The organism is Pelomonas nitida, from assembly GCF_043555975.1.
Lineage (GTDB): Bacteria > Pseudomonadota > Gammaproteobacteria > Burkholderiales > Burkholderiaceae_C > Pelomonas > Pelomonas nitida.
This window is the reverse complement of sequence record NZ_JBIGIA010000019.1, coordinates 1-53,157: the sequence shown is the minus strand read 5'-3', so window position 1 is coordinate 53,157 and position 53,157 is coordinate 1. Positions and strand designations below refer to the sequence as shown.

58 protein-coding genes (1 of these 58 only partly in view) are annotated in these 53,157 nt (G+C 68.2%); 35 read left to right on the top strand and 23 right to left on the bottom strand.

Features of this window, described 5'->3' with window-relative positions:
• Positions 1–1,266: the 5' portion of a phosphoribosylamine--glycine ligase gene (gene purD, locus ACG00X_RS20500; RefSeq protein WP_394490986.1), read on the bottom strand. It extends 21 nt beyond the left edge of the window; only the first 1,266 of its 1,287 coding nucleotides appear in the window; the start codon lies at positions 1,264–1,266; its stop codon lies off the left edge, out of view.
• 3 nt (positions 1,267–1,269) lie between these two features.
• Positions 1,270–1,992 carry a YebC/PmpR family DNA-binding transcriptional regulator gene (locus tag ACG00X_RS20495; RefSeq protein ID WP_394490984.1) on the bottom strand — a complete coding sequence of 241 codons (723 nt, stop codon included), beginning with the start codon at positions 1,990–1,992 and terminating at the stop codon, positions 1,270–1,272.
• Between the two features lie 290 nt (positions 1,993–2,282).
• Here ACG00X_RS20495 and ACG00X_RS20490 point away from each other — a divergent pair, with 290 nt between their 5' ends.
• The 9 genes from ACG00X_RS20490 to ACG00X_RS20450 all read left to right on the top strand — a co-directional run bounded on the left by ACG00X_RS20490 (position 2,283) and on the right by ACG00X_RS20450 (position 12,943).
• Positions 2,283–4,331 carry a hypothetical protein gene (locus tag ACG00X_RS20490; RefSeq protein ID WP_394490982.1) on the top strand — a complete coding sequence of 683 codons (2,049 nt, stop codon included), beginning with the start codon at positions 2,283–2,285 and terminating at the stop codon, positions 4,329–4,331.
• Between the two features lie 129 nt (positions 4,332–4,460).
• Entirely contained in the window at positions 4,461–6,038 is a 1,578-nt protein-coding gene (locus ACG00X_RS20485) for a helicase HerA-like domain-containing protein (protein ID WP_394490980.1), read from the top strand.
• 74 nt (positions 6,039–6,112) lie between these two features.
• On the top strand, positions 6,113–7,672 hold the full coding sequence (locus ACG00X_RS20480) for a methyl-accepting chemotaxis protein (protein WP_394490978.1): 1,560 nt from the start codon (positions 6,113–6,115) through the stop codon (positions 7,670–7,672).
• A gap of 111 nt (positions 7,673–7,783) precedes the next feature.
• Complete coding sequence (locus ACG00X_RS20475) at positions 7,784–8,854, top strand: sensor histidine kinase (RefSeq protein WP_394490976.1); 1,071 nt, start codon at positions 7,784–7,786, stop codon at positions 8,852–8,854.
• On the top strand, positions 8,851–9,630 hold the full coding sequence (locus ACG00X_RS20470; RefSeq protein WP_394490974.1) for a LytR/AlgR family response regulator transcription factor: 780 nt from the start codon (positions 8,851–8,853) through the stop codon (positions 9,628–9,630). Before ACG00X_RS20475 ends, ACG00X_RS20470 begins: the two co-directional genes overlap by 4 nt.
• Before the next feature lie 68 nt (positions 9,631–9,698).
• Positions 9,699–9,953, top strand: a complete 255-nt coding sequence (locus tag ACG00X_RS20465) for a hypothetical protein (RefSeq protein ID WP_394490972.1) — start codon at positions 9,699–9,701, stop codon at positions 9,951–9,953.
• An 11-nt stretch (positions 9,954–9,964) separates the two neighbouring features.
• The gene (locus tag ACG00X_RS20460; RefSeq protein WP_394490970.1) at positions 9,965–10,780 is read left to right on the top strand and encodes a hypothetical protein; all 816 of its coding nucleotides are present in this window, start codon (positions 9,965–9,967) and stop codon (positions 10,778–10,780) included.
• A gap of 53 nt (positions 10,781–10,833) precedes the next feature.
• Positions 10,834–12,606, top strand: coding sequence for a glutamine--tRNA ligase/YqeY domain fusion protein (locus tag ACG00X_RS20455; RefSeq protein WP_394490968.1), 1,773 nt, complete (start codon positions 10,834–10,836; stop codon positions 12,604–12,606).
• A gap of 31 nt (positions 12,607–12,637) precedes the next feature.
• Positions 12,638–12,943, top strand: coding sequence for a hypothetical protein (locus ACG00X_RS20450; RefSeq protein WP_394490966.1), 306 nt, complete (start codon positions 12,638–12,640; stop codon positions 12,941–12,943).
• Positions 12,944–12,947: 4 nt separating this feature from the next.
• Here ACG00X_RS20450 and ACG00X_RS20445 read toward each other — a convergent pair whose 3' ends face one another.
• From ACG00X_RS20445 to dbpA, 3 genes are all read right to left on the bottom strand, one after another.
• The gene (locus ACG00X_RS20445; protein ID WP_394490964.1) at positions 12,948–13,169 is read right to left on the bottom strand and encodes a hypothetical protein; all 222 of its coding nucleotides are present in this window, start codon (positions 13,167–13,169) and stop codon (positions 12,948–12,950) included.
• A 127-nt stretch (positions 13,170–13,296) separates the two neighbouring features.
• On the bottom strand, positions 13,297–14,220 hold the full coding sequence (locus ACG00X_RS20440) for a hypothetical protein (protein WP_394490962.1): 924 nt from the start codon (positions 14,218–14,220) through the stop codon (positions 13,297–13,299).
• Positions 14,221–14,397: 177 nt separating this feature from the next.
• The gene (dbpA, locus tag ACG00X_RS20435) at positions 14,398–15,798 is read right to left on the bottom strand and encodes an ATP-dependent RNA helicase DbpA (protein ID WP_394490960.1); all 1,401 of its coding nucleotides are present in this window, start codon (positions 15,796–15,798) and stop codon (positions 14,398–14,400) included.
• Positions 15,799–15,932: 134 nt separating this feature from the next.
• On the opposite strand from dbpA, the gene ACG00X_RS20430 reads away from it, so the two are divergent.
• Entirely contained in the window at positions 15,933–16,466 is a 534-nt protein-coding gene (locus ACG00X_RS20430; protein WP_394490958.1) for a hypothetical protein, read from the top strand.
• Positions 16,467–16,496: 30 nt separating this feature from the next.
• Here the strand turns inward: ACG00X_RS20430 and ACG00X_RS20425 are convergent, their stop codons facing one another.
• The 5 genes from ACG00X_RS20425 to ACG00X_RS20405 all read right to left on the bottom strand — a co-directional run bounded on the left by ACG00X_RS20425 (position 16,497) and on the right by ACG00X_RS20405 (position 21,959).
• The gene (locus tag ACG00X_RS20425) at positions 16,497–17,840 is read right to left on the bottom strand and encodes a sensor histidine kinase (RefSeq protein ID WP_394490956.1); all 1,344 of its coding nucleotides are present in this window, start codon (positions 17,838–17,840) and stop codon (positions 16,497–16,499) included.
• On the bottom strand, positions 17,824–18,510 hold the full coding sequence (locus tag ACG00X_RS20420; RefSeq protein ID WP_394490954.1) for a response regulator transcription factor: 687 nt from the start codon (positions 18,508–18,510) through the stop codon (positions 17,824–17,826). Before ACG00X_RS20420 ends, ACG00X_RS20425 begins: the two co-directional genes overlap by 17 nt.
• Positions 18,511–18,521: 11 nt before the next feature.
• A complete protein-coding gene (locus ACG00X_RS20415) occupies positions 18,522–19,328 on the bottom strand; it encodes a MipA/OmpV family protein (protein WP_394490952.1) in 807 nt (268 codons plus the stop codon).
• Between the two features lie 76 nt (positions 19,329–19,404).
• Positions 19,405–19,749 (bottom strand): translation initiation factor Sui1, encoded by a 345-nt coding sequence (locus ACG00X_RS20410; RefSeq protein ID WP_394490950.1) that lies wholly within the window; start codon positions 19,747–19,749, stop codon positions 19,405–19,407.
• Entirely contained in the window at positions 19,746–21,959 is a 2,214-nt protein-coding gene (locus tag ACG00X_RS20405; RefSeq protein ID WP_394490948.1) for a S9 family peptidase, read from the bottom strand. The genes ACG00X_RS20410 and ACG00X_RS20405 overlap by 4 nt, the downstream gene beginning before the upstream one ends.
• A 191-nt stretch (positions 21,960–22,150) precedes the next feature.
• Here ACG00X_RS20405 and ACG00X_RS20400 point away from each other — a divergent pair, with 191 nt between their 5' ends.
• Positions 22,151–22,810 (top strand): peroxiredoxin, encoded by a 660-nt coding sequence (locus ACG00X_RS20400; protein WP_394490946.1) that lies wholly within the window; start codon positions 22,151–22,153, stop codon positions 22,808–22,810.
• On the opposite strand, the gene ACG00X_RS20395 is transcribed toward ACG00X_RS20400, so the two are convergent.
• Positions 22,811–23,758, bottom strand: coding sequence for a LysR family transcriptional regulator (locus tag ACG00X_RS20395; protein WP_394490944.1), 948 nt, complete (start codon positions 23,756–23,758; stop codon positions 22,811–22,813).
• 120 nt (positions 23,759–23,878) lie between these two features.
• On the opposite strand from ACG00X_RS20395, the gene ACG00X_RS20390 reads away from it, so the two are divergent.
• Positions 23,879–25,126 carry an MFS transporter gene (locus tag ACG00X_RS20390; protein WP_394490942.1) on the top strand — a complete coding sequence of 416 codons (1,248 nt, stop codon included), beginning with the start codon at positions 23,879–23,881 and terminating at the stop codon, positions 25,124–25,126.
• Here ACG00X_RS20390 and ACG00X_RS20385 read toward each other — a convergent pair.
• Both ACG00X_RS20385 and ACG00X_RS20380 read right to left on the bottom strand, forming a co-directional pair.
• Positions 25,114–26,034, bottom strand: coding sequence for a tRNA dihydrouridine synthase (locus ACG00X_RS20385; protein ID WP_394491084.1), 921 nt, complete (start codon positions 26,032–26,034; stop codon positions 25,114–25,116). The genes ACG00X_RS20390 and ACG00X_RS20385 overlap by 13 nt on opposite strands.
• A 14-nt stretch (positions 26,035–26,048) precedes the next feature.
• A complete protein-coding gene (locus ACG00X_RS20380; RefSeq protein ID WP_394490940.1) occupies positions 26,049–26,570 on the bottom strand; it encodes a M48 metallopeptidase family protein in 522 nt (173 codons plus the stop codon).
• Positions 26,571–26,660: 90 nt separating this feature from the next.
• On the opposite strand from ACG00X_RS20380, the gene ACG00X_RS20375 reads away from it, so the two are divergent.
• From ACG00X_RS20375 to ACG00X_RS20360, 4 genes are all read left to right on the top strand, one after another.
• Positions 26,661–26,978 (top strand): 2Fe-2S iron-sulfur cluster-binding protein, encoded by a 318-nt coding sequence (locus ACG00X_RS20375; protein WP_394490938.1) that lies wholly within the window; start codon positions 26,661–26,663, stop codon positions 26,976–26,978.
• A 108-nt stretch (positions 26,979–27,086) separates the two neighbouring features.
• Positions 27,087–28,646 (top strand): methyl-accepting chemotaxis protein, encoded by a 1,560-nt coding sequence (locus ACG00X_RS20370; protein ID WP_394490936.1) that lies wholly within the window; start codon positions 27,087–27,089, stop codon positions 28,644–28,646.
• Positions 28,647–28,811: 165 nt separating this feature from the next.
• A complete protein-coding gene (locus tag ACG00X_RS20365) occupies positions 28,812–29,402 on the top strand; it encodes a lysophospholipid acyltransferase family protein (protein ID WP_394490934.1) in 591 nt (196 codons plus the stop codon).
• On the top strand, positions 29,399–29,632 hold the full coding sequence (locus ACG00X_RS20360) for a VF530 family protein (protein ID WP_394490932.1): 234 nt from the start codon (positions 29,399–29,401) through the stop codon (positions 29,630–29,632). Before ACG00X_RS20365 ends, ACG00X_RS20360 begins: the two co-directional genes overlap by 4 nt.
• A 147-nt stretch (positions 29,633–29,779) precedes the next feature.
• Here ACG00X_RS20360 and minE read toward each other — a convergent pair whose 3' ends face one another.
• The 3 genes from minE to minC are packed head-to-tail and all read right to left on the bottom strand — an operon-like array spanning position 29,780 to position 31,736.
• Entirely contained in the window at positions 29,780–30,037 is a 258-nt protein-coding gene (gene minE, locus ACG00X_RS20355; protein WP_394490930.1) for a cell division topological specificity factor MinE, read from the bottom strand.
• A gap of 12 nt (positions 30,038–30,049) precedes the next feature.
• Positions 30,050–30,868, bottom strand: a complete 819-nt coding sequence (gene minD, locus ACG00X_RS20350) for a septum site-determining protein MinD (protein ID WP_394490928.1) — start codon at positions 30,866–30,868, stop codon at positions 30,050–30,052.
• Positions 30,869–30,908: 40 nt separating this feature from the next.
• Positions 30,909–31,736, bottom strand: coding sequence for a septum site-determining protein MinC (minC, locus tag ACG00X_RS20345; RefSeq protein WP_394490926.1), 828 nt, complete (start codon positions 31,734–31,736; stop codon positions 30,909–30,911).
• Between the two features lie 608 nt (positions 31,737–32,344).
• On the opposite strand from minC, the gene ACG00X_RS20340 reads away from it, so the two are divergent.
• From ACG00X_RS20340 to ACG00X_RS20320, 5 genes are all read left to right on the top strand, one after another.
• A complete protein-coding gene (locus ACG00X_RS20340) occupies positions 32,345–32,527 on the top strand; it encodes a hypothetical protein (protein WP_394490924.1) in 183 nt (60 codons plus the stop codon).
• A 39-nt stretch (positions 32,528–32,566) separates the two neighbouring features.
• Complete coding sequence (gene metG / locus ACG00X_RS20335; RefSeq protein WP_394490922.1) at positions 32,567–34,612, top strand: methionine--tRNA ligase; 2,046 nt, start codon at positions 32,567–32,569, stop codon at positions 34,610–34,612.
• Positions 34,613–34,665: 53 nt separating this feature from the next.
• The gene (locus ACG00X_RS20330) at positions 34,666–35,376 is read left to right on the top strand and encodes a YoaK family protein (RefSeq protein WP_394490920.1); all 711 of its coding nucleotides are present in this window, start codon (positions 34,666–34,668) and stop codon (positions 35,374–35,376) included.
• A 29-nt stretch (positions 35,377–35,405) separates the two neighbouring features.
• A complete protein-coding gene (locus ACG00X_RS20325) occupies positions 35,406–35,606 on the top strand; it encodes a DUF3460 family protein (RefSeq protein WP_394490918.1) in 201 nt (66 codons plus the stop codon).
• A gap of 106 nt (positions 35,607–35,712) precedes the next feature.
• Positions 35,713–36,555: a segregation and condensation protein A gene (locus tag ACG00X_RS20320; protein ID WP_394490916.1), complete on the top strand. Its 843-nt coding sequence runs from the start codon at positions 35,713–35,715 to the stop codon at positions 36,553–36,555.
• Positions 36,556–36,796: 241 nt separating this feature from the next.
• Here ACG00X_RS20320 and ACG00X_RS20315 read toward each other — a convergent pair whose 3' ends face one another.
• Together ACG00X_RS20315 and ACG00X_RS20310 are read right to left on the bottom strand one after the other, a co-directional pair.
• Positions 36,797–37,702, bottom strand: coding sequence for a DUF808 domain-containing protein (locus tag ACG00X_RS20315; protein ID WP_394490914.1), 906 nt, complete (start codon positions 37,700–37,702; stop codon positions 36,797–36,799).
• 108 nt (positions 37,703–37,810) lie between these two features.
• Positions 37,811–38,266, bottom strand: a complete 456-nt coding sequence (locus ACG00X_RS20310; protein ID WP_394491082.1) for a MaoC family dehydratase — start codon at positions 38,264–38,266, stop codon at positions 37,811–37,813.
• Between the two features lie 51 nt (positions 38,267–38,317).
• Here ACG00X_RS20310 and kefF point away from each other — a divergent pair, with 51 nt between their 5' ends.
• The 3 genes from kefF to ACG00X_RS20295 all read left to right on the top strand — a co-directional run bounded on the left by kefF (position 38,318) and on the right by ACG00X_RS20295 (position 41,405).
• Positions 38,318–38,968 carry a glutathione-regulated potassium-efflux system oxidoreductase KefF gene (kefF, locus tag ACG00X_RS20305; protein WP_394490912.1) on the top strand — a complete coding sequence of 217 codons (651 nt, stop codon included), beginning with the start codon at positions 38,318–38,320 and terminating at the stop codon, positions 38,966–38,968.
• A 73-nt stretch (positions 38,969–39,041) separates the two neighbouring features.
• On the top strand, positions 39,042–40,889 hold the full coding sequence (kefC, locus tag ACG00X_RS20300; RefSeq protein ID WP_394490910.1) for a glutathione-regulated potassium-efflux system protein KefC: 1,848 nt from the start codon (positions 39,042–39,044) through the stop codon (positions 40,887–40,889).
• An 84-nt stretch (positions 40,890–40,973) separates the two neighbouring features.
• A complete protein-coding gene (locus ACG00X_RS20295) occupies positions 40,974–41,405 on the top strand; it encodes a DUF1841 family protein (RefSeq protein ID WP_394490908.1) in 432 nt (143 codons plus the stop codon).
• A gap of 28 nt (positions 41,406–41,433) precedes the next feature.
• Here ACG00X_RS20295 and ACG00X_RS20290 read toward each other — a convergent pair whose 3' ends face one another.
• The 3 genes from ACG00X_RS20290 to flgA all read right to left on the bottom strand — a co-directional run bounded on the left by ACG00X_RS20290 (position 41,434) and on the right by flgA (position 42,997).
• On the bottom strand, positions 41,434–41,823 hold the full coding sequence (locus tag ACG00X_RS20290; protein WP_394490906.1) for a hypothetical protein: 390 nt from the start codon (positions 41,821–41,823) through the stop codon (positions 41,434–41,436).
• Positions 41,824–41,827: 4 nt separating this feature from the next.
• On the bottom strand, positions 41,828–42,160 hold the full coding sequence (gene flgM / locus ACG00X_RS20285) for a flagellar biosynthesis anti-sigma factor FlgM (protein ID WP_394490904.1): 333 nt from the start codon (positions 42,158–42,160) through the stop codon (positions 41,828–41,830).
• Between the two features lie 138 nt (positions 42,161–42,298).
• Positions 42,299–42,997 carry a flagellar basal body P-ring formation chaperone FlgA gene (gene flgA, locus ACG00X_RS20280; protein WP_394490902.1) on the bottom strand — a complete coding sequence of 233 codons (699 nt, stop codon included), beginning with the start codon at positions 42,995–42,997 and terminating at the stop codon, positions 42,299–42,301.
• A 145-nt stretch (positions 42,998–43,142) separates the two neighbouring features.
• Here flgA and flgB point away from each other — a divergent pair, with 145 nt between their 5' ends.
• The 7 genes from flgB to ACG00X_RS20245 all read left to right on the top strand — a co-directional run bounded on the left by flgB (position 43,143) and on the right by ACG00X_RS20245 (position 48,469).
• A complete protein-coding gene (gene flgB, locus ACG00X_RS20275; protein ID WP_394490900.1) occupies positions 43,143–43,556 on the top strand; it encodes a flagellar basal body rod protein FlgB in 414 nt (137 codons plus the stop codon).
• Positions 43,557–43,570: 14 nt separating this feature from the next.
• Entirely contained in the window at positions 43,571–43,987 is a 417-nt protein-coding gene (gene flgC, locus ACG00X_RS20270) for a flagellar basal body rod protein FlgC (RefSeq protein WP_394490898.1), read from the top strand.
• A gap of 16 nt (positions 43,988–44,003) precedes the next feature.
• A complete protein-coding gene (locus ACG00X_RS20265; RefSeq protein ID WP_394490896.1) occupies positions 44,004–44,651 on the top strand; it encodes a flagellar hook assembly protein FlgD in 648 nt (215 codons plus the stop codon).
• Between the two features lie 62 nt (positions 44,652–44,713).
• A complete protein-coding gene (gene flgE / locus ACG00X_RS20260) occupies positions 44,714–46,030 on the top strand; it encodes a flagellar hook protein FlgE (RefSeq protein ID WP_394490894.1) in 1,317 nt (438 codons plus the stop codon).
• Positions 46,031–46,157: 127 nt separating this feature from the next.
• The gene (gene flgF / locus ACG00X_RS20255; RefSeq protein WP_394490892.1) at positions 46,158–46,889 is read left to right on the top strand and encodes a flagellar basal-body rod protein FlgF; all 732 of its coding nucleotides are present in this window, start codon (positions 46,158–46,160) and stop codon (positions 46,887–46,889) included.
• 2 nt (positions 46,890–46,891) lie between these two features.
• On the top strand, positions 46,892–47,674 hold the full coding sequence (flgG, locus tag ACG00X_RS20250; RefSeq protein WP_394490890.1) for a flagellar basal-body rod protein FlgG: 783 nt from the start codon (positions 46,892–46,894) through the stop codon (positions 47,672–47,674).
• Between the two features lie 126 nt (positions 47,675–47,800).
• Positions 47,801–48,469 (top strand): flagellar basal body L-ring protein FlgH, encoded by a 669-nt coding sequence (locus ACG00X_RS20245; RefSeq protein WP_394490888.1) that lies wholly within the window; start codon positions 47,801–47,803, stop codon positions 48,467–48,469.
• A gap of 139 nt (positions 48,470–48,608) precedes the next feature.
• Here the strand turns inward: ACG00X_RS20245 and ACG00X_RS20240 are convergent, their stop codons facing one another.
• Positions 48,609–49,703 (bottom strand): integron integrase, encoded by a 1,095-nt coding sequence (locus ACG00X_RS20240; protein WP_394490886.1) that lies wholly within the window; start codon positions 49,701–49,703, stop codon positions 48,609–48,611.
• Between the two features lie 773 nt (positions 49,704–50,476).
• Here ACG00X_RS20240 and ACG00X_RS20235 point away from each other — a divergent pair.
• From ACG00X_RS20235 to ACG00X_RS20220, 4 genes are all read left to right on the top strand, one after another.
• Positions 50,477–51,013: a hypothetical protein gene (locus tag ACG00X_RS20235; protein WP_394490884.1), complete on the top strand. Its 537-nt coding sequence runs from the start codon at positions 50,477–50,479 to the stop codon at positions 51,011–51,013.
• A gap of 87 nt (positions 51,014–51,100) precedes the next feature.
• Positions 51,101–51,592 (top strand): YfbM family protein, encoded by a 492-nt coding sequence (locus ACG00X_RS20230; RefSeq protein ID WP_394490882.1) that lies wholly within the window; start codon positions 51,101–51,103, stop codon positions 51,590–51,592.
• Positions 51,593–51,659: 67 nt separating this feature from the next.
• Positions 51,660–52,037: a hypothetical protein gene (locus tag ACG00X_RS20225; RefSeq protein ID WP_394490880.1), complete on the top strand. Its 378-nt coding sequence runs from the start codon at positions 51,660–51,662 to the stop codon at positions 52,035–52,037.
• Positions 52,038–52,091: 54 nt separating this feature from the next.
• Positions 52,092–52,589, top strand: coding sequence for a hypothetical protein (locus ACG00X_RS20220; protein WP_394490878.1), 498 nt, complete (start codon positions 52,092–52,094; stop codon positions 52,587–52,589).
• A gap of 242 nt (positions 52,590–52,831) precedes the next feature.
• On the opposite strand, the gene ACG00X_RS20215 is transcribed toward ACG00X_RS20220, so the two are convergent.
• Positions 52,832–53,098 carry a hypothetical protein gene (locus ACG00X_RS20215; protein WP_394490876.1) on the bottom strand — a complete coding sequence of 89 codons (267 nt, stop codon included), beginning with the start codon at positions 53,096–53,098 and terminating at the stop codon, positions 52,832–52,834.
• Between the last annotated feature and the right edge of the window lie 59 nt (positions 53,099–53,157).

The window sequence follows — 53,157 nt, the reverse complement described above, 5'->3', positions numbered from 1 at the left end:
GCCGATGTCGCTGCGGTACTGCCGACCGGCGAACTGGATGCCCGACGCCAGCTCATAGGCACTCTGTGCCGCGGTGCGGGCCGACTCGCCCAGTGCCGTCACGCACAGCACGCGGCCGCCGCTGGTGACGAGCTTGCCGTCCACCTCGGTCGTGCCGGCATGGAACACCATGGCCTCGGCCGCGTCGTCCGGCAGGCCGGAGACGGCGTCGCCCTTGCGGGGGTTCAGCGGATAGCCTTCGGCAGCCAGCACGACACCCAGCGCGACACGGCGATCCCACTGCAGCTCGACCTGGTCCAGCGTGCCGTCCGTCGCGTGCATCAGCAGCTCGAACAGGTCGCTCTTCAGACGCATCATGATCGGCTGCGTCTCGGGGTCGCCCATGCGCGTGTTGAACTCGACGGTGCGTGGCTGGCCGTGCTCGTCGATCATCAGCCCGGCATACAGGAAACCGGTGAACGGATGGCCGTCCTTGGCCATGCCGGCGATGGTCGGCTGGATGATCTCGTGCATGACCTTGGCATGCACATTGGGCGTGACGACCGGCGCGGGCGAGTAGGCGCCCATGCCGCCGGTGTTGGGGCCTTCGTCGCCATCCAGCAGGCGTTTGTGGTCCTGGCTGGTGGCCAGCGACACGACATGCTTGCCATCGCAGACGACGATGAAGCTCGCCTCCTCGCCGGCCAGGAAGTCCTCGATGACGACACGTGCGCCACCGGCGTTGTGCGTGACGCCCAGCTTGTTGTCTTCCAGGATCCACGAGATGGCTTCGTGCGCCTCTGCCAGCGTCATCGCGACGACGACGCCCTTGCCTGCCGCCAGGCCGTCGGCCTTGATGACGATGGGCGCGCCGCGGCCGTCCACATAGGCATGCGCAGCAGCCGGGTCGGAGAAGGTCTCGTAAGCCGCCGTCGGGATGCCGTGGCGCTTCATGAAGTCCTTGGCGAACGCCTTAGAGCTTTCCAGCTGCGCTGCCGCCTGGGTGGGGCCGAAGATGCGCAGGCCGCGCGCGCGGAACTCATCCACGACGCCGGCCGCCAGCGCCGCCTCGGGGCCGACGACGGTCAACGCGATCTTCTGTTCGGCCGCGAAATCCGCGAGCGCCTTCACGTCGGTGGCGGCGATGGCGACGTTCTGCAGCCGGGAGTCGCGCGCCGTGCCGCCGTTGCCCGGGGCCACGAAGACCTGGCTGATGCGATCACCCTGGGCCAGCTTCCAGGCCAGGGCGTGCTCACGGCCGCCGTTGCCGATGACAAGGACTTTCATGGCTCAGCCCAGTTCGGCGTTGTGATAGACGGCCTGCGTGTCGTCGAGGTCTTCGATGACGTCCAGCAGCTTCTGCATGCGCTCGGCATCCTCGCCGGTCAGCTCGATGGTGTTCTCAGGGCGCATCGTCACTTCGGCCAGCTCCGGCACCAGGCCGGCGGCTTCCAGCGCGGCCTTGACCACCTCGTAGTCAGCCGGCGATGTCAGCACCTCGATGGCGCCGTCGTCACCCGTGACCACGTCCTCGGCGCCGGCATCCAGCGCCACCTCCATGACCTTGTCTTCCGACGTGCCCGGCGCGAACAGCAGCTGGCCCACGTGCTTGAACTGGAACGACACCGAGCCGTCCGTGCCCATGTTGCCGCCGTACTTGCTGAAGGCGTGACGCACCTCGGCCACCGTGCGGACGCGGTTGTCCGTCATCGTGTCGATCATGATGGCCGCACCGCCGATGCCGTAGCCCTCGTAGCGGATTTCCTCGTACGTCAGCCCGTCGATGTTGCCGCTGGCCTTATCGATGTTGTACTTGATGCGGTCGGCCGGCATGTTGGCGGCCTTGGCCTTGTCGACCGCCAGACGCAGGCGCGGGTTGTCCTTGATGTCCGGGCCGCCCTGACGCGCGGCGACGGTGATTTCACGAATGATGCGGGTCCAGATCTTGCCGCGCTTCTCGTCCTGACGGCCTTTGCGATGCTGGATGTTGGCCCATTTGGAATGTCCGGCCATGTGGCTCTAGCTCCTTTGGCAGCATGGCGCAGGTGCCATGCAACCCTCGATTCTACGAGGCGCGCACTCACGCGCCCGCGCAGCGGCAGACGCCGGCGGCGTCAAAAGCCCCCGTCGCCCCAGACCTGCAAGTTCAGCAACGACCGCTGCCGTCCTGCCACACCCCTAACTGCGTCCCCCTAGGAGCCGCGGTCGTCCTACCGATGAAGGTGAAGCCGGCCAGGAGCCCGCCTAACTTTCGTTGCACCTCCACCCGGCGCTGGCGGAGGGCTCAATCCAAGGAGACACCCATGACTCGACTTCCCGCCGGCCTGAAGCTGGCCGCCTGCCTCGGCACCGCGCTGCTCGCGCAAACGGCCCAGGCCGCCCCGACCTGCTATCACAACTACGGTGCCATCGATGCGATGAAGCCGAACAAGCTGTTCCTCTACTACCCCACCGCAAACGACGCCACCTTCCCGGCGTACTACGCGAACGTCTCGCCTGCGCGCACCTTCGACATCGCTCTGCTGCCCGGCGCCCCGGCCGGCACGACGGCCCAGCTGCGCTCGCGCATCTACGACGTCGTCGCGACCGACTACTGCGAGTTCAACGTGCAGGTGCTCCCGCCCACGACAACCAACCCCGACTCGCTCGCCCTGCCACCGGCGCGACGCAACATGGTGGCCATCGGCGCGGACACCAATGCCTCGCTGTACGGCGTTGCCGAAGCGGTGGACACGGGCGACGCCGACGTCATCGACCACGCCCGCGTCTTCGGCGGGTCCTACGGCGTGTTCTGCAGCGCCGACCTTGCCGGCGCCAACAACACGCTGGACCGCTGGGCGATGGGCATCGGCGGCACGGCAGCGCACGAAGCGGGCCACAACTACGGGCTGTCGCACAGCGCCGTGGTGCACAGCGGCGAAGACGCCTACACCCACCACATCATGCCGGCCGGCCCGTCCATGCCCTGCGCCAACCGCGTGGGCGAGCGCCGCCACTTCAGTGACCAGGACTTCGGCATCCTGGCCAACAACGTCGGCCTGACGCTGCAATCGCTGGCCAACTGGGACTTCGTCAACCCGAACGCCGCGACCGCCGCCCGCCTGCGCATGGAGGTGCTCTCGCGCAGCGCGACGCTGACGCCGGTGTCGACCTACACCGGCTCGCGCAGCCCCTGGAACCCTCCTACCGTTTCGGGCCCGTCCGGCACGGTCATGTTCAAGGGCCTCAGCTACAACCGCTTCTTCGTCACCTGGCAGTCGGCCAAGACCTGGGCCAGCCCCAACCAGCCCGGCAGCCTGGCCGGCCTCGTGCGCGGCGCCGAGCAGTTCCATGTCGGCACGCAGTTCGTGCAGGAGGACATCCTCAACACGTCCGACCAGGTCGTCATCGTCGACGCCACGCTGCTGGACGCCGACGGCAACGCGCTCGCGCTGCACCCGCGCGTGCCCACGTTCGACACCGGCACGCTGGCGGCCGACGGCAGCTTCACGGTGAACCTGGGCAACCTCGTCGCGGCCAACCTCGTGCTGCGCAACTGGCAAGCCCTGGTGCTGCCGCGGCCTGCGCACATCGACAGCCTGATGCGCAACCGCGAAGGCGTGCTGAAGCTGTTCGATGTGCAGCAGGAGGCCATCACCCCCTGGCGCGAAGTGAAGCTCGCCGAAAAGGCCGAGCTGCCGGCCGGCTCCGTCGAGAAGCCGGCGGAGGCGAGCTTGCTGCTGGGCAACCTGTTCAAGGACGGGCACAACGTGCGCATCAAGTTCAGTGGTGCGAACGCGGCGAGGGACGCCGTCGTCGGCGCCAAGGAAGTGAACCCCGACGTCAAGGGCGCGTTGGCCACCGACCCCTTCCCCGGCGCTTCCGTGTTCCTCGAAGGCGAACTGGTCGAGCCCAACGCGCTGCAGTGGAACGCCGAGAAGAAGGCCTATGTGAACGAAGACCTGGTCACCCGCGTCTTCCTGCAGATCGCGGGCAAGCGCGCCAAGCCGGTGGATGGCGCGCTCAGCGGCCTGCTGCGAGGCAAGGTCGTCTGCGCCAACCTCGCCACCAGCAGGAAGATCAGCCTGCAGGCGGCGGACGACGGCAGCTTCGACTGCGAGAAGGGTGGGCTTGTGTCGCTGCATGGTGACCGCGTGGAAATCTCGCAGGTCGCCCTCGTCAGCACGAAGCAACCCCTGGTGCAGATCGGTGGCCTGGAGATCGCCAAGGTCACCTGCACGAACCAGGAGTCAGGCAAGTCCGTGTCGTTCAAGCCCGAGGCCAGCACCGACGCCCTCGACTGCGTGAAGGCCGGGCTGGAGGTGGGGCTGCAGAGCACGCTGCAGATCACGCAGATCGGCACCGTGCACTGAGGCGGCATCCGGTCGCGGTGGCCGGCCGCTTCGGAGACAGACCCCGCAGCGCCCACGCGGTGCTGCGGGCCGGGAGGGGCCGCTAGACTCGTCGCCCCCCGCCGATTCGGCCCTCCCGGAGACCGCTTCATGTCCGCCGCCCCCATCCTGCTGGCACGCCAGGCTCAAACCGAGTGCCTGCTGCTGCCCGCACTGGCCAATCGCCACGGCCTCATCACCGGCGCCACCGGCACCGGCAAGACCATCAGCCTGCAGACGCTGGCCGAGAGTTTTTCCAAGCTGGGTGTGCCCGTCTTCATGGCCGACGTGAAGGGCGACCTGACCGGCATCAGCCAACCCGGCAACCCCAGCGACAAGCTGCTCGCCACGCTGAAGGCCCGCGGCCTGGAGGCTGCGGAGCAAGTCGCCTGCCCGACGACGCTGTGGGACGTGTTCGGCGAGCAAGGCCACCCGGTGCGCGCCACCGTGTCCGACATGGGCCCGCTGCTGCTGGCCCGCATGCTGGCGCTCAACGAGACGCAGGCCGGTGTGCTGCAGATGGTGTTCAAGATCGCCGACGACCAGGGCCTGCTGCTGCTGGACCTGAAGGACTTGCGCGCCATGCTGCAGCATGTGGGCGACAACGCCAGCAGCTTCACGACGCAGTACGGCAACGTCTCGGCCGCCAGCATCGGCGCCATCCAGCGCGGCCTGCTGCAGATCGAGGCCCAGGGCGGGGACAAGTTCTTCGGCGAGCCCATGCTCAACATCGCCGACTTCATGCAGGTCACTGACGCCCCCACGTCGCCGGGGGGCGCATCCGCGCTTGGGAACGGCCTCGGCGTCATCAACATCCTGGCCGCCGACAAGCTGATGAACGCGCCGCGTCTGTACGCGACCTTCCTGCTGTGGATGCTGTCGGAGCTGTTCGAGACGCTGCCCGAGGTGGGCGACCTGGAGAAACCGAAGCTGGTGTTCTTCTTCGACGAGGCCCACCTGCTGTTCAAGGATGCGCCTGACGCCCTCGTCGAGCGCATCGAGTTGGTGGTGCGCCTGGTGCGCTCCAAGGGCGTGGGCGTCTATTTCGTGACGCAGAACCCGCTGGACATCCCCGATGCCGTGCTGGGCCAGCTCGGCAACCGCGTGCAGCACGCGCTGCGCGCCTTCACGCCGCGTGACCAGAGGGCCGTCAAAGCCGCCGCCGACACCATGCGCGCCAAGCCGGGGCTGGACATCGCCACGGCGATCACGGAGCTAGCGGTCGGCGAAGCGCTGGTCAGCCTGCTCGACGAGCACGGCCGGCCCAGCATCACCGAGCGCGTCTTCGTGCTGCCGCCCGGCAGCCAGATCGGGCCCATCACGGCGGCGCAGCGCCAGCAGCTGATGGCGAACTCCCTGGTGGCCGGCGTGTACGAAAAGCAGCTGGATCGCGAGTCGGCCTACGAGAAGCTGCTCGGCCGGCCCGCCGCAGCGGCTGCGCCGCCAGGCACGCCTTCGGCGACCGGCAAGACCGCGCCGGCCCCCAGCCCGGACGAAGGCGGCGGCCTGATGGACAGTCTCAAGGACGTGCTGTTCGGCACCACCGGCCCGCGCGGCGGCCGCCACCCCGGGCTGGCCGAGAAGGCCGCCCAGTCGGCCGTGCGCAGCATGGGTTCGGCCGTTGGCCGCGAGATCATTCGTGGTGTTTTGGGCAGCATCCTCGGCGGAGGCGGTTCGCGCAGGCGTTGACCCGGTCGACGGCGCCCGGCCATTCATGCAGACTCGCAGCGCTCCATCAGAGAGCCGCGCAAAGAGGAGACGACATGAATGCCTTGAAGCAGATGCACATCGGACCCCGCCTGGCCGTGGCCTTCGCCGCCGTGCTGCTGTTGATGCTCGGGGTCGCTGGCGTGGGGGTGCATGGCATCTTCCGCATGGCCGCCGGCCTCGACACGGTCTATCACGACCGCACCATCCCGCTGGCTCAGCTCGGCGAGTTGAACAACCTGTCCACCCGCAACCGCCTCATCATCGTCGAGATGCTGCGCTCGCCCGGGTTCGACGAGATCAAGCGCCGCAACGACGAGCTGGCCGCCAATGTCAAACGCGGCGAGGAGTTGCTGGCTCGCTACCTGCAGACCCAGCTGACCGATGACGAACGGGCGCTGGCGCAGCGCTTCGTCACCGCACGCAAGGGCTTCATCGACGAAGGCCTGACGCCCGTCGGCGCCGCACTCGCCACCGGCGGCATGAGCACCGCGCTGCAGATCTACGAGGAGAAGACGCTGCCGCTCGGCGCGCAGGCGCGCGAACTGTCCGATGCGCTCGTCAAGCTGCAGATCGACGAAGCCGCGCGGCTGTACGAGGAAGGCCAGGCCACGCGCACATCGGCGGTGGCGCTCACGGCCCTGCTCAGCATCGTCGCGCTCGCACTGGGCTTCGGCATGGCCTGGGTCATCACCCGCTCCATCACCGCGCCCATCCGACAGGCCATGGGCTTCGCGGAGGCGGTGGCCGGCGGTGACCTGACGGCGAGCATCCGCGCCGATGGGCGCGACGAAATCGCGCAGTTGCAGCAGGCACTGGCCCGCATGCGTGACGGGCTGGTGCAGATCGTCGGCCAGGTGCGCAGCGGCGCCGACGCCATCCTGACCGGCGCCGGTGAGATCGCCAATGGCAATGCCGACCTGTCGCAGCGCACCGAGCAGCAGGCCGCCAACCTCGAGGAAACGGCCGCATCGATGGAGCAGATGAACGCCACCGTGCGCCAGAACGCCGACACGGCGCAGACGGCCACGCAGCTGGCCGCTTCCGCCAGCGGCGTGGCGGCTCGCGGCGGTGACGTGGTGCAGCAGGTCATCACGACGATGAGCGACATCTCGGCCAGCTCGCGCAAGATCGCCGACATCATCGGCACCATCGACGGCATCGCGTTCCAGACCAACATCCTGGCCCTGAACGCCGCCGTGGAGGCGGCCCGGGCCGGCGAGCAGGGGCGCGGCTTTGCCGTCGTGGCCGGCGAGGTGCGCGCGCTGGCGCAGCGCAGCGCACTCGCGGCCCGCGAGATCAAGGACTTGATCGGCCACAGCGTGAACAACGTGGACGCCGGCTCCCGCCTCGTCGGCGAGGCCGGCGAGACGATGACGGAGATCGTGTCGCAGGTGAAGCGCGTGGCCGACCTGATCGGCGAGATCGGCTCCGCCACGCAGGAGCAAACCACCGGCATCGGCCAGGTCAGCGAAGCGATCTCGCAGCTCGACAAGGTCACGCAGCAGAACGCCGCGCTGGTGGAACAGGCCGCGGCCGCGGCCGACAGCCTGCGCGGCCAAGCGCAGCGCATGAACGAGGTCGTCGGCGTCTTCCGGCTCGGCGCCGGCCGCTGAGCGCCCGGCGGGCCGCCCCGCTGGCGCCCGCCTGCGGCCGCTTCGCGCCGCCCCCACGCCGTTCATCGCCGGCGGCTGGCGCCGCGCCGCACAGGGCATCATGCTGGCCCGATGACCACCCAGCACATCCGCTACGACTGGCGCGCCCACGTGGGCGGCACCGTGGCCATCTGCATGGCTGTCGGCCTGCTGAACTACCTGGCCCGCGGCGAGGGCTTCTGGACGGGCATGCTCTATTCGTTCTGCATCGGCGTGCAGATCTCGGCCTATGTCTCGCTGCTGCAAGCGGCCGCCGCGCGCGGGCTGGCGCGCTGCTGGGGCGACGACATCGTGCTGCGCCGCGCTTGGGCCGGCTGGGCGCTGATGCTGCCCTGCCTGATGGTCGGTGCCGTCGCGGGCTACACGGGTGGCATCGCGCTGGCCGACCTCATCACCGGTCAGCACTCCATCGCGCCCTGGAACCTCGGCGATCAGCGCGCGACACGCTCGCTCGCCTTCACGCTGCTGACCGCGCTGTTGGGCTCGCTCGTGTTCATCGCCATGTTCAAGCTCAACGCGCTGCGCCTGGCCCAGGCCGAGGCCCAACGCCAGGCCGCCGAGGCCCGGCTCGCGCTGCTGCAGAGCCAGCTGGAGCCGCACATGCTCTTCAACACGCTGGCCCACCTGCGCGTGCTCATCAAGCTGCAGCCCGACGAAGCCCAGCAGATGCTGGACCGGCTCATCGACTACCTGCGCGCCACGCTGCAAGCCAGCCGCGCCACGGAGCACGCGCTGGCCCAGGAGTTCGCACGGCTGGCGGACTACCTCGCGCTCATGCAGCTGCGCATGGGCGCGCGGCTGCAGGTGCACCTGGACCTGCCGGCCAGCCTGGCCGGCGTGGCCATCCCGCCGCTGCTGCTGCAACCGCTGGTGGAGAACGCGGTCAAGCACGGCCTGGAACCGCACGAGGCCGGCGGCGAGCTGCGCGTATCGGCATCCCGCCAGGGCCAACGGCTGCTGCTGGAAGTGGCCGACACCGGCGCGGGCCTCGCCGAGACCCAGCCGCCCGCAACAGCCGGCACCGGCTTCGGCCTGACCCAGGTGCGTGAACGCCTCGCTCACCATTACGGCGACGCCGCCCGCTTCGCGCTGCTGCCCCGGCCCGCAGGCGGCAGCATCGCGCGCATCGAACTCCCGTCATGAACGCCACCGCCCTCATCGCCGAAGACGAACCCCGGCTCGCCGACAGCCTGCGAGCCGACCTCGCCATCGCCTGGCCGGCGCTGCGCGTGCTGGCCCAGGCCGGCAGCGGCACGGCGGCCGTGGCCCAGGCGCTGCTGCACCGGCCCCAGGTCTGCTTCCTGGACATCCGCATGCCGGGCCTGACCGGGCTGCAGGCGGCCCAGGCCATCGCCGAGGACTGGCCCGGCGACGCCGGCCCCCTGCCCTTGTTCGTCTTCGTGACGGCCTACGACCAGTACGCGCTGCAGGCCTTCGATGCGGCGGCCGCCGACTACCTGCTCAAGCCGGTCACGCCCGAACGGCTGGCCCGCAGCGTGGCCCGGCTGCAGGCGCGCCTGGCTCAGCCCGGCGCGGGCGACGCGACGCTGGCCACGCTGCGCCAGCTGCTGCTCGACCAGGCCACGCCCCCGCCGAGGCTGCGCCATCTGCAAGCCGCCATGGGCGACACCGTGGAGCTCGTGCCGGTGGACGAGCTGCTGTACCTGGAAGCCGCCGACAAATACGTTCGCGCCGTGACGGCCGGGCGGGACTACTGGGTGCGCCAGCCCCTGCGCGAGCTGGCCCCGCAGCTGGACCCGGCCCGCTTCTGGCAGATCCACCGCGCCACCATCGTCAACGTAGACGCCGTCGCCCGCGCGCAGCGGCAGGACAACGGCACCGTGCTGCTGCAACTCCGCCAGCGACCGGAGACGCTGACCGTCAGCCGGCTGCACGCGGCGCGCTTCAAGGCGCAGTAGTTCTCGAATCCGGCTGTCGTCCTACAGCATCGGCGAAGATGTAAACGGTATAAACCGTTTTCATCTTTATGAGCCCCAAGCCCAAGAACGCCCCTGTCGAACGCGCCAAGCTCGTTCGCGACGGTTTCACGATGCCCCAGTCGGACTACGCGCTCATCGCCGAGCTCAAGCACCGACTGCACGACGTGAAACGCGAAGCCAAGAAAAGCGAGCTGCTGCGCGCCGGTCTGCGAGCGTTGGCCCTGCTGGACGCCCCGGCACTGGCCGCGGCGCTGGACGGGCTGGAGCCGGTCAAGACCGGGCGACCCCGCAAGACAGAGTGAGGAGACATGCCATGACGAACGCAACCTACTGGTGGCACCTGCTGTGCGCCATCGCCGGCCTGAACCTGATCGCCTGGACGGCATCAACCGCCTGGTTGCACCGCAATCGCCCCGACGGCACGACCTGGCCCCATCAACGCCTGCAGCTGCTGCTGTCGGCGCTGTACGTGCTGGGGTGCGGCTACCGGTCCTTCCTGCCGGTGTTCGATGTGCCACGCGTCGTCATGGTGGACAGCTGGGCGTCGAGCGTCATGATCGGCCGCACGGTCGCCACGATCGCCGAACTGAGCTTTGCTGCGCAATGGGCGCTGCTGCTGCGCGGCGCGGCGCTGACGACCGGGCATCGCTTCAGCCTCAAGGTGGCGCATGCCATCGTGCCGATGATCGCCATCGCCGAAGTGCATTCCTGGTACGCGGTGCTGACGACCTGCAACCTCGGCCACGTCGTCGAGGAGACGCTGTGGGGCCTGGCGGCCGTGTTCAGCGTGCTGGCCATGGGCGCGATGTGGCCGCAGGCCGGCGCGCGCGGCCGCCGCTGGCTGGCGCTGGCCATGGTGGCCGGGGCGTTGTATGCGGCCTACATGTTCGCCGTGGACGTGCCCATGTACTGGGCGCGCTGGATCGCCGATGAAGCGGCCGGCCGCGTCTACCCGACGCTGGCGGCCGGCTTGGCCGATGCCTCCGGTCGCTGGACGGTGTCGCACGACTGGGCGCACTGGCGCAGCGAGGTGGTCTGGATGACGGCCTACTTCAGCGTGGCGGTCTGGATCAGCATCGGGCTGGCCCATGTGCGGCTGCCGCTTCGCCTGGAGCCGCAGCGTCCTTAGAATCGGCGGCATCGCGGGCCTGGGACACGGCCCGCTTCCATTTGATGCCGACGATGAGCCACCCCGCCGCCCCCGCGCCCGCCCCTGCGACGAATTTCCTGCGCCAGCGCATCGAGAACGACCTCGAGACCGGCGCCTTCGACGGCCGCCAGTTCGCCGGCACGCCGGGCGACGCCGCCCACCACGCCGCCGCGCCGCTGGACGCGGCGCGCATCCGCACCCGCTTCCCGCCCGAACCCAACGGCTACCTGCACATCGGCCACGCCAAGAGCATCTGCCTGAACTTCGGCCTGGCGCGCGACTACGGCGGCGCCTGCCACCTGCGCTTCGACGACACCAACCCCGAGAAGGAGGAGCTGGAGTACGTCAACGCCATCAAGGAGATGGTGCAGTGGCTGGGCTGGAGCTGGGGCGACAACCTCTTTGAAGCCAGCAGCTACTTCGACTTCATGTACGCGGCCGCCGAGGCGCTGGTCAACGCCGGCCTGGCCTATGTCGACGAGCAGAGCGCCGACGAGATGCGCGCCAACCGCGGCGACTTCGGCAAGCCCGGTGTCGACAGCCCGTTCCGCGGCCGCACACCGGCCGAGAACCTCGCCCGCCTGCGCGAAATGCGCGACGGCAAGCATGCCGACGGCGCGATGGTGCTGCGCGCCAAGATCGACATGGCCTCGCCCAACATCAACCTGCGCGACCCGACGCTCTACCGCATCAAGCACGCGGAACACCACGCCACGGGCAACACCTGGTGCATCTACCCGATGTACACCTACGCGCACCCGATCGAGGACGCGCTGGAGCGCATCACGCACAGCATCTGCACGCTGGAGTTCGAAGACCAGCGCCCGTTCTACGACTGGCTGCTGAACCAACTGGCCGACCTGGGCCTGCTGGCGCGCCCGCTGCCGCAGCAGATCGAGTTCGGCCGCCTGAACCTGAACTACGTCGTCACCAGCAAGCGCAAGCTGCGCCAGCTGGTCGAGGAGAAGCACGTCAGCGGCTGGGATGACCCGCGCATGCCCACGCTCGTCGGCCTGCGCCGCCGCGGCTTCACGCCGGCCAGCCTGCGCGCGATGGTGGAAGCCACCGGCGCCAGCAAGCAGAACGCCTGGATCGACGACACCGTGCTCGACCAGGCCCTGCGCGCCGACCTGGAACCGCAGGCACCGCGCGCCTTCGCCGTGCTGCAGCCGCTCAAATTGAAGCTGACGAACTTCGCTGACGTGTTCGGCAGCGCCGAGCACCGCGAACCCTGCGAGGTGGCAGCCCACCCGCACAAGCCGGAGCTGGGCCTGCGCAAGTTCTCGCTGGGCCCGGAGCTGTGGATCGAAGCCGAAGACTTCATGGAAGTGCCGGTGAAGGGCTACTTCCGGCTGTTCCCAGGCAACAAGGTGCGCCTGAAGGCCGGCTACGTCATCGAGTGCACCGGCGCCGAGAAGGACGCCGACGGCCAGGTCACGGCCGTGCTCGCCACGGTCATCCCCGACACCAAGAGCGGCACGCCGGGCGCGGATGCGGTCAAGGTCAAGGGCGTCATCGGCTGGGTGGGCGCACACGAGGCCGTGGCCGCCGAAGTGCGGCTGTACGAGCGCCTCTTCTCCGAGCCGCAGCCGGACGCCGGTGGGCGCGACTTCCTGGCTTTCGTCAACCCGAACTCGCTGCGCGTGGTGCAGGGTTTTGTGGAGCCCTCACTGGCCGGAGCCGCCGCCGACCAGCGCTGGCAGTTCGAGCGCCACGGCTATTTCGTGACCGACCGCGTGGACCACCGCGCCGACAAGCCGGTGTTCAACAAGATCACGGGCTTGAAGGACAGCTTCGCGAAGTAAGCGGCACTGCCGTCAGCCTGATCGCGCTGCCATGGCATTCGACCTCTATGCCGCTGATCGGCACGAAGCCATCAGCGAGCAGGACGCCTACGTCTTTTCGCTGGCATCGCAAGCCCCCGGCGACTTCCCGCAGTTGAACGCCTTGTGGGCCAGGTTCTACGAGGCGTTCAACATCGACGCCGAACAAGCCGGCGCGCTGGTTCACGAGCTGTTGGTGCTCCATGCGCGCTACGGCGCCCAGGCTGGCAAGGGCTTCGCACCGCTGGTGCTGCGCCTCGCGCACTTTTTCAGCACCGCCCACCGGACCGGCACCGCGATCCGCTGCATTGGCGATTGACCGCTCAATGGCGACGCTGCACGGTGGGCGTCGCGTAGTCGCGCCCGACGACGGCGCGGGCGAACAGGTAGTTCTGCAGCGCCTTGTCGCTGAGCGAGTCCAGCCGCACGCCCCCCTGCGCATCGCAGGGAAAGGCCAGTGCGCGACCGGCGTGGAACAACGACTCGAAGCGCAGTTCGTAGTCGTCGGGCATCAGGGGCATCAAGGGCATGGGGCGTGAGTTCATGTCGGCACCTCGTCTGGAAGTCAGACTAGGCGCCCAGGGGGTCGGGCACGCGTGAAAACGTCGCGGTGCCGGTGGTGCGCCCCCGCGATCACAGGCTGGCGCGCCAAGATGTCACGGCCAGCTCGGCTCACCGGCTGGGCTTGCGCAACAGGTCGATCTGGTAAGGTCGGTCGTCCATCTCCACACGCATCGACGCAGGCACCTGCAACGCGAGCAGGCGGCGCTGCGGCAGCTTGAGCAGCGCCAGCGACGACTTCATGTAGCGGCGCAGCAAGGCCTGCAGCGAACCGTCGCTGAATGCGAGCTTCAAGCCTCGCTCCACGCGGTCGATGGCTTCACGGTTGTCGGCATGCGTGTAGAGGTATTGCGGCAGGTCGTAGGACAGCAGCAGGCTGTCCTCGAGCGCAAGGCCGGCCGCGCCCTCATGGGTCTGGATCTCGTGGCCGATCTCCAGCACGTTGCGGCAGAACAGGTCGGCCCGGCCCAAGGCCACCATCTTGAACATGGCGTCATAGGTGCCGACTTCCGCCACATCCAGCCCATTGGCGCGCAGCACCTCCACATCGGGCCAGTTGCGGCCCTGCACGATGCGCAGCTGCGCCAGCGCCGCCACACTGTCGACCGCACGCACGGCGGGCTGGCGGGGCGCATGCACGAAGCAGACGCGGTAGCGGTTGGTGCCCAGGTGGATGGGGAAACGCACTGGCACCAGCCCCGCATCGCGCCCGTTCTCGGTGCTGGTCGCGACGAGCAGATTGGGCTCCACCTGCCGCTCCGCTTCCAGCAGCGCACGCGCCTTGTTCATCGGCTTGGTCACCGCCAAGCGGAAGGGCCCGTCACTCACCTGCGTGCGAGTCAGCGCCAGCTCCACCGCGTCGCGGACGAAGGCGTTGCGCAGGTCGACGCGGCTGTCCGGCGCGCGCAGCGTCACGACCAGCGCCGCTGGCGGCGTGGCGGGTGCGGCCATCGCCCGCACGGCCGCGCAGCCCATCGCACCCAGCAGGATGCTGAACCCCAGCAAGACCGGCAGCGAACGGCGGCGGCGCGACATGCCCGCAATGTAGCCCCGGCCCCGGGGCGCGCAAAGCTCAGGGGGTGAGAGCGAATTCGGCGCGGCCGAACGGGCGTCCCAAAGCGCAGCCGTAGCTCGTGCCACGGCGAGGATCTACAACGACGAGAGGCGGCTTTCGGGCAGCAAGGCGGGCGTGCTGAATTGCTTCTCAGCCTCTCAATCCGCCAGGTCCGCGAGCCGGCGCACCTTCACCTTGCGGCCCTTGAGCTTGCCGTTGGACAAGCGCTTGACGGCCTCGGCGGCGATGCCGCGGTCCACCGCCACGTAGCTATGGAAATCGGTGACGTTGATCTTGCCGATCTGCGCCGCCGTGAAGCCGGCCTCGCCGGTCAGCGCGCCGAGGATGTCGCCCGGGCGGATCTTCTCCTTGCGGCCGCCGAGGATCTGCAAAGTGTCCATGGCTGGCAGCAGCGGGCCGCCCGGCGCGTCGCGCAAGGCATCCAGCGGTTGCCACGTGAACTCGCGCCCCTGCAGCTGCTCGATGCGCCCGACACGGCCCATCTCGTCGAGGCTGGCCAGGCTCAGGGCCAGGCCTTGCGCGCCTGCACGGCCCGTGCGGCCGATGCGGTGCACGTGCTGCTCGACATCGGCGCTCATGTCGACGTTGATGACACAGGCGAGGTTGGCGATGTCCAGCCCGCGAGCGGCCACGTCGGTCGCCACCAGCACCGACACACTGCGGTTGGCGAACTGGATGAGCACCTGGTCGCGCTCACGCTGCTCCAGGTCACCATGCAGCGCCAGCGCGACGAACCCCTGCGCGGCCAGCACGGCCTCCAGGTCGCGGCACTGCTGCTTGGTGTTGCAAAAGGCGATCGTCGACTCGGGCCGGAAGGCGCGCAGCAGCCGCGGCACGGCGTCCAGCCGCTCGCCGTCGCTCACCTCGAAGGCGATCTGACGGATCGTCGACGCGGCAGCACTCGTCGCGCCCGCCACCTTCACGGTCTGCGGATCGCGCATGAAGCGGGCGGCAATGTCCTTCACGCCCTCCGGGAACGTGGCCGAGAACAGCAAGGTCTGGCGGCTGACCGGCGCGCGTTTCGCCACGGCCTTGATGTCGTCGACGAAGCCCATGTCCAGCATGCGGTCGGCCTCGTCGAGCACCAGCGTGTTCAACGCCGACAGGTCCAGCGAGCCGCGCTCCAGGTGGTCGATGAGACGCCCCGGCGTGCCGACGACGACATGGGCGCCGTAGGACAGGCTCTCGACCTGCGGCTTCATGGGGCTGCCACCGCACAGGCTCAGCACCTTGATGTTGTCGGCGGCGCGGGCCAGCCGGCGAATCTCCTGCGTGACCTGGTCGGCCAGCTCGCGCGTCGGCGCCAGCACGAGCGACTGCACGCGCGGCAGCTCGGCGTTCAGCCTGTGCAACAGCGCGACGGCGAAGGCCGCCGTCTTCCCCGAACCGGTCTGCGCCTCGCCGATGACGTCCCTGCCCGCGAGAGCCAGCGGCAGGCTGGCGGCCTGGATGGGCGTCATCTGCGCATAGCCGAGCTGGTCGAGGTTGGCCAGCATGGCGGGGCTCAGGGGCAGTGTGGAAAAAGCGATATCGGTCATGACGCGATTGTCGTGGGTGTGACTTCCTGCCCGGTTCCCGCCGCTGATCGGCCGCCATTTGCATTTGGTCACGTTCTCGCCGACGCTCGATCCCTAGCATCCGCTCCGGGTGCCCAAGCCCCCCGCCTAACCCGATGCCCACCGACACCCGTTCCTTCCCCAGCACGCAGCCCGCCGACCCGCCCACGGCGGCCCGGCCCCGTGTGCTGGAAGGCGGCACCCCGCGACCCCAGGCCCCGTCGTCCACGCGGCCGACGCGCGCGAATGCCGCGGCAGCGGGGGCTGCTGCAGCGACTCGGCCAGGCGCTGGCCCGCGTGCGCAGGGCACGGCCATCCCCGCCAGGAACGCCGGGCTGCCCCGTTGGGCCAAGGGCGTCGTCATCGGCGGCGTGCTGCTGGCGGTCGCCATGCCGGCCTCGGTGCTGCTGTCACGCTCCATGCTCGTGCAGGAGACGCTGGCCGCAGAAAGCGGCTCCAAGGCCGCCATGGTGTGCGTGGGTGGCAACGCCCGCGCGATCGACGGCTCCAGCGTCTTCGGCTGGCTGTTCGGCGGCTCGTACTTCAGCTGCGGTGACTGGGAGACCCGGGAGGCCCGGCTGCAGCGCGAGCGCGACCAGGCGCAGGCCAACTACCTCGCGCGCGAGCGCGCCAAGCAAGGGCTGAATTAGGCCTCCCCCTGGCGGCACGCTACCGCCAGCTCACGGGCCCATGCGCACGGCCATTTCCAGCCCGCGATCGGGCATGTGCGGCACGATGCGCCAGCCATGCGCCGTCGCGATCTCGGCGCAGATGGCCAACCCCAGGCCGGCCCCGTCACTGCCGCCGCCCGGCGCGCGCCAGAACCGGTCGAACAGACGCGACAGGTGCTCGGGCCGCACGCCCGGGCCCTCGTCACTGACCCCGAACCCGTCCGGCCGCACCGTCAGCGCCACGACACCACCGGCGGGGCTGTGCTGGATGGCGTTCTCCAGCAGGTTCTTCAGCAGCGTGAACAACGCGCTGCGGTCGGCGTTCCACTGACGCACGCCGTTGCCCACGCGCAGCCCGAGGTACACACCGCGTCGCTCCGCCACACGGGCCATGAAGTCGAACGCCTCGCGCACCGTCGGCAGCGGGTCGATCGCCTCGATGCGGTAGTTCTGCGGCTCGCTGACCTCCGCCAGCAGCAGCAACTGCTGCACCTGCCGCGCCATGCGGTCCACGTCCTGCAGCAGGTGGGTCCGCCGTTCGTCGTGCGGCCCCAGCTCGACCTGCGCGCGGATCAACGCGAGCGGCGTCTTCAGCTCATGGGCCGCACTGGCAAGAAACTCCTGCTGCGTGCGAAAGCCGTGGGCCAGGCGGTCCAGCGCCTGATTGAACGCCTGCACCATGGGCCGGATCTCGACCGGCTGCTGGGCTTCGCTCATGCGCTCGTCCAGTGTGCGCGGCGTGATGCGGCGCGCCGCCTCCGAGGCCGCGCTGAGCGGTGCGAGCGCGCGCCGCAGCGTGATGTGGACCGTGACCAGGAAGACCAGCAGGAACACCACGCACAAGGCCAGCATGCCCTGCGACAGCGCGGGCAGGCCGATGGAGTCGCGCATGCGGTCCATGAGGCGATCGCTGACGGCGAACTGCACCTGCCACTCCCTCCCGCCATGCTGCAGCGTTGCGACCGCCGCGTGCATCGCCACACCGTCTCGCACCAGCGTGAATGGGCGCTGGCCTGGCTCGCGCTGCCCGGAGATGAGCGAGCGCGCATCTGCATCGGGTGCAAATGCCACGCGCCCCGTGTCGTCGACAACGCGCATGGCCACCTCCTGCCCCATGCTGTTGAACATCCAGGGCTCGACCTTGGCCGTCAGGCCCACCGGTTGGCCGCTGGCATCGAACTGCACCTGGCGAGCCAGCCCGTGAACAAAGCGATCGGCGCCACGCTCCAGCAGGTAGCTGTTGAACGGGCGCACCAGCACCGCCACGGTGCCCGCCACCAGCGCCGCGCTCACCACCATGCCACCGACAAAGGTCCACAGCAGCCGGCGGCGCAGGCTAGCGGGCGGCTTCATCATCGCGAAGCGCATAACCATGGTTCCTGACGTTGATGATCTGCAGCCGCGAGCCCACCGCCAGCAGCTTGCGGCGCAAGCGGTGCAGCGCGACATCCAGCGCGTTGGGGGTGACGGCGTCCGTCAGGCCCCAGGCGGCGGCCTCCAGCGCGCTGCGCCGCACCGTCTGACCGCCATGGCGCGTGAGGCTCAGCAGGATCTGCAGCTCGGCCGGCGCCAGCGTGATGGCCTCCTCGCCGCAGCCCAGCCGCCCCTCGCCGGGGTGCAGCTGGATGTCGCCGAAGCCCGGCACCGCAGCCAGCAACGTCGCCGGCCGGCGCATCAATGCCCGCGTGCGGGCGACGAGTTCTTCCATCGGGAAGGGCTTGGTGAGGTAGTCGTCGGCGCCGGAGTCCAGGCCCTCCAGGCGGTCATGCAGCGCATCGCGCGCGGTCAGCATCAGGCAGGGCGTCGCCAGCCCGGCCGCGCGCAAGCGGGTCACGAGCGCCAGGCCGTCGCCGTCGGGCAGACCGCGGTCCACGATGAGCACCGCATAGTCGACGCTGCCCAGCGCCGCCCACGCCGATTCCAGCGTGTGGAACACATCCGCCGCGATGCCCGCCGCCTGTAGCGCCTGCCCCACCAGAGCAGCCAGACGGACATGGTCCTCCACCAGCGCGACGCGGCTCATCGGTGCCGGGATCAGAAGCGGTACAGATAGCCCGCCATGACGCGGGACGTGGCCTTGCGGTCGACGATGGGGCTGAGCTTGATCTCGTCGGGCAGTTGCGTGCGGCTCAGGTCGAGGAAGACGGCGTGGCGAAAAGCCAGCGCGTAGTCCATGCGCAGCCCCGCCTCCACCGCCAGCGCCGAGGCGCCGTCGTAGGCCGCGCGGTCGGCCGTCGCCTCGCTGGCGCGCACACCGAAGTAGTAGTCCACGTACTTGCGGTCCAGCCACTGCAGTTGCACCCGCGGCGTCAGCCCGAGCGGCCCCCAGCCGAAGCGGCGTTCGGCCTGCAGTTGCAGCTTGCTGCCCTTGCTGTGGCCGGAGAGATCGGCCAGCCATTCCAGCGTCAGCGGCGCCACGGGGTTGCGCCAGGAAACGGCGGCACCGCCCCAGAAACCGCCCTTGCGCTCGGCCATGCCGGCCAGGCGCGGCGAGTCATCGGCCTCGAAGCCCTCGTTGTCGTACTTGATGCGCAGCCCGCCGGTCAGCGCCTGGCCCGTGCCCAGCGGCTGGCGCCACAGCTTGAACTCGGCCCCGAGGCCTGCCACGCGAACCCAGCTGTTCTCGTACAGCAGTATCGGCAGGGCCTGGTTCTTGCGCTCCCTGCCGGCATAGGCGAACTGCCGCGATGCCACGCCCACGCCGAGCGCGAAACGGGAGGGCTCGGCACCGGGCGCGCCGGCCGCATCGGGCGCCTGGGCGCGGGAGACTGCGGGCGCCAGCGCCGCAACAACAAACAGCAGGGGCAGCGGGCGCAGGGGCGAAGGGACGGTGACGTTCACGAGAGCTCCGTTTCAGATCGGGAGCGCCATCATGCCGTCGGCGGTATTACCGGCGACTTACCCAGCGCAGCCGCCGCTAACCGCCCGCGCGCTTGACCGTCCAGCCCTCGGGCCGCGCCTGCAGCCAGCGGACCACCGTCTCCAGGTGATCACCCTGGATCTCGACGACGCCGTCCTTGGCCGTGCCACCACTGCCGCAGGCGGCCTTCAGTTGCTTGGCCAGTGCCGCCAGCGCCGCATCGTCCAGCGGCAGGCCGTGGATGGCCGTGACCCCCTTGCCCTTGCGGCCGGCCGTCTCGCGGCGCACGCGCACGATGCCGTCACCCGCGGGCCGCGCCTTGGCCTTGCAGGCGCACTGGGCCACCGGCTGGCCGCAGCCGGGGCAGGCACGACCGAAGTCGGTGGAGTAGACGAGGCTCATGGCTTGAGATGCCGCTCGAAGAACGCGTCCATCGTGCGGTAGAGGTGCAGCCGCGCTGCGCGGCCGGCAATGCCGTGGGCCTTGCCGGGGTAGATCTGCAGATCGAAGGTCTTGCCGGCGTTCTGCAAGGCCTCGACGAGGCGCAGCGTGTGCTCGAACAGCACGTTGTCATCCGCCGTGCCATGCACCAGCAGCAGCGGCTTGGCGAGCAGCGCGGCGCGGGACGGCAGGTCGGCACTGGCATAAGGCGCCGCCTTGCCGCCATCCGGCATGCCGAGGTAACGCTCGGTGTAGGCGGTGTCGTAGAGCGTCCAGTCGGTCACCGGCGCAACGGCTACGGACGCGGCGAACGGCGAGTCGGCGTCGAGCACGGCACGCGCCCCGAGGAAGCCGCCGTAGCTCCAGCCGAAGAAGCCGATGCGCGCCGGGTCCACGCCCGGCACCTGGGCCGGCAGCTGGCGCACGGCGGCGAACAGGTCGGCCACCTCGGTCTTGCCGAAGGCGCGGCTGTGGGCGCGCGTAAACGCCCGGTCGCGGTGGGCCATGCCGCGCGTGTCCAGCGTCAGCACGCCGTAGCCACGCTGCTGCCAGTAGGCAATCAGCGGCAGGTCCCGGCCCCAGCCCCAGTTCACGGTGGACGCGCCAGGGCCGCCGTAGGCCATGACGATGACCGGGCGCGGGCCGTCGTGGCGGCCCGTCGCGGCGAAGAAGAAGGCGTTCAGCGGCGTGCTGCCGTCGGCGGCCGTGATGGCCAGCACCTGCGGCGGCGTGGTGATGCGGCGCAGCAGCGGGTCCGGCGCGTCACCGGCCAGCGCGATCGCCCGGCCCGCGCCCACGGGCTGCAACTCGAATTGCGGCGGCTCGCCCCAGGCCGACCGCGTGACGAGCAGCCGGCCACAGCCGACATCGGCCTTGGCATCGCGCCATTGCCGTGCCGCCGCCCCGGCCAGCGGCTGCGCCTTGCCGCCAGCCAGCGGCATGACGAACAGCTCCTGGCTCTTGCCCAGATCGGCGTAGGCCGCGAAGACGAGCTGCTGCGCATTGGCGCAGACCGCATGGGCCACCGGCTCGGCCGACTGCGTCAGCGGCGTGCGCGTGCCGCTCGCGCGGTTCACGAGCAGCAGCTGGCGCCGGCCCGAAGCCTCGCTGGACCACAGCAGGCCGCGCGGCGTCTCGACGAGATCGTCGTGCACCTCGACCCAGGCCGGGTCGGTCTCGGTCGTGATGTCGCGCGGCCCGGCGCCGACCTTGAACTCGGTCAGCGTCAGCCGCGTCTGGTCGCGCGTGAACCATTGCAGCCACGGCGTGCCGTCGGCAAACCAGCCGGCGCGGGCGACGTAATGCGCGCCCGCGGGCAGCGGCAGTTCGCGCCTCTCGCCGGTGGCCGCGTCGATGGCGAAGGCCGTGACGCTCGCGTTGGCCGCACCGGCGGCCGGGTAGCGCTGCTGCGTCATGTCCGTGCGGTCGGCAAAGATCTGCGCACGCGTCTTCACGGCCACGCCGGACTCGTCCACGCGCAACGCCAGCAGCTGGCGACCGTCCTTGCTCCACCAGTAGCCACGCTGGCGCGACAGCTCCTCCGCGGCAATGAACTCCGCCAGCCCCCAGCCCACGGTGTTGCCGCCGTCCTGCGTCAGCTGGCGCGGCTGGGCACCGGCCGTCAGCGGCAGCGTGAAGAGGTTGCCACCCTGCACATAGGCCAGGCTGCGGCCATCGGGCGCGCAGCGCGGGTCCTGCTTGGGCGCACCGGCCGCCAGCGGCAGCTTCTCGGCGCGCGGGCCGGCGCTCGTCAGCCGCACGATGTAGAGATCGCCCGACAGCGGGAACAGCAGCGCACTGTCGTCGCTGCCGCACCACTGGTAGCCGGTGATGCCCCGCTGGCTGATGCGCTGGCGCTCCAGCGCCATCTTTTCGGCTTCGGACAGCTTCTGCTCGGCGCCGCCCAGCAGGTCGGCCGCGCCAACGAGCTTGCGCGGTTCGCCGCCGTCTGCCGGCTGGGCCCACAGTTCCAGCACCTCGCTGTCGGCCTGCGAGGGCCGCAGGAAGCTGACCCATCGCCCGCCGGGCGAGACCTCGGCCTGCCGCGGCAGCCGGCCGGCCAGCGGCGGGTCGGCCGTGATGCGTTCGAGGGTGAGAGGGGGCGTCGGGGTCTGCGCCAGCGCCGCGCCGGTGGCGCAGGCACTGACCAGCAAGGTCAGGAGCATCTTCATGCGCGCATGCTAGGGCCAGTCCCCGACACGGCGGAAGTTGCGAAGGTCATCCGCGCGTGCGCCGGGGCTCGCCCGGCCGCTGGTGGCATCAGAAGGAAACCGCACAAGCTCATGCGGCACGCGCAGAGGACGCCGCGGCACGCGATTCCTATCATCGACGCGCCGCCGCAGCCCAACCCCAGGAGCCCTTCATGTCCCTGCGCATCAACGACCTCGCCCCCGACTTCACCGCACAGACCACCCAGGGCGAGATCCGCTTCCACGACTTCATCGGCGACCACTGGGTCGTGCTGTTCTCGCACCCCAAGGACTTCACGCCCGTGTGCACCACCGAGCTCGGCTACCTGGCCAAGATCGAACCCGAATTCACGCGCCGCAACACCCGGCTGATCGGCCTGTCGGTGGACCCGGTGGACAACCACCATCGGTGGGCCGCCGACATCGAGGAGACGCAGGGCCACCTGCCCAAGTACCCGCTGATCGGCGACCACGACCTCCACGTCGCCAAGCTCTACAACATGCTGCCGGCCGACCTCGACGGCACGTCCGACGGGCGCACCGCGGCCACCAACGCCACCGTGCGCTCGGTCTTCATCGTCGGGCCGGACAAGCGCATCAAGCTCATCCTGACCTACCCGATGACGACGGGCCGCAACTTCGAGGAGATCGTGCGCGTGCTGGACTCGCTGCAGCTCACCGCCAAGCACAAGGTGGCCACGCCCGCGAACTGGCAGCAAGGCGAAGACGTGATCATTGCCGGCTCCGTCAGCGACGAGGACGCCAAGACGCTGTTTCCCGCCGGCTGGCAGGCGCCCAAGCCCTACCTGCGCATCACCAAACAGCCGGGCTGATCACGGCCGGCGCCGGGCGCGCGGGGCGGGTGCCGCGTCGCGTTCCCACGGCGGCACGCCGCCGAGCTTCTCGGCCATGAAGTCGACGAAGGCCGTCACGCGCGCCGGCACCAGCCGGCGCTGCGGCATCACGGCGTGGATGCCCGTCGCGGGCAGCTTGCAGTCAGGCAGCACCACGGCCAGCCGGCCGGCGCGCAGGTCCTCGGCCACATGCCAGGTCGAGTGCACGGCGATGCCCAGGCCCGCCACGGCGGCGTCGCGCAACACCTCGCCCTGGCTGCTTTCCAACGGACCGTCCACGCGCACCGCCACTTCGCGGCCGCGCCGGTCCTTCATGCGCCATTCATCTGCCCGGCCCTGGCTGCCGACGAGGATGAGGCAGTCGTGCGTCATCAGATCCTCCGGCCGCGCCGGGTGGCCGCGGCGGCGCAGATAGTCGGGCGATGCGCACAGCACGCGCCGGTTCACCGCCAGCTGGCGCGCCACCAGGCTGGAATCCTCCAGCGCGCCGATGCGCAGCGCCAGGTCGAAACCGGCGGTGACAAGGTCATGCACCTGGTCCGACAGATCGAGGCTCAGCCGCAGCTGCGGGTGCCGGCGCATGAACTCCGGCAGCCACGGGGACACGTACTGGCGCGCGAATGTCGTCGAGGTCGTCATGCGCAGCGTCCCGGTCACGGCCGTGCCGGCCTGGCGCAAGCCGGCCATCAGCGTCTGCAGGTCGTCCACCAGCGGGCGCCCCTGCCCGGCCAGCGCCAGGCCCTCGTCGGTGGGTGTGAGGCTGCGCGTGGTGCGATGGAACAGCCGTACGCCGAGCGACTGCTCCAGCGCGCGCAGCCGCTGGCTGGCCACGGCGACCGACAGGTCCAGGCTGCGCGCCGCCGCGCTGATGGAGCCCGCATCGAACACGCGCAGGAAGAGGTTCAGGTCGTCCAGACGGCTGCTCATGCCCGGGTGTCTTTCAATGAAGCGTTGAAACTGATTCGGTGATCTGGTGGTTTTTACATCGAATCGAATTCCCTAACCTGCCGGCCATCTCCTCGTTCACCGCCTTGCTGGCGGACCGACATGCATCCCTCTTCACCAGCGGCGTCGGCCGCCGCCCCCACCTCCCGCCGACCCTGGGCGCTGTACGCGCTGACGGTCGGCGCCTTCGGCATCGGCACCACCGAGTTCGTCATCATGGGCCTGCTGCTGCAGCTGGCGGGGGACCTGCACGTGAGCGTCGCCACGGCAGGCCTGCTGATCTCCGGCTACGCGCTGGGCGTCTTCGTCGGTGCGCCGGTGCTGACCGCCGCGCTGAGCCGCGTGCCGCGCAAGACCGCGCTGCTGGCGCTGATCGCCATCTTCACGCTGGGCAACCTGGCCTGCGCGCTGGCCCCCAGCTACGAGCTGCTGATGCTGGCGCGCGTCGTCACGTCGCTGGCCCACGGCACCTTCTTCGGCGTGGGCGCCGTGGTGGCCACCAGCGTCGTGCCCGCAGACCGCAAGGCCTCGGCCATCTCGACGATGTTCACCGGGTTGACCGTGGCCACGCTGCTGGGCGTGCCGGCCGGCGCGTGGCTGGGTCTGCACTTCGGCTGGCGCTCGACGTTCTGGGCCGTCAGCGCCATCGGCCTGGTGGCGATGGCCGTCATCGCCGTGTTCGTGTCCGCCCGCGAGGCGGGCGCGGGCAGCGCGATGTCCATGCGCGAGGAGTTCAAGGTGCTCAAGCGCGGCCACGTGCTGCTGGGCCTGGGCGCCACGGTGCTGGGCTTCGGCGGCGTGTTCACGGTGTTCACCTTCGTGCAACCGCTGCTGCAGCAGGTGAGCGGGTTCAGCGACGCCGGCGTCTCGGCCGTGTTGCTGGTGTTCGGCGTGGGCATGGTCGTCGGCAACGTCATCGGCGGCCGCCTGGCGGATCGCGCGCTGGTCCCCACGCTGCTGGGCACGCTGGCGGTGTTGGCCGGTGTGCTGGCGCTGATGCGCTGGGCCCTGCCCCACCCCGCGCTGGCGGTGCTCTTCATCGGCTTGCTGGGCGCCGCCGGTTTCGCCACCGTGGCACCGCTGCAGTTGCGCGTGCTGGACAAGGCGCAGGGCGCCGGCCAGAGCATGGCCTCCAGCCTGAACATCGCCGCCTTCAACCTCGGCAATGCACTGGGCGCGTGGCTGGGTGGCGTGGTCATCACGCAAGGCGCCGACCTGCTCGCGCTGCCATGGGCCGCTGCGGTGCTGCCGCTGGGCGGCCTGGCGGTGGCATGGGTCAGCGTTCGCACGGAGAGCGCCGCCGCCACGCGGCCCGCCGCGAAGACCGCGAAGGCCGCTCAGGCCTGCTGAGGCCCGAAGAGACGCCGCGCCAGCTCGCCGGCATCATTGACGGTGCGCAGCTCGGCATACGCCGCCTCGGCCTCCGGGTAGGCGCGTTTCAGGTAGTGCAGCCACTGCTTGAGCCGGCCGCCCTGGTGCTTGGGCGCCACGCGGGCTCGCACCTGGTCGAAGAAGTCCTGCATCAACGGCAACAGCTCAGGCCAGGGCAACGGCGCTGCGCGCTGCCCGGCCACGCGCAGCGCCAGGCCGGGGTCGGCCACCATGCCGCGGCCGAGCATCAGGTGCTCGCAACCGCTGCGTTCGCGGGCGAGCGCAGCGTGTTCGGCCGTCCAGATCTCGCCGTTGGCGATGACGGTCAGCGGCACGGTGGCCCGAATGTCTGCGATGCGCTCCCAATACGCCGGTGGCTTGTAGCCATCCGCCTTCGTGCGGGCGTGCACGACGATCTCCTGCGCACCGGCGGCATGGATGGCGCGCGCCACGTCCAGCGTCCGGCTCGTGTCCATGTAGCCCAGCCGCATCTTGGCCGACACCATGATGCCGGCCGGCACCGCGCGGCGCACGGCAGCCACGATGGCGTGGATGAGCTCGGGCTCGTCCAGCAGCACGGCGCCACCCCGATGGCGGTTCACGCACTTGGCCGGGCAGCCGAAATTCAGATCGATGCCTTCCGGCCGCAACTCGGCCAGCCGGGCGGCGTTCTCGGCCAGGCACTGCACATCCGACCCCAGCAACTGCGGATGCACCGGCACGCCAGCGGCCGTGCGCCCCCCGTTCTTCAGCTCGGGCACGATGCGTGTGAACACGCGGGCCGGCAGCAGCTGGTCCGTCACGCGGATGAACTCGCTGACGCAGCGATCCACACCACCCACGCGCGTCAGCACGTCGCGCAGGATGTGATCCAACAGCCCTTCCATGGGCGCCAACAAGATCACTGCGGGTTCTCCTGGTTCATCAGGTACAGCCGCAGGTCGAACTCCAGCTGGAAGTACTCCGGCTCCATGTGCTGGCAGAGTTTGTAGAAGGCCTTGTTGTGCTCCAGCTCGCGCAGGTGAGCCAGTTCGTGCACGACGATCATGCGCAGCAGCGCGGCCGGCGCCTCCTTGAACAGCGTGGCCACGCGGATCTCGCGGCGCATCTTGAGCTTGGCGCCCTGCACCTGCGTGCGCCGCGTGTGCGTGCCCAGTGCGTGCTGCAGCACCCGCAGCTTGGCGTCGTAGTTGACCGAGTTCAGCGGCTCGGCGTTGCGCAGGTGGCGGGCCTTCAAGGCCTGCACATAGTCGAACAGCGCGCCGTCGCTGCGCACCTCGTGGCGCTCGGGCAGGCGATGCGCGAGATGGTCGGCCAGGCGGCCTTCGCGGTGGAGCGCGTCGGCTTGCTCGATCAGTTCGGGCGGGTAGCCCGCGAGATAGCGAGCCGCGACGGATGGGCTGGCAAGATGGGGCGACGTCATCGACAGCAGGCCCCCGACGAAGGCCGCGGCCAGGCGCCGGCAGGCGGCACCGGTGCGGCGCCGCCTCGGGTGGGCAAAGAGGAGAGTTTCATGAGTGAGCCACGATCGGCCGGCGTGGCCAGCTTCCAGGTGCGGCTGGAGCCGCAAGGCGCCATTTTCGACTGTCCCGCCGACCAGCCGCTGCTGCTCGCCGCGCTGGCTGCTGGCATTGCACTGCCCTGGTCCTGTCGCAACGGCACCTGCCGCACCTGCCTGGCGCGCTGCATCAGCGGCCGCGTCGAGCACCGCATCGCCTGGCCGGGTTTGAGCGCCGAGGAGAAAGCCGACGGGCTGATCCTGCCCTGCGTCGCCGAACCCCGCAGCCCGGTCACGCTCGGGCCGCCCGACGCGACGGCACCACAGCGCTGACACTCGCCAGCCGCTTCAGCCCAGCATTGCACATCTGCGCCTGGTATCAACCCTTGCCAGGCGCTGAAATCCGGCGAGGATCGCGAGAGTTCAAGCCACCCTCTTTCAATGACGGAGACGTCCAAGATGTTCAAGCTCAACCACTGGAAATTGCGCTCCCGTGTGCTCGCCGGCTTCGCGCTGGTCATGGTGCTGCTGACGGTGGCCTCCATCGTCGGCATGCTGCGCGTCTCGGCGCTGAGCCAACGCATCGACCACCTCGTGGAAGCCGACATGCGCACGCTGGAGCTCGCGCGCCAATGGGCCGGCCTGACCGAAGGCAACATCCTGCGCCGCATCGTGGCGCTGGTGGTCGAGGACGAAGGCTTCGTCAAAGGCTTCACCGCCCGCTCCAAGGAAGTCAGCGGTCGCATCGACAAGATCCAGGAAGAGCTCGACAAGCTCAAGCAAGACCCTGAATCCGAACGCCTGCTGAACGCCGTCAACGACGGCCGCAAGCAATACCAGGCGGCCCGTGAAGTCGTCGCCAAGGCCAAGGCCGGCGGAGAGAACATCCACCTGCGTGCCGTCAACGAACTGCTGCCGGCCATGGAGCGCTACCTGAGCGCCATCGACGCCTACGCCGATCACACCCGCGAACTGCTGCAAACCGCCCGCGACGAAGCGCAGGCGCAGGTCAACCAGGCCCGCCAGGTCGTCATGGTGCTGCTGCTGATCGCGCTGGCGCTCGGCGTCGTCATCGCCAACGTCATCACCCGCTCGGTCACCGCGCCGCTGGACCATGCGCAGGCGCTGAGCAGCAGCATTGCCGAGGGCGACCTGCGCCAGGCCGTCGTCGTCGACGGCACCGACGAGCTGGCCGCGCTGAACGGTTCGCTGCGCGACATGCAGCAGCGCCTGGCGAGCACCATCCAGGGTGTGCGCGGCGCGGCCGAGCAGGTGCAGATGGCTTCGGCCGAGATCGCCACCGGCAACTCGGACCTGTCCCAGCGCACGGAAAACGCGGCGGCCAGCCTCGAGGAAACCGGCGCCGCCATGGCGCAGCTCGGCGAGAGCGTGCGGCTGAATGCGGACTCCGCCCGCGAGGCCAACGGCCTGGCGCAGGCGGCCTCTCAAGTGGCTGACCGCGGCGGCGCGATGGTGGAGCAGGTCATCACGACGATGAACGACATCCAGCAGTCGTCGGGCAAGATCGCCGACATCATCGGCGTCATCGACGGCATCGCCTTCCAGACCAACATCCTGGCGCTGAATGCCGCCGTCGAGGCCGCGCGTGCCGGTGAACAAGGCCGGGGCTTTGCCGTGGTGGCCAGCGAGGTGCGTGCGCTGGCGCAGCGCTCGGCCCAGGCCGCGCGCGAAATCAAGACACTGATCTCGGTGTCCGTCGAGCGCGTGGACGGCGGCAGCCGCCTGGTCAGCGACACGGGCGCGACCATGCGCGAGGTGGTGGCCAGCGTGCAACGCGTCAGCCGCATCATCCACGAGATCTCGGCGGCCAGCGCCAACCAGGCCACGACGCTGGGCGAGATCGGTCAGGCCGTGCAGCAGCTCGACCAGATGACACAGCAGAACGCCGCGCTCGTGGAGGAGTCCGCCGCCGCCGCGGAGAGCCTGCGGGAGCAGTCGGCCGAGCTGGTGAAGTCCGTCTCGAACTTCCGGTTGCACTAACCAGTGACCGCCCGGGCGGCGCCTTGCGAGGGCGCCGCCGTCCACAGCGCCTGTGGACAAACCCGTGAACAGCCTGCGGGCGGACGCGTTAAGTGCTTGCTCATTCAGGCATTTTCTTAATCTGCCTCAGTTTCGAGCAGAGGGCTGCGACGGGACAATCGCGGCATGCATCGAACGATTTTCACGACGCCTGGCCTCAGCACCGTGCTGCGCGGCGTCTCCCTCACGTGGCTGCGGCTGGCCGGCTGGACCGTACAAGGCGAGCTGCCACCGCAAGCCCACAAAAGCGTCTTCATCGCCGCCCCGCACACCAGCAACTGGGACCTGCCCAACACCTTGTTCGCCGCCTTCGCGCTGCGCCTGACGCCGTACTGGATGGGCAAGTCCTCCATCTTCAAGTTCCCCTTCGGCGGGCTGATGCGCTGGCTGGGCGGCATCCCGGTGGACCGCAGCAAGTCCAACAACCTCGTCGCCGCCTCGGCGGCCGCGCTGCAGGCGGCCGACGGCCCGGTGCAGCTCATCGTGCCGCCCGAGGGCACGCGCAGCAAGACCATCTACTGGAAGACCGGCTTCTACTGGATCGCCGTCACGGCCAAGCTGCCCATCGTCATGGCCTACATGGACTACCCGCGCAAGCTCGTGGGACTGGGCCCGTTGTTCACGCCCACCGGCGACGTCGAGGCCGACATGGCCGAGATCAAGCGCTATTACGCGCAGTTCAAGGGCAAGAACTCCGACCAGTTCACCCACGAATGAACGGCAGCAAAGACCCTCTGCACGGCCTCACGCTCGAGGCCATCGTGACCGCCCTGGTTGAGTATTTCGGCTGGCGTGAGCTGGGCGAACGCATCGAGATCAAGTGCTTCCGCATCGATCCCAGCGTGGCGTCCAGCCTGAAGTTCTTGCGCAAGACGCCGTGGGCGCGCGCCAAGGTGGAGAGCCTCTACCTGTTCATGCAGCGCGAGCAGGCGCGCGCGGCAAAGTAGCCGTCTGCAAGTCGGGCCGAGCGCCGGGCCGCCCCAAGCCGGCCCGTCTGGCGATGTGCGAGCGGCTCGATGCCGCGAGCATCGGCGTCCCCTCGGGGGACCGACCAGACTTGCCGGCGTTCAGCCAGGCAAGGCTGGGCGAGGGGCTTACTTGGTCTCGGGCAACTCGATCTTCACCTCGAGCACCTCCAGGTCGCCCTGGCGCTCCATGTGGACCTTGATGTCCTCGGCATGGATGGACACGTACTTGCTGATGACCTCCACCAGCTCGCGCTGCAGCTGCGGCAGGTAGTCGGGGCTGCTGCTGCGCCCGTTGCGCTCGTGGGCGAGGATGAGCTGCAGCCGCTCTTTCGCGACGCTGGCCGAGCTCTTCTTTTCGCCAAGGAAGAAGTTCAGGAATCCCATGAGCCTGCCTCCTTACTTCGCCCCGAAAACGCGCTTGAACCAGCTGGCTTTCACGACCTCGGTGAAACGCATGGGCTTGTCTTCGCCAAGGAAACGCGCCACGACGTCCTTGTAGGCCTCGGACACATCGCTGCCCTGCATGTGAATGGCGGGCAGCCCCTGGTTGGACGCCTGCAGCACGCTTTCGCTCTCGGGGATCACGCCGATCAGCGGGGTGCGCAGGATCTCGTGGATGTCGTCCAGGCTCAGCATCTGCCCGCCTTCGACGCGATTGGGGTTGTAGCGCGTGATGAGCAGGTGCTCCTTCACCGGCTCACCGCCGTCGATGGCGCGCTTGGTCTTGCTGCTGAGCATGCCCAGGATGCGGTCGCTGTCACGCACCGACGAGACCTCGGGGTTGGTCACCACCAGCGCCTCGTCGGCGTAGTGCATGGCCATCAGCGCGCCGGTCTCGATGCCGGCCGGGGAGTCGCAGACGATGAAGTCGAACTCCATCTCCTTGAGCTCGTTGAGCACGCGCTCCACGCCGTCCTGCTTGAGCGCATCCTTGTCGCGCGTCTGCGAGGCCGCCAGGATGTAGAGCTTGTCGAGCTGCTTGTCCTTGATGAGCGCCTGTGTCAGCTTGATCTCGTCGTTGATGACATTGATGAGGTCGTACACGACCCGGCGCTCCACGCCCATGATGAGGTCGAGGTTGCGCAGGCCCACGTCGAAGTCGATGACGCAGGTCTTGTGGCCGCGCATCGCAAGGCCCGTGGCGAAGCTCGCGCTGGTGGTGGTCTTGCCGACCCCGCCCTTGCCGGAGGTGACGACGACGATCTTGGTGGTCATCTGGGGCTTTCCTGTTCGTTCAGTTCAATCGGTGTTGAGCTTAGAAGGCGAGCGGCTGCATCAGCAGCTTTTCACCGTCGAGCAGCACTTGCGCGGGCTTGCCCGCCACATCGGCGGGCAGCGGGTTCTCGGTCGTGCGGTAGATGCCGGCGATGGCCAGCAGCTCCGCCTCCAGGCTGTGTGCATAGATGCGGGCCGCCGTGTCACCGCGCGCGCCGGCGATGGCCTTGCCGCGCAGCGGCGCGTAGACGTGCACGCTGCCATCCGCGATGACCTCGGCGCCGTGGTTCACGAGCGCCAGCACGACCAGGTCCCCACCCTTGGCGTAGACACGCTGGCCCGAGCGCAGCGGCTTGTCCACCACCAGCGTCGGCGTCGGTGGCGCGGGCTTCTCGATGATCTTCTCGACGACGATCTCGCGAACCACTTCGCGCACCACCTCACGCACGGCCTCCGTCGGCGCCGGCGCTGCAGCCGGCACCGGCTCCTCGGCGGCATCCGCCAGACCCAGCTCCTGCGCGAGCACCAGTTCCTCCGGTGTCGCCCCCGTCACAGCCACCGGCTGCAGTTGGCTGGCGCGCAGCAAATCGACGATCGCGCGCAGGTCCACGGGTGCCAGGCCATCGAGCGCCAGATCACCCGGGTCTTCGGGGGCGATGGACACGGGCGCGCGTGCCACGGTGCTGAGGTCGATGACCACGGGCTCGTGTTCGAAGCCACCCACACCGGCGCGCTCGGCCCAATCGGCCGCGAGCTCGGTCATGTCGGCACTGTGGAGCACCAAGCCCAACACGCTGAAGCGGCGAGATTTCAGCTCGAAAGTACCGGTACGCGAAGCGCTTTTGCGCCCTACGCCCTCTCTCGTCATATGCACCATCTGAGCCGCTGCCACCCGTTTAAAGATGTAAGTTTAGCTGGCAGCACCCGGCAAGCCCTCGCCGGATCGCCGCCCCACCTAAACCGACGCCTTAAAAACAGGCAGTTCAAGCTAGACATTGGCCGATCAAGCACTTAGCGCGGCTGTCGTCAGCCGACCCACAGAGTTGTCCACAGTTGGCGGGGACAAGCGACACGGTTTTGTCATCGAATCCCATTCTGCCGATCAAGGAAGGCTTGACTTATCCCCAATTTCGGCATGCGTCAAGGCCTTCACACGCCCCCCGCCTGCTGCCCAGCCAACCTCACCACATCCAAGCTAAGTTGTTGATTCATATAGAACCAGCTCTGTTGCACAAAAAAACAGCAACCTAACAGGAGCCGCATCGCACAAGGGCTTGGCGTCGACGGAAGGGGTTTCTCCACAAAGTTATCCACAGACTCGGTGGATAGGTTTCAGAAGTGTTACGAATCAGTGACTTAGCCTCATTCTTTGAGGCTGTCTGGAGATTTCTGAGCCAAGTGCTGCACGACGAATGCCGGAGCCGCGGGTTACATTGGTGCCGCCCGCGCGTGCAGGCGCTCCCAGGAGAAACGCATTTGGCCACCCCGAACTACAGCTACGAGAAACGCCAGCGTGAACTCGCCAAGAAGCGCAAGGCCGAGGAAAAGCGCCAACGCAAGTTGAACGGCAAGCCCGCTGACGAGAACGGCAGCGACGAACCCGGTGCCGACGGCGAACCTGAAGCCGGCCCGGCCGACCCCGTCGAGCCACAAACCTAAAATCTCCCGTTTTCCGCCCGCCCTGCCGCTCCTGCGCCCATGTCCCGACAGCTCTTCGTCACCACCGCCCTGCCCTATGCCAACGCCGGTTTCCACATCGGCCACATCATGGAGTACACCCAGGCCGACATCTGGGTTCGCTACCAGCGCATGGCGGGCTCGCAGGTGCACTTCGTCTGTGCGGACGATGCCCATGGCGCGCCGATCATGATCGCGGCCGAAAAGGCGAAGAAGACCCCACAGGAATTCGTCGCCGGCATCGCCGCCGGCCGCAAGCAGTACCTGGACGGCTTCCACATCAGCTTCGACAACTGGCACTCGACCGACGGGCCCGAGAACCACGAGCTCTCCAAGGCGGTCTATCTGTCGCTGCGCTCGAACGAGCTGATCTCGACCAAGACCATCGAGCAGTTCTTCGACCCCGCCAAGTCGATGTTCCTGCCGGACCGCTTCATCAAGGGCGAATGCCCCAAGTGCGGCGCGAAGGACCAATACGGCGACAGCTGCGAGGTCTGCGGCGCCGTCTACGCGCCCACCGAGCTGAAGAACCCGTACTCGGTGCTGTCCGGCGCCACGCCGGTGCTCAAGACCAGCGAACACTACTTCTTCAAGCTCAGCGACCCGCGCTGCGTCAACTTCCTGACGCAATGGACGCAGGAGCCCGGCCGCCTGCAGCCCGAGGTGCTGAACAAGATCCGCGAATGGTTCGAGCCCGATGAGGAAGGCAACAACCGCCTGAGCGACTGGGACATCAGCCGCGACGCGCCCTACTTCGGCATCGAGATCCCCGACGCGCCGGGCAAGTACTTCTACGTCTGGCTGGACGCGCCCATCGGCTACCTGGCCTCGCTGAAGAACTACTTCGGCAAGATCGGCAAAGACTTCGACGCCTTCATGGCCGACGAGTCCGTGGAGCAGATCCACTTCATCGGCAAGGACATCACATACTTCCACACGCTGTTCTGGCCGGCCATGCTGCACTTCAGCGGCCGCAAGACGCCCAACCACGTCTTCGTGCACGGCTTCATGACCGTCAACGGCGGCGAGAAGATGAGCAAGAGCCGCGGCACCGGCCTGGACCCGCTGAAGTACCTGAGCCTGGGCCTGAACGCCGAATGGCTGCGTTACTACATCGCCGCCAAGCTCAACGCCAAGGTCGAGGACATCGACTTCAACCCCGAGGACTTCGCGGCCCGCATCAACAGCGACCTGGTCGGCAAGTTCATCAACATCGCGTCGCGCGCGGCCGGCTTCCTGACCAAGCGTTTCGACGGACGCCTGAGCGCCGACCTGGGCGTGGAAGGCCGCATGCTGCTGGACACGCTGCGCGGCCAGAGCGGCGCGATTGCCGAGCTGTACGAGACGCGCGAGTTCGGCAAGGCGCTGCGCGAGATCATGGCGCTGGCCGACAAGGTCAACGAGTTCGTCGACCAGCACAAGCCCTGGGAGCTGGCCAAGCAAGAAGGCATGGACGCCGCGCTGCACGACGTCTGCAGCGTCTGCATCGAGGCCTTCCGCCTGCTGACGATCTATCTCAAGCCCGTGCTGCCGGCGCTGAGCCAGCAGGTGGAGACCTTCCTGAAGGTCGAGCCGCTGCAGTGGAAGGACAGCGCCCGCGCGCTGGGCGCCCACCAGATCGGCGCCTACCAGCACCTGATGCAGCGCGTGGACACGGCCAAGGTCGAGCAGCTGTTCGAAGCCCCGCCCGCGCCCAAGGTCACGCCCGGTGGTGAAGACATCGCTGCGGAGATCAAGATCGACGACTTCGCCAAGGTCGACCTGCGCATCGCCAAGATCGTCAAGGCCGAACTGGTGGAGGGCTCGGACAAGCTGCTGCGCCTGACGCTGGACGCCGGCGAAGGCCGCCTGCGCAACGTCTTCAGCGGCATCCGCAGCGCCTACAAGCCCGAGGACCTGGAAGGCAAGCTGACCGTGCTGGTCGCCAACCTCGCGCCGCGCAAGATGAAGTTCGGCGTCAGCGAGGGCATGGTGCTGGCCGCCAGCCACGCCGACGAGAAGGCCAACCCGGGCATCTTCGTGCTGGAGCCAGGCGCCGGCGCCCAGCCCGGCATGCGGGTGCGCTGAGACACGCCGGCGACGGCGAGAATGGGCCTCACCGGTCCACTCGCCGAACCGCCATGCCCTATCACTACGCGCGCCGTCTACTGGCGATCGAACGCACGGCCGAGGGCAATGCCCATCTCGGCTGGCTGCTCGCCTTCGTCGCCGGCGCCACCAACGCCGGCGGCTTCCTGGCCGTGAACCAGTACACCTCGCACATGACCGGCATGGTCTCGGCCGCCGCCGACGGCCTGGTGCTCGGCCAGACCCACGCGCTGGTGACGGCCGTCGGCGCGCTGCTGTCCTTCGGCGCCGGCGCCGCCTGCACCGCGGTGCTCGTCAACTTCGGCCGCCGGCGCCAGGCTCACAGCGTCTTTGCGCTGCCGCTGTTGCTGGAAGCCGCCTGCCTGATCGCCTTCGGCCTGCTCGGCGCATGGCTGGCCGGCCTGGGCGCCCTGCTCGTTCCGGCTGCGGTCGCGGTGCTGTGCTTCACGATGGGCCTGCAGAACGCGCTGATCACCAAGGTCTCGCGCGCCGAGATCCGCACGACCCACGTGACGGGCATCGTGACCGACCTCGGCATCGAGATCGGCCGGGCGCTCTACGGCCTGGACGCCAACGCGGCCCGGCTGCGGCTGCTGGGCGGCCTGTTGCTGGCCTTCGCCATCGGCGGCCTCGTGGGCGCCTGGGCCTTCAAGACCGTGGGCTATACCGCGACGCTGCCGCTGGCGGGCATTCTGGCCCTCCTCGGTGCGGTCCCGGCGCTGGACGACCTGCGCGCCCGATAAAATCCCACGCTTAGATTGCGAGACCCGCCATGCCCCTGTTCTGGAAGCCCTACAAGTCCGAAGCCACCCAATTCATCGAGCAGCTCAAGGCCCAGCGCCCCACGCTGGAAGCCGAACAGCGTGCCGGCCGCGCGCTGCTGTGGGACCGTGAACAGGATCGCACGGCCCAGGCCGGCTTCGATGAAGCCCGCGTGCCGCAGCAGCCTTACGTCTACCAGACGAAGGCTTGACAGCCTGCCCCCTCACCGGCGTCGCCGGCCCCCTCAACGGGGCGCCGCCAGTGGCCTGGCCAAGCCACTTCCACGGCAGCCGCTGAGCCGCTGACCCGAGCTGCCGATGAGCACGGTCGCCACGGACGACAACAGCGAGCTTTCGCCGGATCTGCCCGAAGCGGTGGATGCCGTGGCCGTCGCTCGCCTGTACGGCGAGCCGCTGTTCCAGATGCCGCTGGACCTCTACATCCCGCCGGATGCGCTGGAGGTCTTCCTGGAAGCCTTCCAGGGCCCGCTGGACCTGCTGCTGTACCTGATCCGCAAGCAGAACTTCAACATCCTCGACATCCCGCTGGCCGACGTGACGCGCCAGTACCTGAGCTACGTCGACCAGATCCGCCGGCACAACCTCGAGCTGGCCAGCGAATACCTCTTGATGGCGGCCATGCTCATCGAGATCAAGTCGCGCATGCTGTTGCCGCCCAAGAAGACCGAGGACGGCAAGGAGGCCGAGGACCCGCGCGCCGAGCTCGTGCGGCGGCTGCTGGAGTACGAGCAGATGAAGCTGGCCGCCGCGCGGCTGGACCGCCTGCCCCAGCTGGGCCGCGATTTCCTGCGCGCCCAGGTGCACATCGAGCAGTCGCTGACGCCCGTGTTCCCCGACGTCAACACCGCCGACCTGCGCGACGCCTGGCTGGACATCCTCAAACGCGCCAAGCTCAACCAGCACCACAAGATCAGCCGCGAGCAGCTGTCGGTGCGCGAGCACATGAGCATCGTGCTGCGCCGGCTGCAGGGCCAGCGCTTCGTCGAGTTCGAGAACCTCTTCGACGTGACCCGCGGCCAGGCCGTGCTGGTCGTCACCTTCATCGCGATGCTGGAGCTGGCGCGCGAGCGCCTGCTGGAGATCACGCAGGCGGAGGCGTTCGCGCCGATTTACGTGCGGCTGGCGTACACGCCGGCCTGAGCCTAGAAACGGCAGTTGGGCGCGCCTGAGGGGCTGGCGAGGCGGGCGGCAGGCAAGGCGCGCCGACGCAGCGGGCTCGTGCCCGCCAGGAGAAGCAACGCAGCCAGACGCCCGAAGCGCCAGCCCAGCAGGTGCGCAGCGCTGCTCACCGACATGGTGACCGGCCCGTCAGTACTCAACTCGCTGACTCCACGAAAGTTTCCAGCCATAGCAAGCGGCCAACTGCCGTTTCTAGGCTAAATCACTTCCCGCGCAGCTTCTGCACGGCCATCACGCCGGCCAGCACCAGCGCACCCGCCACCACACCCGCCAGCGCGTTCGCGCCGTTCTCGATGACGGCCGACACAGCCCAGGCCTGGCCCTCCGCCAGATGTGCGATGGCGTGATGCAGCGGCGCAATGCCGTGCACGAGGATGCCGCCGCCGACGAGGAACATCGCCGCCGTGCCCAACACGGTCAGCAGCTTCATCAACTTCGGCGCTGCGGCGAGCAGGAAGCGGCCGAACGACTGCGCCACCGCACCGCCCTTGCGCGACAACCACAAGCCCGCGTCGTCCATCTTCACGATGCCGGCCACGAAACCGTAGACGCCCAGCGTCATCGCGATGGACACCGCCACCAGCACGGCCAGCTGGTTCGTCAGCGAGGTGCCCGCCACCGTGCCCAGCGCGATGACGATGATCTCGGCGGACAGGATGAAGTCGGTGCGGATGGCGCCCTTGACCTTGTCTTGTTCATAGGTGGCCATGTCCACCTGCGGGTCGGCGATGGCCTTGACCAGTTCCTCGCGATGGGCCTCGTCCTCCTCGGCGCTGTGCAGGAACTTGTGGGCCAGCTTCTCGAAGCCCTCGAAGCACAGGTAGGCGCCGCCCACCATCAGCAGCGGCGTGATGGCCCAGGGCGCCAGCGCCGAGATGGCCAGCGCCGCCGGCACCAGGATGGCCTTGTTGATCAGCGAGCCCTTGGCCACGGCCCACACCACCGGCAACTCGCGGTCGGCGTTCACGCCGCTGACCTGCTGCGCATTCAGCGCCAGGTCGTCACCCAGCACGCCGGCGGTCTTCTTGGCGGCGACCTTGGTCATCGTCGCCACGTCGTCCAGGATGGTGGCGATATCGTCGAGAAGAACTAGCAGGCTGGAGGCCATGGCAAGGGGCAAGCGATCGTTGGAACGGCCGCGATACTAGCTGGCTATTCGTACCTTGCTCCCGCCACGTGGTGGCCGCGTTCGGCGGCAGCCCCTCGGACGCGGGGTTCAACGGTAGTGACGTGCCAGGGCCTCGGCCACGCAAACCGGCTTGGCCCGCCCCTCGGCTTCCACCGCCACTTCCACGGTCAACTGCACTGCGCCATCGGCCACGTCGTCCATGGCCAGCAGCCGAAAACCCGCGCGCAGCCGGCTGCCCACCGGCACCGGTGCCGTGAAGCGCACCTTGTTCAGCCCGTAGTTGACGACCATGCGCGTCTCGTTGACCGAGAAGCCGGTCTCGAAGAAGTACGGAATCAGCGACAACGTCAGGAAGCCGTGCGCGATGGGCCCGCCGAACGGCCCGGCCTGCGCGAGCGCGGGGTCGCAGTGAATCCACTGCCGATCCTCGGTGGCGTCGGCAAAGGCGTTGACACGGGGCTGATCGACCGTGATCCAGTCGCTGTGACCCAGCGGCTGGCCGATCAGGGGCCGCAGGTCGGCCAGGGTGTTGAAGAGGCGCATCAGGGGTGACGAGGACAAAGCGGTCGTGCGGGGAAGTTACCCTAGTCGCCCATGCCTGACAGTACCGCCCGCGACATCCTCGTCCTCGCCGCCCATCCCGACCTGGGCCGCTCCCACATCACCCGCACGCTGCTGGACACGCTGCGCGCCTCGCCGGTGGCCGACCGGGTGGTGCTGCGCGACCTCTACCGGCTCTACCCGGACTTCCACATCCACGTCGACGCCGAGCAGCAGGCCCTGCTGGCCGCGCGGCTGGTCGTCATGGTGCATCCCATCTACTGGTACAGCATGCCCGCGCTGCAAAAGCTGTGGCTGGACGAGGTGGCCCACCTCGGCTGGGCCTACGGCCCCGGCGGCACGGCGCTGCACGGCAAGGACTTCTGGCTGGTCAGCTCCACCGGCGGCGGCGCCGAGGCCTATGCGCCGGGCGGCCACAACCACCACCCCATCGGCGACTTCCTGCTGCCCTACCGGCAAACCGCCCACACCTGCGGCATGAACTGGCTGCCCCCGCAGATCCTGCACGCCGCGCATCGGGTGACGCCCGCCGAGGCCCAGGCCCATGCGGACCTGTTCGTCAAGCGCCTGTCGCACTACCCCGCGTGGTGCCACCCCCTCGCCGAGCCCGGCGCGGGTGACGAAGCCCGCGTGGCCCTGGACGAACGGCCAGCGCTGTTCTCCCCACTGGAGGGTGCAGCATGAGCGCCGCACCACGCCGCCCCAGGCAAGTTCCCGCCCGCCTCACGGGCCAGGCCGCAGGCCGCAGGGGGCAGCCATGAATCACGGCAACTGGCTTCAACTGCCCCTGGTGTTCCTGGCCGCGGCGGTGCTCGCCGTGCCGCTGGCGCGCTGGGCCCGGCTGGGCGCCATCCTGGGCTACCTGGTCGCCGGCGTGCTGATCGGGCCGGCCGTGCTGGGCCTGGTGCCCGACTCCGACGCCATTCCCGAGGTGGCCGAACTCGGCGTCGTGCTGATGCTCTTCCTCGTCGGCCTGGAACTGGAGCCCAAGCGGCTGTGGGCCATGCGCCGGCCCATCTTCGGCTGGGGCAGCGTGCAGCTGCTGGGCTGCGCGGCGGTGCTGACGGGCGTCGGCATCGCGCTGGGCTTCCCCTGGCGGCTGTCGGTCGTCGTCAGCCTGGGGCTGGCGATGTCATCTACCGCCGTGGCGCTGGCGGTGCTGGCCGAGCGCAACCTCGGCCGCACGACGGCGGGCGAGAGCATCCTGTCCGTCGCGCTGCTGCAGGACATCGCCGCCATCCCCGTGCTGGCCCTCGTGCCCGTGCTGGCGCTCAGCGGCAGCCATGCTGACGGTGACGGCCGCACCTGGCTGGCCGCCGGCAAGGCCCTCGGGGCCATCGTCGTCATCGTGTTCGGCGGGCGGCTGCTGCTGCGGCCGGCGCTGCGCTGGATCGCCCAGAGCAAGACGCCCGAGATCTTCACCGCCGCCGCCCTGCTGCTGGTGCTCGGTACGGCCGCGCTGATGCAGGCCGTAGGGCTGTCGATGGCGCTGGGCGCCTTCCTGGCCGGCGTGCTGCTGGCCGAGAGCGAGTACCGACGCGAGCTCGAAACCGACCTGGAGCCGTTCAAGGGCCTGCTGCTGGGGCTGTTCTTCATCGCCGTCGGCATGGGGCTGGACCTGCGCTCGGTGGCCCGCCAGCCGGGTCTGGTGCTGGCGGTGCTGGCCGCGCTGCTGGTGTGCAAGATCTTCGTGCTGGCGCTGATGGCCAAGGCGATGAAGATCCCGCTGGTGGAGCGGCCCGCCTTCGTCATCCTGCTGGCCCAGGGCGGCGAGTTCGGCTTCGTCGTGTTCCAGCTCGCCCAGGGCGAGGGCATGATCAGCGCGGCGCAGAACTCGGCGCTGGTGGCGTCCGTCGCGCTGTCGCTGGCGCTCACGCCGCTGCTGCTGACCGGCGGCGACCGGTTGATGTCGCAGAAGCTCGCACGCATCGGCGCGAAGAAGAAGCGCGACGAAGCGCCGCCGCCACCGGCACCCATCATCATTGCCGGCAGCGGCCGCTACGGCCAGGTGGTAGGCCGCCTGCTGCGCGCCAACGGCATCGAAGCCACCGTGCTGGACCAGGATGCCGAGTCCATCGAGGGTCTGCGCAAGTTCGGCTGGACCGTGCACTACGGCGACGCCACGCGGCTGGACCTGCTCAAGAGCGCCGGCGCCGAAACCGCGCGCGTGCTGGTCATCGCCATCGACGACATCGGCCAGAGCCTGGAGATCGCCGAGCTGGCGCGCGAGCACTTTCCGCAGCTCACCGTCGTTGCCCGCGCGCGCAACGTGCAGCACTACTACCAGCTGCACGAGGCCGGCGTGCGCCACATCGAGCGCGAGACCTTCGACTCCGCCCTCATGAGCGCCCGCAGCGTGCTGGAGCTGACCGGCATGGAACCGCACGCCGCGCGCCGCCAGGCCATGCGCTTTCGCCGCCACAACATCGAGGTGCTGAACCGCATGGTGCCGCTGCAGGGCGACGAGAACGCACTCATCGCGGCCGCCAAGCTGGGTCGCCAGCAGTTCGAGCAACTGATGGCCGCCGAGCGCGAGGCCGACGAGACGCGGCGGCGGGCCCAGCGCGTCGGCTGGGACGGCCATGCCGCCGAACCCGACGCCTGAACCAGCCCACGATCCCCGGACCTCCCCTCGCCGGGGATGCCCCCTGGCCGTGGCCGATGCCGCCGCTGCGCGGACAATCCGCCCATGTTCGCCCCCTCCCAGCTCGAAGTCCGGCGCTTTTTCTGCGCCACCTACCGCAAATGGCGTGACGGCGCGCCGCTGATCCCGATGGAGGCCATCGCGGCGGACTGGATCGCCGAACACCCCGAGTACCACGCCGAGCTGGCCGACGAGGCCGGCGCGCTGGAGAAGGTCTACACGGTCGAGGAAGGCCGCACCAACCCCTTCCTGCACCTGTCCATGCACCTGACGATCACGGAGCAGCACGCCATCGACCAGCCCTCCGGCATCCGCCAGGCCGTCGACCTGCTGGCCGCCAAGCGCAACTCGCGCCACGAGGCGCACCACGCCGCGATGGAGGCGCTGGGCGAGATGATCTGGGCGTCGCAGCGCAGCGGCCTGCCGCCCGACGGTCACGCCTACCTCGACGCGGTACGAAAAAAAGCCACCTCGTGAGGTGGCTGGTTCTGGCGGGCGGTGCGGCTCAGGCCGTGTAGCTGCCGCCGCCCAGGCTGCGCCGCTCCGCCTTGCCGCCGGCACCGTACAGGCCGGTCGGCTCGCTGGGGATCAGCACGTCCAGCGCGCGGTCCAGCGACGCGTTGCCGCGGGCCAGGCTTTCGCGCTGCGCGGCCAGCAGGCCGCCGGCGCGCACGAGGCGGCTGCGCAGCGCGGCCGGCACACCGCCACTGCGGGCGGCTTCGCTGAAGCTCTGCACCGCCCGGGCCAGGTGCTGGTGCAGCTCAGCAGCATGCTGCTCGATGGCGCCGGCGTCGCGGCGCGCAAGCGCATCGCCCAGCTGGTTCAGCGTGGCCTCGACGGCCAGCAGGGGCGCTTCCAGCTCGGCGCTGAGAGAAGGAGACGAGACGGTGGTCATGGGATCAGTGCTTGTTGCCGCGGGCGCTCACCAATTCTTGCGCATTCGCGACCAATTTGTCAGCGATGGCATTGGCGTTGACCGTGAACTTGCCCTCGGAGATGGCCTTGGCGATGCGGTCGACCTTGGCGGCGTCGAAGCTGCCGTCGTCGGACCCGGCCGCGCTGGCGGCCATCTTGGCGGCACTGGAGATGGCGACTTGGGCGCTGGGCGCGGGAGTGGCCGCAGCCGAACGCGCGGCGTCGGTCGTGGCCGTGGCGTCCGCCTTGCGGGCGGCCGGCCGCTGCTCGGCCTTCACCGTGCTGGCGGTGCCTTCTGGGCTGTTACCGATCTTCATGAGCTTCTCCAGGGTGCGGGGCGGGCCCCGCTGGGGCATTGCAGGGGGAGTTTCCTCTTCTATCGGCCCCGGGCCCAGAAACTTGAACGGGAATTGGCCGGATTTTCGACCCAGTTCCGCCGATTCGTGGTGCTTTGCTCACAAAGCCACCTCCACCCGCCGCTCACCGACGGCGCGGCCGCTGACGACGCGACCGCTCTCGAAGCGCACGCGAACGTCCTGGCCTTCGATGCCCGCGCCCATGGCCTGGGCCTCCGATGACACCGCAAACCCGTCGCCGACGGCGCTGACCTGCACGGTCTCGCCGGCGGCGAACCATTGGCGCGACTTCAGCGCCGGGGCACGCAGCGCCTCCGCCGCGCCCACGGGGCGCGCCAGCGTGCGGCCAATCAATTGCCCGGCGTCGGTGAACACGGCGCCCGGCTCGGCTGCGATGTCGATATCGGCCATCGCCAATTGTTCTTGAGTGAGGTTCACGCCGGCCGGCAGCGGCCCGCTGGCGACGACGACGCGCCCGAAGACGGCCACCCGCACCGGCAGCGTGACGTTCCAGCGCGCCGTGCCGGCGGTGCAGCGCAGGCCGATGCGGCTGCGCCCCCAGACGGCCACGCCCGGCGGCAGGTAGGGCTGGATCTGCGCGCAGGGCGCCAGGCGCAGCCGGCTGTCGAGCTGGCCGATCTCGACGGCGACCCGCGTGCCGGGCGGCGCGGTGGCGCGCGCGGCGGCCTCGGCGAGCTGGCGCACGCGCTCGATGAGCGCCGGCTCCAGCACCGTCTGGGCGCAGGCCTGCGCGCCCACCAGGGCCAGGCCGATCAGAAATGCGGTTCGACGCAACATGGCTGGCACTTTAGGGAGGGGCTGCCGCGCACGAGGTCGGAATTGACCGGCTTTGACCGCGCTAATCCCGCTCATGTTTTCGGGGGCGGTTCAGACAATTCGTGCAAGAAGCCATTCCGGCCGCGCCCCTCGAAAGAGGCTCCAGATGTTGAACCGACTCACCGACTCGCTGAACTTCCAGACCCAGGCGCTCACGCTGCGGGCGGAGCGCCAGCGCCTGCTCGCCAGCAACATCGCCAACGCCGACACGCCGGGCTACCAGGCCCGCGAGATCAACTTCGCCCAGGCCCTGCGCGAAGCCACCGGCGAAGTGCCCACCGCCGGCAGCATGGCGACGACGCAGCGCGGCCACATCGCGCCGCTGGCCGGTGCGCGCGGCGAGAGCGGCAAGGAATACGCGCTGCAGTCGCAGACCAGCCTGGACAGCAACGGCGTGGACATGGACCGCGAACGCGCCAGCTTTGCGGACAACTCGGTGAAGTACGAGGCCACGCTGCGCTTCATCAACGGCGCCGTGCGCACGACGCTGGACTCGATGAAGTCGCACACCCAGGGCTGACGGAGGGCTGAACCATGTCGATGTTCCAGATCTTCAACGTCTCCGGCAGCGCCGTCAGCGCGCAGAGCCAGCGACTCAACGTGGTGGCCAGCAACCTGGCCAACGCCGACACCGTGGCCGGCCCGGACGGCCAGGCCTACAAGGCGCGCCAGGTGGTGTTCCAGACGGCGCTGATGGGCGCGGGCAACGACAGCGGCAACGCCGGCGTGCGCGTGACCACCATCACCGAAGACCAGACGCCCGGCCGCCGCGTGCACGACCCCAAGCATCCGCAGGCCGATGCCGATGGCTATGTGACCTACTCCAACGTGAACCCGGTGGAAGAGATGGTCAACATGATCTCGGCGTCGCGCTCCTACCAGAACAACATCGAAGTCATGGGCACGGCCAAGAGCCTGCTGCTCAAGACCCTGCAACTGGGTCAATCCTGACCGCTGAAGGCAAGCCATGGACCTCTCCGCACTCAACGGCACCAGCAGCTCCACGTCGGGCAGCACCATGTCGACCAAGAACGCCGCCGACACGCAGGACCGATTCCTGAAGCTGCTCGTCGCGCAGATGAACAACCAGGACCCGCTCAACCCGATGGACAACGCGCAGGTGACGAGCCAGATGGCCCAGATCCAGCAGGTCACGTCGCTGTCGACGCTGGACACCAGCATCAAGAGCCTGGGCACGCAGCTGGGCCAGATGCAGGCGCTGCAGTCGATCTCGCTGGTCGGCCGCGAGGTCAGCGTGCCGAGCGACAAGCTCCAGGTCGTGGAGGGCGTGGCCGAGGGCAGCTACGAGCTCGACGGCGCGGCGCAGGCCGTGAAGCTCGAGGTCCTGAACGGCTCCGGCACCGTCATCGACACGCAGCAGCTCGGCGCCCAGGGCTCGGGCCGCCAGACCTTCAGCTGGAATGCCGGCACCAAGGCCGCGGAAGGCAGCGAGGTCAAGTACCGCATCACCGCCACCAACGGCACCGCCACCGTCGCCTCGACGACCTATGCCTTCGACAAGGTCGACGCCGTCTACAGCGAGGGCGGCAGCCTGAAGCTGAACCTCGCCCGACTGGGCCCGGTGGACTACACGAGCGTCTCCGCCGTCAACTGACCTGGCGACTCTCCCGCCGTCCATCGAACGCTCACCCGCACGACAACCGCAAGGATTCCCCCATGGCATTCCAGCAAGGCCTCTCCGGACTCGCCGCTTCTTCCAAGAACCTCGACGTCATCGGCAACAACATCGCCAACGCGGGCACCTATGGCTCCAAGGCGTCGCGGGCGGAGTTCGCGGACATCTACGCCGCCGCACTGAACGGCGCCGGGCAGAACCAGATCGGCATCGGCACGCAACTGCAGGCGGTGGCCCAGCAGTTCACGCAAGGCAATATCACGACCACCGAGAACCCGATGGACCTGGCCATCAACGGCGGCGGGTTCTTCCAGGTCAGCGACGGCGTGAACCCCACGCTGTACAGCCGCAACGGCCAGTTCAAGATCAGCAAGGACGGCTTCATCGTCAACAACGACGGGCTCAAGCTGATGGGCTACCCGGCCAACGGCGCGGGCGTCATCCAGCCCGGCACGGCCCAGCCGCTGCAACTGCCCACGGGCGGCATCGCTCCCGCCGTGACGACCAAGGTGAGCATGGAGTTCAACCTCGACTCCCGGCTCCCCGTGACCGCCCCGGACAGCGGCACCACCACCGGCATCGACCTGGCCGACAGCACGACGTACAACAACGCGACGTCCATGACGGTGTACGACGCCAAGGGCCAGGACGTCGCCGTCACCTTCTACTTCCAGAAGGCCGCCACCGACGCCGACGGCAACGACACCTGGAACGTCTACGCCACGGCCAACGGCACGCCCTTCGACACCGACTCCAACGGCGCCGCCATCGACCTGGATGCCAACGGCAACCCGATGACGCCGTACACCACCATCACCTTCCCGCCCACGGGCGGCTCGCCGACGCTGCCGACGACGCCGATCACGATGAACATCCCTGCGGGCACCAGTGCGCGCGGCAACACGACGCTGGCCATCGCCGACATCCAGCTCGACCTCACCGGCGCCACGGAAAACGGCAGCAGCTTCGCGGTGACCAACCTGACCCAGGACGGCTACGCGCCGGGCCAGCTCACCGGCATCTCGGTGGCCAACGACGGCATCATCCAGGCGCGCTACTCCAACGGCCAGAGCAAGCCCGCCGGCCAGCTGGAGCTCGCGAACTTCCGCAACCCGCAGGGCCTGCAGGCCATGGGCGGCAACGTCTGGACCCGCACCGTCGCCTCGGGTGACCCGGTCGTCGGCGTGCCCGGTGACGGCAACATGGGCGCGCTGCAGTCCGGCGCACTCGAGGAAAGCAACGTGGACCTGACCGCCGAGCTCGTCAACATGGTGACCGCGCAGCGCGCCTACCAGGCCAATGCGCAGACGATCAAGACGCAGGACCAGGTGCTGCAGACCATCGTCAACCTCAGATGACCCACCCCCGTAGCGCCTTCGGCGCTCCCCCTCAAGGGGGCGCCGCCAGTGGCCCGGCAAAGCCGGTTCCACGGCGGCCGCTTGAGAGGGCGCGGCGCTGGCGCGCGCACCGAACCCAGGAGTTGGCATGGATCGGATGATCTATCTGTCGATGGCCGGCGCCAAGGCGGCCATGCAGCGGCAGGACGTGCTCTCGCACAACCTCGCCAACGTCACGACGAACGGCTTTCGGGCCGAGCTGCAGGCGTTTCGCGCCGTGCCGGTGCGCGGCGACGGCGCGTCCACGCGCGCCTTCTCGCTGGAAACCACCATCGGCTACAACGACGCCCCCGGCGCGCTGACGCCCACCGGCCGCAACCTCGACGTGGCCATGCAGGGCAACGCCTGGCTGGCCGTGCAGGCCAACGACGGCACCGAGGCCTACACCCGCGCCGGCTCGCTGGACGTGAACGCTGAAGGCCTGCTCGTCATGAGGAACGGCATGCCGGTGCTGAGCGACGGCGGCCCGATCAACATCCCGCAGAACAGCGAGGTGTCCATCGGCAGCGACGGCACCATCAGCGCCAAGTCGCCCAACCAGAAACCCACCACCGTGGCCCGGCTGAAGCTCGTCACGCCCGAGACGACAAGGCAGATGACCCGCGGCGACGACGGCCTGTTCCGCGCCGCCGACGGTGACCTGCCCGCCGACCAGACCGCCCGCCTGCAGGACGGCGCGCTGGAAGGCTCCAACGTCAGCCCCGTCGAAACCATGGTGGCCATGATCGCCGCCGGCCGCCAGTTCGAGCAGCAGATGAAGCTGCTGCAGCTCGCGCAAACCCAAGGACAGCAGTCCGCCAAACTCCTCGGGAGTACCTGACCATGATGCGCTCGCTCTGGATTGCCAAGACCGGCATGGAAGCCCAGCAGACCCAGCTGGACAACATCTCGCACAACCTCGCCAACGTCGCCACCAACGGCTACAAGCGCTCGCACGCGGTGTTCGAGGACCTCATCTACCAGAACCTGCGCCAGGCCGGCGCCAACAGCACCGAGCAGACCACGCTGCCCACCGGCCTGCAGGTGGGCCTGGGCGTGCGCCCCGTGGCCACCGCTCGCATCTACACGCAGGGCAACCTGCAGCAGACCAGCAACAACCTGGACCTGGCCATCAAGGGCGACGGCTTCTTCCAGATCCAGATGCCCGACGGCACCACCGCCTACACCCGTGACGGCAGCTTCCAGCTCAACGCCAACGGCCAGATGGTCACGAGCAACGGCTACACCGTGCTGCCCGGCATCACGATCCCGCAGAACGCACAGAGCCTGACCATCGGCAACGACGGCACCGTCAGCGTCACGCTGCCCGGCCAGGCCGCCGTGCAGACGGTCGGTCAGCTCCAGCTCGCCAACTTCGTGAACCCGGCCGGCCTGGACCCGAAGGGCCAGAACCTCTTCGCCGAGACCGCCTCCAGCGGCACGCCCAACACCGGCGCGCCCAACAACAACGGCATGGGCGCGTTGCAACAAGGCTTTGTCGAGACCTCCAACGTCAACGTCGTGGAAGAACTCGTGCAGATGATCCAGACGCAGCGCGCCTACGAACTCAATTCCAAGGCTGTGCAGACGTCGGACCAGATGCTGCAAAAGCTCGCGCAGATTTAAGACCACCCCCTACCGGCTTCGCCAGCCCCCTCAAGGGGGCGCCGCTGGTGGACCGGCAAAGCCGGCTCCACGGCGGCCGCTGGAGGGGGCGGCCGGCTGCGCGGCCTCATTCGTGGAGACGTCATCATGAAATTCATCGCTGTCCTCTCATTCACTGCCCTGCTGGCCGGGTGTGCGACGCCCTACCCTGAGCCGCAGGTCGAACTGGCGCACACGCCGGTCGTCAACCTGCCGCCGGTGCAGCCCCAAGCCGCGACCAACGGCTCCATCTACCAGGGCGCCAACTACCGCCCGCTGTTCGAGGACCACCGCGCGCGGCTGGTCGGCGACACGCTGACGATCAACATCGTCGAGAAGGTGTCGGCCACGCAGACCAGCACCAGCGAGCTGAGCAAGACGGGCAACCTGTCCGCCAGCGTCACCGCGCTGCCGGGCATTGCCGGCAACTCCTTCGGGCGGGCCAGTGCCGGCGCCAGCTCGGCCAATGACAACAAGGGCAAGGGCAGCAACCAGAACACCAACGAGTTCACGGGCGCCATCACGGCCGTCGTGACCGGCGTGCTGCCCAACGGCCACCTGATGATCAGCGGCGAAAAGCAGATCGGCGTGAACCGCAACGTCGACGTGCTGCGCTTCTCGGGCCAGGTGGACCCGCGCATGATCGGCCAGGGCAACGCCGTCTCGTCGACGGCCATCGCCAACGTCCGCATCGAGCAGCGCGGCCGCGGCGCCACCGCCGACGCCCACGCCGTGGGCTGGCTGTCACGCATCTTCCTGAACCTCGCGCCGAGCTGAGCGGGCGCTGCGGGGGCGTTTGGGAGTGCCGGTATTCCAGCTGACGCGCTCAGCCCGACTGGGGTGATCGGCGGCAGCGGTTGGCCAAAAGCAGTCGCATGCCTCAGGTCGGCCGCTGGCAGGTCAAGGCTGTCAGCGGTCAGTCACGAATGACTGCTTCCTGGCTGTCTCTGTAGGCCTCAAGTGATACCCCCGCTGACCGAGCAGCCATGGTGTCCATGGGGCTGCGTACGGCCCCACCGCCCACCTTTAGCACATGCGTGTAGATCATGGTGGTGGACACGTCGGAGTGTCCTAAAAGATCTTGCACCGTACGGATGTCATAGCCATCCTGAAGCAGGTGCGTGGCGAACGAATGCCTCAGTGTGTGCGGCGTTGCGGGTTTGTGGATCCCGGCGCGTTGGACCGCTCGCTTGAATGCCCGCTGAAAGGTCTGGTCGTACAGGTGATGCCGACGCACGACGCCCGAGCGCGGATCTACTGAGTGATGGTCCTGCGGAAACACCCAGAACCATGCCCAAGATGCACCTGCTCTTGGGTACTTGCGCTCCAGCGCGTCGGGCATCTCGACGCCGCCCGTGCCTGCGGCTTGGTCGGACGACCAGAGAACATGTGAACATTGCAGCTGCACCTTGAGCTGGGCCTGCAGAGCCTCCGGCAGCATAAGCACTCGATCCTTGCCGCCTTTGCCTTGCCGGACGATGAGGGCTCGATGCGCGAAGTCCAGATCTTTGACTCTGAGCTGCAGCGCCTCGGTGATGCGAAGCCCCGTTCCGTAAAGCAACTGGGCCAACAGCGCATGTTCGCCCTGCAGGAGCGCGAAAACGCGACCCAGCTCCTCTCGCGTGAGCACGACGGGAATTCGGCGCTGACTACGCGGCCGGCCGATTTCCTGCATCCACGGCAGGTTGACCCCCAGCACCTTGCCGTACAAGAACAGCAAGGCCGACAGCGCCTGGCGGTGGGTCGAAGAAGCCACCCGGCGCTCGTCCGCGAGCCAGCTCAAGAACGCCTCAACGGCATCTCCGCCCAGGTCCTTCGGATGCTGCAGCTTGTGGAAGCGGATGTACGCCCGGCACCAGTGCACGTACGCGTCCTCGGTACGGCGGCTGTAGTGCAGGAAGCGAATTCGCTCCCTCAGCTGATCCAGCAGCCGCTTGGACTGCAGTGGTGGCAAGGCAGCGACTGGCACCGGAGGTGCCACTCTATCGGGCGCTGTTGACGGACCCAGCATCCTTGCCTCCAATCCGCCCTGAAGGGCAGCACGCCTGCGGATGGAGGCCTAGACAATGACCTCCGCGACGCAGCGGACCGCATGCCGGACTTGCTGGCAGCGTTGATGCTGTATAAATTAACAGTCAATCGGCTTGAAATCAAGCAATGACGCGGCCTGCGGGCCCGGGAGGTGTCCGATGTTATGCAGACAGGTGCCGGTGTTATGCAGCGAAACTGTCGCCCTACAACCTAGTTAGACGCTAGCCCGTGAAACACATTGCGAGCATCAAGCGCGCGTTAGCCATCATCGTATTGGCGTGCTTCTTCCTTCCCTTGTGTCAGTGCACCGCCAAGATGCCTCCAGGCTCCGAGCCTGCTACAGGTGAGGCGGTTACTACTACTGTCCTAGTGCCCTTCAAGCAGATTCAATTTCAGGAGGTTGATGAAATCTTGTTTGTTGTCTTGTTCGCCTGGCCTCTATGCTTCTTGGCCATGCATCGTGCAGTGCAATCAAGGCGCCAGAAGGTATTGATCGCAAGCCTCGAATTTCTATTTGGCCTCGCATCAATAATTTATCTTGGGTTGATCCTTAAGCTTTGGGGCGAGCTGAGATACGGCGGCGCAATCGCAATGCTCGCATTCATCGCAAGCACAGCAATATCTGGTAGCGTAGTTCTAAGCCACACTTTGCCGAAACGCGTCTAACCCTGCAGTCGAGCGGGACCGCTGCAAGCTGCGCTTGCAGTTCCCTCGGCTTCGCCTCGGCGGCCCCTCACTTCCACGTTAGCCATCATGAATACCGGACGCCGAATCGCCACCGCTGCCCTTGCGCTATCGCCAATGATGCTTGCGTCCACTTCGGAGGCGGCCACCAACTTTGCGCCGCGTCAATCAGCAGGGGCTTGGGTCAAGTTTCTTGAAAGCCGCAAGCTTCGCACCGCATCACTCCGACCACATGAACTGGTGTTAGCCGCACTCGACTTCTTTGTGTCAACTCGGGCTACTGGACTGGACTCGGAGCCCGGCTCAGACATGCTTCTCTACCAATGGGGCGTATTCGACTTTGGACGGGGCGAGTTCTTTGAATTCGATCTGACCAGGCAGTTCATCTCGGACGGGCACTCAGGCGATGAGGCTTTCAGTCAACTCCGATGTACCGCATACTTTTCGCCTACGCCGGAGCTCAGAGCCATCCCCTCAGCCAATCGCTGGTGTAAGAGCAGGGCGGATGCGGGCGAGTTCAAGAAGTTCATTCTTGGAAGCCGCGCCTATGCTGCCGTCGAGAATCGTGTTGCTGCGAAGGTTGTCGCCGAGTGGGGGCGGGTCTGATGGCTAACCAGTCGCTCGAGCCGACTCGCCTCGGCAAGCCGCCGCTCGCGGCTCACCTTCAACGTTGAGCAGCACGAGGCAAATGGCATGTCGATGATCGGAAATTACCTGCCGCTGTCCCCCGCCGAGCTTGCGGTAATCGTGCAGAACCCACCCCAAGCGGAAGCGCTGGCCTATCCGGAAAACGGGGACTTGCCGCCAGATGCGTTGGACATCGACAAGTCTTGGCACCTGATTCACTTCCTCTTGAACGGCGAAACTTGGGGCGGTGATGGGCCGCTCTCGCAGGTAGTTCTTGGGGGAACAGAACTTCCGGACACCGACGCTGGCTACGGGCCATTCCGCTACTTGCGCCCGGAGGAAGTTCAGGCGACGTCTCAGGCGTTGGCTGCAGTTTCATCTGAGGAGTTGTTGTCGCGCTTTGACGCAGATCGTGCGCATGAAGCGGAGATCTATCCGCAGGGCTGGAGCGGAGATGACGGAGAACGCGAATATGTTCAAAGCAACTTTCAATCGCTTCAGCAGCTCTATTCAAAAGCTGCTGCCACGGGCAAGGCAATGCTTCTCTATCTGTCGTGATGCTGCTCAACCATTCATTGCAGCGGACGGCTTCGCCGCCCGCTGAACTCCGACGTTAAACAAACCCATGAGCCGACTGTTCAAAATCGCGGGCTACGTAGCAGGGGTTCTTGCGGCGTTCATGCTGTTTCGCTTTACTGCTGCGTTGGGCGCAGCCGGTCTAATGCTCGTTTTCAGCTTCGCGTTCGTTGGGCCCGGCAACCGTCTTGCGTGGATTGCTGTTTTCCCCGTCGTCGCGGCAATTCTGGCGGCGGTCGGCTACGGTATCTTCGCAATTCTTCCCGAAGACAACGAGCGCCTTAAGTTGCTGGTAGCTTTTGCTGGCATGCCGGTCGTTCCCGGTCTCGTTCTCTGGGCGGCGGTGCGCTTTCGCAAATATCGCGCTGAGCGCCTGCAGCAACCACCTACTGCACAAGATACTTCGTCAGCGAACGGTGTTGTTTAACCTGCCACTGGAGCGGACCACCTTCGGCGTCCGCTCATCTTCACGTTAGACGTCATGTTCTGCCTCGCTATCGCCGACCGCCGTCAATCCATCGAAGGCTTCCGATTCTTCGCTGGGCGCCTTGTTCTCGGCGAAAGCATCGAGTTCTTGCGTTGTGCATCCGGATACTGGTCCCCACGCCAGTATCGGAGTCAATGGCGAGTAGCTGCCGCTCGTTTGGCGTCTCATCCAATGGCCACCTCCGCCTTCGTCACATCTGCCGCCAAAGGCCCCGGAAACTTCGAATGGTGGCTTGCACGGCGGCGAGGCAATACCGTCACGTTTACAAATCAGCTTGTGTTTCTGGGGAGGCCGCGGTTGCATGTTTCCGCAGAGCTTGCTCATGAGCAGAAGCACCGCCCCACCTATCGCGGCGGGCATCAAGAGCAACGGCCAAGCGAATGGAGGCTGCCGTTCTCAGAAATCCGCCGGTACATGCGCCATGAGATGACATCTAACCCATCCGTCAAGAGGGCGTCCCGCAAGCGGGCCGCGCCTTACGTCGAACGTTGAACGGCCGCTTCCGGGCATCGAGTTCGAAAAGTCGAATGACCGCACCCGCTGCAGAGCTGCCGTGCGCCTTCTCCAACTGACCAGCAGCAGTGGGTCGAAAACTGACACTGAATACCCTCTTGACGCCCCCGCATTCGGTCACCGCAACGTTGACGTTCGCCCCACTCACGCCATGCACCGATGTGCTGATCGCGGATCTGTTCGCTGGCTGTTGGCATCCATCTGCGTGAGGCGGACGTCACTCAGGCCCGGATCGATTCCAGATAGTCCACCGCCAGATGGGCCAGCGCCCGCACGCCCACCTCCAGCCCGCGCTCATCGACGATGAAGCGCGGCGAATGGTTGGCGTAGGCCTGGGCCGGGTCGATGTCTGGCGGCGTGACGCCGACGAAGAAGAACAGGCCGGGGATGAGTCGCTGGAAGAACGAGAAGTCTTCGGCGCCCCCGAGTTCGACACCAAACAGCCGTTTCGAGCGTTTTCCGCCAGCGGGTCCATTTGGAATCAACAACTTAGGCGCGCATTGGTCGATTTTCTGTAGTGGCACGTTTGCTTATTTGGTGTGTTGGC

What these genes read in the sequence shown, in the direction of transcription:
- ACG00X_RS20495 (WP_394490984.1), bottom strand. Translation starts at nt 1,992, where the DNA reads ATGGCCGGACATTCCAAATGGGCCAACATCCAGCATCGCAAAGGCCGT.
- ACG00X_RS20490 (WP_394490982.1), top strand. Translation starts at nt 2,283, where the DNA reads ATGACTCGACTTCCCGCCGGCCTGAAGCTGGCCGCCTGCCTCGGCACC.
- ACG00X_RS20485 (WP_394490980.1), top strand. Translation starts at nt 4,461, where the DNA reads ATGTCCGCCGCCCCCATCCTGCTGGCACGCCAGGCTCAAACCGAGTGC.
- ACG00X_RS20480 (WP_394490978.1), top strand. Translation starts at nt 6,113, where the DNA reads ATGAATGCCTTGAAGCAGATGCACATCGGACCCCGCCTGGCCGTGGCC.
- ACG00X_RS20475 (WP_394490976.1), top strand. Translation starts at nt 7,784, where the DNA reads ATGACCACCCAGCACATCCGCTACGACTGGCGCGCCCACGTGGGCGGC.
- ACG00X_RS20470 (WP_394490974.1), top strand. Translation starts at nt 8,851, where the DNA reads ATGAACGCCACCGCCCTCATCGCCGAAGACGAACCCCGGCTCGCCGAC.
- ACG00X_RS20465 (WP_394490972.1), top strand. Translation starts at nt 9,699, where the DNA reads ATGAGCCCCAAGCCCAAGAACGCCCCTGTCGAACGCGCCAAGCTCGTT.
- ACG00X_RS20460 (WP_394490970.1), top strand. Translation starts at nt 9,965, where the DNA reads ATGACGAACGCAACCTACTGGTGGCACCTGCTGTGCGCCATCGCCGGC.
- ACG00X_RS20455 (WP_394490968.1), top strand. Translation starts at nt 10,834, where the DNA reads ATGAGCCACCCCGCCGCCCCCGCGCCCGCCCCTGCGACGAATTTCCTG.
- ACG00X_RS20450 (WP_394490966.1), top strand. Translation starts at nt 12,638, where the DNA reads ATGGCATTCGACCTCTATGCCGCTGATCGGCACGAAGCCATCAGCGAG.
- ACG00X_RS20445 (WP_394490964.1), bottom strand. Translation starts at nt 13,169, where the DNA reads ATGAACTCACGCCCCATGCCCTTGATGCCCCTGATGCCCGACGACTAC.
- ACG00X_RS20440 (WP_394490962.1), bottom strand. Translation starts at nt 14,220, where the DNA reads ATGTCGCGCCGCCGCCGTTCGCTGCCGGTCTTGCTGGGGTTCAGCATC.
- dbpA (WP_394490960.1), bottom strand. Translation starts at nt 15,798, where the DNA reads ATGACCGATATCGCTTTTTCCACACTGCCCCTGAGCCCCGCCATGCTG.
- ACG00X_RS20430 (WP_394490958.1), top strand. Translation starts at nt 15,933, where the DNA reads ATGCCCACCGACACCCGTTCCTTCCCCAGCACGCAGCCCGCCGACCCG.
- ACG00X_RS20425 (WP_394490956.1), bottom strand. Translation starts at nt 17,840, where the DNA reads ATGAAGCCGCCCGCTAGCCTGCGCCGCCGGCTGCTGTGGACCTTTGTC.
- ACG00X_RS20420 (WP_394490954.1), bottom strand. Translation starts at nt 18,510, where the DNA reads ATGAGCCGCGTCGCGCTGGTGGAGGACCATGTCCGTCTGGCTGCTCTG.
- ACG00X_RS20410 (WP_394490950.1), bottom strand. Translation starts at nt 19,749, where the DNA reads ATGAGCCTCGTCTACTCCACCGACTTCGGTCGTGCCTGCCCCGGCTGC.
- ACG00X_RS20405 (WP_394490948.1), bottom strand. Translation starts at nt 21,959, where the DNA reads ATGAAGATGCTCCTGACCTTGCTGGTCAGTGCCTGCGCCACCGGCGCG.
- ACG00X_RS20400 (WP_394490946.1), top strand. Translation starts at nt 22,151, where the DNA reads ATGTCCCTGCGCATCAACGACCTCGCCCCCGACTTCACCGCACAGACC.
- ACG00X_RS20395 (WP_394490944.1), bottom strand. Translation starts at nt 23,758, where the DNA reads ATGAGCAGCCGTCTGGACGACCTGAACCTCTTCCTGCGCGTGTTCGAT.
- ACG00X_RS20390 (WP_394490942.1), top strand. Translation starts at nt 23,879, where the DNA reads ATGCATCCCTCTTCACCAGCGGCGTCGGCCGCCGCCCCCACCTCCCGC.
- ACG00X_RS20385 (WP_394491084.1), bottom strand. Translation starts at nt 26,034, where the DNA reads ATGGAAGGGCTGTTGGATCACATCCTGCGCGACGTGCTGACGCGCGTG.
- ACG00X_RS20380 (WP_394490940.1), bottom strand. Translation starts at nt 26,570, where the DNA reads ATGACGTCGCCCCATCTTGCCAGCCCATCCGTCGCGGCTCGCTATCTC.
- ACG00X_RS20375 (WP_394490938.1), top strand. Translation starts at nt 26,661, where the DNA reads ATGAGTGAGCCACGATCGGCCGGCGTGGCCAGCTTCCAGGTGCGGCTG.
- ACG00X_RS20370 (WP_394490936.1), top strand. Translation starts at nt 27,087, where the DNA reads ATGACGGAGACGTCCAAGATGTTCAAGCTCAACCACTGGAAATTGCGC.
- ACG00X_RS20365 (WP_394490934.1), top strand. Translation starts at nt 28,812, where the DNA reads ATGCATCGAACGATTTTCACGACGCCTGGCCTCAGCACCGTGCTGCGC.
- ACG00X_RS20360 (WP_394490932.1), top strand. Translation starts at nt 29,399, where the DNA reads ATGAACGGCAGCAAAGACCCTCTGCACGGCCTCACGCTCGAGGCCATC.
- minE (WP_394490930.1), bottom strand. Translation starts at nt 30,037, where the DNA reads ATGGGATTCCTGAACTTCTTCCTTGGCGAAAAGAAGAGCTCGGCCAGC.
- minD (WP_394490928.1), bottom strand. Translation starts at nt 30,868, where the DNA reads ATGACCACCAAGATCGTCGTCGTCACCTCCGGCAAGGGCGGGGTCGGC.
- minC (WP_394490926.1), bottom strand. Translation starts at nt 31,736, where the DNA reads ATGACGAGAGAGGGCGTAGGGCGCAAAAGCGCTTCGCGTACCGGTACT.
- metG (WP_394490922.1), top strand. Translation starts at nt 32,567, where the DNA reads ATGTCCCGACAGCTCTTCGTCACCACCGCCCTGCCCTATGCCAACGCC.
- ACG00X_RS20330 (WP_394490920.1), top strand. Translation starts at nt 34,666, where the DNA reads ATGCCCTATCACTACGCGCGCCGTCTACTGGCGATCGAACGCACGGCC.
- ACG00X_RS20325 (WP_394490918.1), top strand. Translation starts at nt 35,406, where the DNA reads ATGCCCCTGTTCTGGAAGCCCTACAAGTCCGAAGCCACCCAATTCATC.
- ACG00X_RS20320 (WP_394490916.1), top strand. Translation starts at nt 35,713, where the DNA reads ATGAGCACGGTCGCCACGGACGACAACAGCGAGCTTTCGCCGGATCTG.
- ACG00X_RS20315 (WP_394490914.1), bottom strand. Translation starts at nt 37,702, where the DNA reads ATGGCCTCCAGCCTGCTAGTTCTTCTCGACGATATCGCCACCATCCTG.
- ACG00X_RS20310 (WP_394491082.1), bottom strand. Translation starts at nt 38,266, where the DNA reads ATGCGCCTCTTCAACACCCTGGCCGACCTGCGGCCCCTGATCGGCCAG.
- kefF (WP_394490912.1), top strand. Translation starts at nt 38,318, where the DNA reads ATGCCTGACAGTACCGCCCGCGACATCCTCGTCCTCGCCGCCCATCCC.
- kefC (WP_394490910.1), top strand. Translation starts at nt 39,042, where the DNA reads ATGAATCACGGCAACTGGCTTCAACTGCCCCTGGTGTTCCTGGCCGCG.
- ACG00X_RS20295 (WP_394490908.1), top strand. Translation starts at nt 40,974, where the DNA reads ATGTTCGCCCCCTCCCAGCTCGAAGTCCGGCGCTTTTTCTGCGCCACC.
- ACG00X_RS20290 (WP_394490906.1), bottom strand. Translation starts at nt 41,823, where the DNA reads ATGACCACCGTCTCGTCTCCTTCTCTCAGCGCCGAGCTGGAAGCGCCC.
- flgM (WP_394490904.1), bottom strand. Translation starts at nt 42,160, where the DNA reads ATGAAGATCGGTAACAGCCCAGAAGGCACCGCCAGCACGGTGAAGGCC.
- flgA (WP_394490902.1), bottom strand. Translation starts at nt 42,997, where the DNA reads ATGTTGCGTCGAACCGCATTTCTGATCGGCCTGGCCCTGGTGGGCGCG.
- flgB (WP_394490900.1), top strand. Translation starts at nt 43,143, where the DNA reads ATGTTGAACCGACTCACCGACTCGCTGAACTTCCAGACCCAGGCGCTC.
- flgC (WP_394490898.1), top strand. Translation starts at nt 43,571, where the DNA reads ATGTCGATGTTCCAGATCTTCAACGTCTCCGGCAGCGCCGTCAGCGCG.
- ACG00X_RS20265 (WP_394490896.1), top strand. Translation starts at nt 44,004, where the DNA reads ATGGACCTCTCCGCACTCAACGGCACCAGCAGCTCCACGTCGGGCAGC.
- flgE (WP_394490894.1), top strand. Translation starts at nt 44,714, where the DNA reads ATGGCATTCCAGCAAGGCCTCTCCGGACTCGCCGCTTCTTCCAAGAAC.
- flgF (WP_394490892.1), top strand. Translation starts at nt 46,158, where the DNA reads ATGGATCGGATGATCTATCTGTCGATGGCCGGCGCCAAGGCGGCCATG.
- flgG (WP_394490890.1), top strand. Translation starts at nt 46,892, where the DNA reads ATGATGCGCTCGCTCTGGATTGCCAAGACCGGCATGGAAGCCCAGCAG.
- ACG00X_RS20245 (WP_394490888.1), top strand. Translation starts at nt 47,801, where the DNA reads ATGAAATTCATCGCTGTCCTCTCATTCACTGCCCTGCTGGCCGGGTGT.
- ACG00X_RS20240 (WP_394490886.1), bottom strand. Translation starts at nt 49,703, where the DNA reads ATGCTGGGTCCGTCAACAGCGCCCGATAGAGTGGCACCTCCGGTGCCA.
- ACG00X_RS20235 (WP_394490884.1), top strand. Translation starts at nt 50,477, where the DNA reads ATGAATACCGGACGCCGAATCGCCACCGCTGCCCTTGCGCTATCGCCA.
- ACG00X_RS20230 (WP_394490882.1), top strand. Translation starts at nt 51,101, where the DNA reads ATGTCGATGATCGGAAATTACCTGCCGCTGTCCCCCGCCGAGCTTGCG.
- ACG00X_RS20225 (WP_394490880.1), top strand. Translation starts at nt 51,660, where the DNA reads ATGAGCCGACTGTTCAAAATCGCGGGCTACGTAGCAGGGGTTCTTGCG.
- ACG00X_RS20220 (WP_394490878.1), top strand. Translation starts at nt 52,092, where the DNA reads ATGTTCTGCCTCGCTATCGCCGACCGCCGTCAATCCATCGAAGGCTTC.